Raw genomic sequence first — 57,259 nt, forward strand, 5'->3', positions numbered from 1 at the left:
TCAACCTCGGCCTGGCGTTTTCTCAATGCAGCCGCCATTCGGTTGGTCTCGCCATATAACTGGCCGATCTCGTCATTGCGGGTTTGCGGCAGAGAAACTGCGAATTCGGATTGGCCGACCTGAACCGCCGCATTGCGCAGCCGATCCAGACGAGAGAACTGCGGCCGCACCAGACCAAAGTAGAACCACGCCGTGCTGAGCAAGGCGAACAGTGCCAGTGTCAGTGCCACCCAGGTCAGAACCCAGCGGGTCCTTTCGATCCCGGCCAATACGGAATTTCGAAACAGAACCTCGGTATTCACCGCCTGGCTGAGCAGAGGGTCAAACGCCGACGCAAACGAGTCGACATAGGCGCGCAGCTGGGCCTGATCGGCTTCTGCGTCGGCTAGCCCTTCCAGCGTGCTGGCCAGCAGCGCCTCCATTCTGGCCAGACCCAGGGATTGGGTTCCGTAACGCGATTGTTCGTCCAGCCCCAGAGATCGAACCGCGGCCACGGCATCTTCCACATCAGAGCGAAGCTGTAGAAACGTTGTCGCAATCTGGTCTCGGATCGGGGACAGGCGATCAAGTCGTGACTCGACTGTTTGGCCGGTCTGTATGGACTCGGTTGCGATCACAAGAAAGGTGGCGGCCTGGGTCGACAGAGCGGCATAGCGTGCCATACGGGTTTCTGATGCCAGCGCGGTTTCCAGACGGCTGGCGACGTTCTGCATCCCGAAATACAGGGTCGCGGCCGCCAACAGCGTGCCGGATCCAAGCACCACGGCGCCAAGGCCCAACCGGGTTTTCAGAAGCAGACTGCGCTTTGCGCTTTGAGGCGCGGCCGTCATGATTTCCGCCTCATCAGGCCCCGGGCCGGATCATACCCCCAAACGGCGATCGCACTCAGTATCGCGGTTGACACCAGAACCCACAGCAGGGCCCCCCAGTTGATCTGCAAGTAAAGCAGAAACCGGATCAACTCGACCACATGCGTGAAAGGATTGAGCGCACAGATATCACGCAGCAACGGCGAGCTTTCAGCCATTTTCCACAGCGGATAGAGGGCGGAGGACAGGAAGAACATCGGGAAGATGACAAAGTTCATTACGCCGGCGAAATTCTCCAGCTGCCTGATGAAACTGGACAGCACCAACCCCAGCGCGCCCAGCATCAGACCGCCCAGAACCAATCCCGGAAGAACAGCGACATATCCGGGCAACGGCAGGACTATGCCGAACAAAGCGGCCAGTGCGAGAAACGTATAGACTTGCAGGATGGATATCGCGGTTGATCCCAGCAGACGGCAGAACAACAGCCACCAGCGTGGGAACGAGCTGGTCAGCAGCAGGCGCATCGAGCCCATCTCGCGGTCATAGACAAGGCTGAGCGAGCTTTGCATCCCATTGAACAACAGAACCATCGCGCACAGGCCGGGGACGATATAGGTCTCGTAAGTGATATAGGTCTGATAGGGTGGAATGATCGACAGGCCGAGGGCCGCACGAAACCCTGCTGCGAAGATCAAAAGCCAGACCATTGGCCGGACCAGAGCTGCGAGAAATCGTTCGCGTTGATGGATGAAACGCAGAAACTCGCGTCCGATGATGGCGCGGGCGACTCCCAGGAAACCGTTCATGTCGGGACCTCGGTTCGGGACAGGAACCAATCGGACAATGTTTGATCCCCCCGCAAGCAGCCCACCTGCCCACTGGCGAGAATCTGACCGCGATGAAGAACCAGCAGCTGGTCGTCGTCGCGCATTTCATCTGTCAGGTGCGTGGCCCACAGGATGCACAGCCCCTGTTCCGCCAGGTCGTGCACATGGTCGGTTATCGCGTGCCGAGCCGCGGCATCAAGCCCAACGGTCGGCTCGTCCAACAGCAACACCGAAGGGTCGTGCAGCAGGGCACGCGCCAGCTCCATCCGGCGGCGATGACCGCCATTGAGATCGCGTACACGTTCCCCGGCACGTTCCCGCATGTTCAGCCGATCCAGCGCCGCGTCGATACGGCCAGGGACTTCGGATCGTGGTAGCCCATGCAGAGCTGCGAAATAGGTCATGTTCTGGCGCACCGTCAAACCCAGATCCAGTGTCGGTTGCTGAAAGACCACGCCAAGCTTTGCCAGCGCCTTGCGCGGGGATTGGCGCAGATCATGGCCTGCGACCGTGATTTCACCGTCCGGTGCCACAAGCAATCGCGTGAGCAACGACACCAGTGTCGATTTCCCGGCCCCATTCGGACCGAGCAGACCGCAGAACGTCCCCGCCGACACGTCAAAAGAGACAGCATCCAAAGCCGTCTTGGCGCCATAATGAAAGCTCAGGTCGCGTACGGCGAGACCAGGATCGGTTTCCGCCGAGGGGCGCGCGTCTGACATTCTTCCTCCGTCCCGAACCATGGTTCTTGACAGCAGCTTGCATCGTCGGGCCGCGTTTCTCAACCTTCCAGTCCGAGGCTGGACCACGACTTAAGTATGTGAAGGTTCACGGATTTGATGGGATTGTCCGAAGGATCCGTCGCCAAGTTCGGCCAGCCAGGTTTGTCCGGGGACGGCGGGCCTGATTGGCGGGAACAACCCGTTTTGCGGGCACCGCTCTTCAGTTTGCTTTCAGCAAAAACGATCTTAACTCTTTGAAGGCGGGGGATCTGCCGAATGAGGGTGTGAATTTGGCCACCATTGCGCGGGGCAGCTTCAACGAGGCCGAAAACGGGCGAACCAGGTCGCCATTGTCCAGCAAGTTCTGAACCAGAACTTCGTGCGCCATCAACACGCCGCCGCCATGACGCGCCTCCTCCAGCGCGACGGAATACAACGAGTGCACGGTTCCCGTTTTCGGTACACGTGGGCCATCTGGTTGGCTGTTCAGCCAATTGTCCCAATCATCTGCCCATGCCCCGTCATGGAGAAGTGTTTCCTTCGAAAGATCCGAAACAGAATTCAATCTGTTCGCGACCGAAGGGGCGCAAACCGGGAAAATCACATCTTCGGCAATTTTGATTTCGTTGATGCCGATCGGTTCACCGGAAAAAAACAAAGTCATGTCAAATGGTTCGCGCGCAAGGTTTGGCGGCGTTTCAAGGGCCACAACAGACACGGACAAATCCGGGGCAATTCGCCTTAGCGTGCCAAGCCGCGGGGCCAGCCACAACTGCGCGATCGACGGCAGCGCGGCGACCTTGACCTTGCGCGGCAGGGCCTTGGTTCGAAGTTCCTGCACGGCCATTCCCAATTGGTCAAACGCCTGGGTGAACCCGGGCAAAAGCTCTTCGGCAAGCGCCGTCATCTCGACCCCTCGGGCGTTTCGAACAAAAAGTTGAGTGCCGGCCCAGGCTTCCAGGGTCTTGACGTGCTGAGTTATCGCGCCCGGAGTAACGGATAGCTCGTCTGCCGCCGCGGCAAAACTGCCCAGCCGAGCCGCTGCTTCAAATGCTCGGAGGGCATTGAGATGTGGACCTTTCGGGCGACGAGGAGAAAGTGACATCACTTGAGCCTTAGTTTTTCTGCGGCAAATAAATAGCAATACTGATTTGCTTCGGCCAGTGGAACTCTGGAATTCTGGAGAAAACGTAATCGCATCGGAGGAGCCCGGATGTCGCGGCACTTTGAAAACTCAGTCGGGATGACCGACCCCGTGGTCGCAGAAGCTCTTGCAAACGAGAAAAAGCGTCAGCAGCATCAAATTGAGCTGATCGCGTCCGAAAACATCGTCAGCCGCGCGGTGTTGGATGCCCTCGGACATGAGATGACCAACAAGACGCTTGAGGGATACCCGGGAAACCGGTTCCACGGGGGTGGTCAGTTCGTCGACGTCGTCGAGCAGGCGGCAATCGACCGCGCCAAGGAACTGTTCGGGTGCGACTATGCCAACGTTCAGCCTCATTCCGGCAGCCAGGCGAACCTTGCTGTTTTCTTTCTGCTGCTCAAGCCGGGCGACAGGGTCTTGTCGCTGGATCTGGCCGCCGGCGGTCACCTGAGTCACGGTCTGAAGGCCAACCTTTCGGGGCGCTGGTTCGAACCGCATCATTATGGTGTCGATGCCGAATCCGAGGTCATTGACTGCGATGCGCTGGAAAAACTGGCCGAGGAAATCCAGCCAAAGCTGCTGATTGCGGGTGGGTCTGCCTATCCGCGCGAAATCGAGTTCGAGCGCATGGGACAAATTGCCAGGAAGGTCGGCGCGCATTTTCACGTGGATATGGCTCATATTGCCGGGCTGGTCGCCGCGGGCGTGCACCCTTCGCCTTTTCCGCACGCGGACATTGTGACGTGCACCACGACAAAAACACTGCGTGGTCCTCGTGGCGGGCTGATCCTCACCAACAACAAGGACTGGTTCAAGACGCTGCAATCTGCGGTTTTCCCCGGTGTTCAGGGTTCGATCCACAGCCAGGTTCTGGCGGCCAAAGCGGTTTGCCTTGCCGAAGCGCTTACGGATGAATTCAAGGACTACGGCGCGCAGGTCAAAGCCAACGCCGCCAAACTTGCAGAAACCTTGCAGTCCCGGGGGTTGCGTATCGTTTCCGGAGGTACTGACACGCATCTGGTGCTCGTGGACCTCAGCCCCAAGGGTATCACAGGCAAACGCGCCGAGGTCGTTCTGGAAAAGGCCAATATTACGACCAACAAAAACGCGATTCCCAATGACAGCACGCGACCGCCGGAATGGGTTGGATTGCGCCTGGGCGTGAGCGCGGCAACGACCCGCGGAATGAAAGAGGCCGAGTTCGACCAGTTGGCAAACGTCATTGCGGATTTGATCGAAGCTGAGGCCGGGGATGATACCGGCGCGACCATTCTGCGCTGCAAAGCTTCGGTCGCCGCGTTGTGCAAATCGTTCCCCATCTACCCGGCGTAGTCATTGCGTGCCCGGTGGCAGGGTCCATTGACCGCTCTGGACCATTGGTGTGAGGGCGTCACCGCTGCGCCATGGCAACGCGTGCCTGATCGGGTGTTTGGGCTGTACCCTGTTTGCAAATTTTGGCATATTCGTGCAGTCCGAAACCAAAGGGCCGGCCAATGCTCGCACCCGAACGCCACGCCATCATACTGGAAGAAGTCTCGCGCCAGCCTGCGGTCTCGATCCGCTCGCTGACTGAGCGGCTTGGTGTATCCCGGGAAACCGTGCGCAAGGATATTGAACAGTTGGCGCTGGAGAACAAGCTTCATCAGGTGCGGGGCGGCGCGACCAGTATTCGCAGGCGGGAACCTCCGATGGCCGACCGGGCTCAAACCAATCCGCAAGGCAAAGAGCGGATCGGAGCCTATGTGGCAAGCGTGATCCCGGACGGGGCCAGCGTGATAATCGACAGTGGGTCAACGACAGTGGCGGCGGCGCAGGCTCTGGCGGCTGTGCGGCAAAACCTTACCATATATACCAATGATTTGACGATTGCATCCGTGTTGGCGTCGGCGGCCGCCGAAGTCACGCTGCTGGGCGGGCGGCTGGATTTTTCAGTGAATGCCACATTGGGTTTGGACACGCTCGATCACGTGTCGCGATACAATGCGGAATATGCGTTGATCGGGGTCGGCGGTGTGAGCTCTCGGGCATTGTTTACGGACTTCTCGCTGGAAGGCGCCAACCTGCGTCATATGATGATGCAGCGGGCGCAGCGGCCGCTGATCCTGGCTGATGGCAGCAAGTTCGACGTGGTTGGTCCGATCGTGATGAAACCGCTGCCGGTGAAAGCGACATTGGTGGTGGATGAGGAGTTGCCAGACAGCATAGCTGGCGCGCTGCAAAGCCAACCCGTGAATATTGTGAAGGCATAACGCAAAAACAGGAAAACAATTGCCAAAATTTGCAAAGAGCAAATAGGGTGAAGGGAAATCCGAATCCCTGAGTACGGAGCGAGCCGATGGCTGATACCAGACTTCCACGCTGCGCGACATGTCATTGTCGGAGGCGGCATCATTGGCCGCGCGGTTGCGTATCATCAGACCGGAAAGGGGCATCGCGACGTGCTGCTTTTTGAGCATGGGCAACTGAGCCGTGGCATCACATGGTGTGCGGCTGGTCTGGTTGGCCAGTTGTGCAGCCAGCCCGCGATGACCAACCTGATCCGCCGCTCGCCGGGGTTGCATTGCCCAGCGGGTTTGAGCCCCCTAAACCGTTGCCGCCGCAATACAGGTCAAGCTTTGGTCGAGCCGCTGCATGCGCGCGCAAAAAGCGCTCTGAAAGCCGAATTGTGACGCAAGACAAGTTTTCAGCTCAATTCGTCGGGCCACAATGACAATACAGGCAGTTCTCATCGTATTGACCGCAGCCGTGTTGCACGCGCTCTGGAATGCGGTTGTCAAAGGCGCGCCCGACAAAGCGGTTGTTTTGGGGTTGGTGGCGCTTGGCCATGCCGTGCCTGCGCTGATTGCGTTGCCTTTTATCGGCTTGCCGGTTTGGGCGGCGCTTCCCTTCATCATCGGCTCGACCCTGATCCACTGGGGGTACTATTGGTTTCTCAACACCGCGTACAAGCATGGGGATCTGTCGGTGGTGTACCCGATCTCACGCGGGATGACGCCAATCCTGGTCACGGTGGGTGCCATTCTTTTCGCGGGTGAGTTTCTGCCGCCGATCGCGTGGGTCGGCATTGTCTGCATCTCGGCTGGGATTGGGTGCCTGTCCCTGGCCGGGCTGGGCCGAAACACAAGCTGGGTCGCCGTGGCGGCGGCGTTTGGCACGGGCCTGATGATAGCGTCCTATTCGATTGTGGATGGTATTGGTATCCGGCTGTCCGGGAACGTACTGGGATACATTGCGGCATTGTTCGTTGCCGAAATACTTGTTGCCGGGTTTATCTTCGCGACCAGATGGCAGCGTTTCGTCGCACTGCCCAGGCGTTATGTCTGGGCGGGTCTGACAGGCGGCGTCATCTCTGGCCTGGCGTATGGGCTGGTGCTGTATGCCAAGACCATTGCGCCCTTGGGCGTGGTATCCGCGCTTAGGGAAAGCTCGGTTATCTTTGCGTCGCTTATTGGTGTGATGTGGTTCGGCGAGGGGCCAAAGTCCAACAGGCTTCTTGCAGCGATCATTGTTGCGATCGGGATAGGACTGCTTGCGATGACACGTTGAGCGTTTTGCGCCACCGCAGGAAAGTCTGAAGAATTCAGCGCCTTTTACATGCCCTGATGTTCTGTTGATCGTCCTGATCCAGTTCCGCAATGATCTGCCGGGGCAAGCGGTTTCCATCTATAAGTAATGCTTATGACATCGAAGATATAATCGATTTTTATTGGCGTTTTTATCTGTCAAACTGCTGTCAAACAATCGGTGCACAATAATCGAGTTCGAACGCCGCGCAAGAATGGCGAAAACTACATAATTACCAACAGAGGATCACAATGAAACACAAAACATCATTTCTCGCAGCTCTGACTATAGGTGCGCTAACGGCAACGGTTGCGGCATCGGAAACGGAATTGACAGTTTATACCGCAGTCGAGGCGGAAGACTTGGCGCGGTACGCCGAGACGTTCAATCAAAGCCACCCTGATATCAAGATCAATTGGGTTCGCGACTCGACCGGGATCATTACGGCGAAATTGTTGGCAGAGCGTGATAATCCTCAGGCAGACGTTGTTTGGGGCCTGGCCGCCACGTCGCTGCTGCTGCTGAAGTCAGAAGGTATGTTGGAACCTTATGCGCCGGCCGGTGTGGAAAAGCTGGACAAAAAATTTGTTGATGGCGACAACCCCCCTGCCTGGGTCGGCATGGACGCCTGGGTTGCTGCCGTCTGCTACAATACAGTCGAGGCAGAGAAAGCCGGGCTGACCCCGCCGACATCCTGGAAGGATCTCACCGACCCGATGTACAAAGATCAGGTGATCATGCCCAATCCGAATTCATCGGGCACCGGGTTCCTTGACGTGTCAAGCTGGTTGCAGATGTTCGGTGAAGAAGGTGGTTGGGAATACATGGATGCGCTGCACGAGAACATCGCGCGGTACACCCATTCAGGTTCAAAACCCTGCAAACTGGCCGCGGCAGGCGAAATCCCGATTGGCATCTCTTTCGCGTTCCGCGGAGCAAAATCCAAAGCCGACGGCGCGCCGCTTGAGATCATCGTGCCTTCTGAGGGCGTGGGATGGGACATGGAAGCCACCGCAATTGTCGCCGGTACTGCAAATCTGGAGGCTGCGCAGAAGTTGGTGGACTTCACAGTCACCAAAGAGGCCAACGAGATGTACAACACCGGCTATGCCGTCGTGGCCTATCCGGGCGTTGCGAAACCGGTTGAGCACTTCCCAGACGGTCTTCTGGATGCAATGATCGAAAATGATTTTGAGTTTGCCGCCAACAATCGCGCGGCAATCCTGAAGGAATGGCAGTCTCGCTATGACGGAAAGTCGGAAGCGAAGTAACCCCTTTGGCAGGAGAGGCTTTCGTGCCTCTCCTGCGCACCAGTCTCTTGTTCCCCGACAAACAACTTACTCACCCGGATTCAACCGGCCAGGATCGGCCGTGCCCGAGGTGCAGATGTGAGGACCTCTCCCGTGCTTCAGAAAACACCACCCGGTGAACTGTATCTCAGCATCCAGAATTTGTGGAAAGCGTTCGGAAGCTTTCTGGCGCTCAAGGACATCTCTTTGGAAATCAATGAAGGGGAATTTGTCTGTTTTCTCGGCCCATCCGGGTGCGGCAAGACCACTCTTTTGCGGGCGATTGCCGGATTGGATTTGCAGACAAAGGGTACGGTCATGCAGGATGGTAGGGACGTATCCAATCTGCCCCCGTCCGAGCGGGATTTCGGGATCGTGTTTCAGTCCTACGCTCTGTTCCCGAACCTGACGATTGAAAAGAACATCGCCTTTGGCCTTGAAAACACCGGCCGCAGCAAATCGGATATCGCTGTTCGGGTAAACGAACTCTTGAATCTGGTTGGTCTGCCGGATCAGGGCAAGAAATATCCGGCGCAATTGTCAGGTGGGCAGCAGCAACGGATTGCACTGGCGCGTGCCATAGCAACCAACCCCGGACTTTTGCTGCTGGACGAACCCCTGTCGGCGCTGGATGCCAAAGTGCGCGTTCATCTGCGGCATGAGATCAAGGAGTTGCAGCGCAAGCTGGGTGTGACCACCGTGATGGTGACCCACGATCAGGAAGAAGCGCTGGCCATGGCAGACCGGATCGTGGTCATGAATCACGGGGTAATCGAACAGGTGGGGCCTCCTACCGAAATCTACCGGGAACCGGCCAATCTGTTCGTTGCCGATTTTATCGGTGAAATGAACCAGATCCGGTCGCAGGTTACCAAAGGCGGACGATTGAGCGTCGGGGAAAAGACCTTTGCCTGCCTCAGCCACAAGTTCAACGATGGAACCCCGATCATCGCGGCCATTCGACCCGAAGACATCATCCCTCATGAAGCTGGTTACCTCGACACGGGCGGCAATCGGAACTGCATAGAGGTGACGCTGGATGAGATGGAGTTCCTGGGTTCGTTCTGGCGCTGCCGATTGCACAACGAGAGGTTCGGATCATCGGAACTGATCGCGGATTTCTCGATCAATGCCGTGCGTCGTCTGGAACTGGAAGAAGGGCGCAGCATGGTGATTGAGCTCCCCGAGAACCGCCTTATGGCGTTTGACGTGCCGGAGGCTGAGGCATGAGCTCGGTTTCTACCAATCAGGACAGCCTGCCTGTCGGGCCGGACATCAAGCCCAAGCTCAGCCGTGATGATATCCTGATGCGCGGCAGCATGATGGTAATCGCGCTGTATCTGGTCGTGACACTGGCGTTGCCGCTTTACACGATGCTGTCCAAGTCGTTTTCGACCTATCGGATAGAGCTGTCCCAGTACGAGTTTCAGGTAAGTGACGACGCAGGCGTCTTTGATGGAACGATCCTGTCGGCAGACGAGTTGAACAGGCAATTGGGGGTCTTTTCCGACTCTGATCTGGTGACGGGTTCCGACGGGCGTTTGCCTGTGACCGGACTCTTCCCCGATTTCAGCTTTCGCAGCCCGGTCATGTACAAGATCCGCAACACGACGGATACCGGGCGCTTTCTTGTCGGGTCGACTTTGAATGAAGGCACCGATTGGGTCGAGCTTGATTCCAACACGTTCCGCCGGGTGCAATTGCGGCCGGTCCAGTCGCGAGGGCTGGACAATTTCATCAACTACTTCTCGACACCGGCACTGTTCAATTCGATCAAGAACTCGCTTTGGATCTCGGTTGTCAGCACCATTGTGACGGTGACACTGGCGTTTTGGTTCGCCTATGCGCTGAACCGAAGCTGCATGCGGTTCAAGGGCGTTTTTCGCCTCATTGCGATGGCACCGATCCTGGTTCCGTCGCTCTTGCCGGGCATCGCGTTGGTCTACCTGTTCGGCAACCAGGGGATGATCAAGGAGTTGCTGTTTGGTGCCAGTATATACGGCCCCATCGGCATCGTGATCGGATCGGTTTTCTTTACCTTTCCGCACGCATTCCTGATCATATCGACCGCCCTCGCGATATCTGACGCGCGCCTGTATGAAGCTGCGGCCAGCCTGCGGTCGACGCCATGGCGGACCTTCTGGACCGTAACGATACCCGGGGCCCGCTATGGCCTGATCTCGGCGGCCTTTGTCGTGTTCAACCTGGTGATCACCGACTTCGGGCTGCCAAAGGTCATTGGCGGTCAATTCAACGTGCTTGCCGTGGATATCTACAAACAGGTGATCGGCCAGCAGAACTTTGAAATGGGCGCCGTGGTATCCGTGGTTCTGGTCATCCCGGCCATTCTGGCTTTTGCCATCGACCGGATGGTTCAGTCCAAGCAGGTGGCGCTGCTTTCGGCCCGTTCCGTGCCATATCAGGCGACGCCAAACCCGAAAGCTGACCGCATATTCCTGATCTATTGCAGCCTGATCGGCCTGTTCATCGTTGGTCTTCTGGCTGTGTGTCAGTTTGCGGCGCTGATCAAGTTCTGGCCTTACGACCTGAGCCTGAGCCTCAAGAACTATCAGTTCAACAGAATGGACGGCGGCGGCTGGGGGTCGTATTTCAACTCGATCAGACTGGCGTTGCTGACGGCAGTCATCGGCACGACGGTTGTGTTCTTCGGGGCCTATCTGGTGGAAAAATCAAACGGGTTCAGAACCGGCCGGTCGATTTTCCAGATGTTCGCGATGCTGCCCATGGCGATCCCGGGCATGGTATTGGGGCTGTCCTACATCTTCTTCTTCAACAACCCGTCCAATCCGCTGAACGGGATTTACGGCACGATGGCGATTTTGGTGATTTGCACCGTGACGCATTTCTACACCGTATCGCACCTGACGGCCGTCACCGCGCTCAAGCAAATGGACAGGGAATTTGAGTCGGTGTCTGCCTCGCTCAAACAGCCGACGATGAAGCTGTTCGCACGGGTAACGGTTCCGGTTTGTCTGCCGGCGGTGTTGGATATCTCAATCTATCTGTTCGTCAACGCGATGACGACCGTGTCGGCAGTGGTGTTTCTTTATTCTCCCAAAACGACGCTGGCCTCTATCGCGGTGCTGAACATGGATGATGCCGGGGATATAGCACCGGCGGCGGCGATGGGCATGATGATCTTTTACACCAATGCTGCTGCCCGGATCGTTCACCTGATTGCTTCAAAAGGCATTCTGAAGCGCACTCAGGCTTGGCGAAGCCGGTAGCCAAAGGAACCCTGCCCCCGCCGATCAGGTATCGGCGGGGGGGTTTTTTTCTTCCAGCGCGCGCTGGGCGAAGTCCATGAAGGCTCGGATGATCTTTACGTTGCGCCGTTGCGAAAGCGAAATCATGCTTTCACCCATTTGCAACTTCACGCCTTTCAGCTTGATTTGCCGCAACCGATCATCATGCCCATACTCTGCTTCAGAGACAAATCCGATGCCTGCGCCCGAGGCCACAAGCTCGCGAACGGCCTCGCGCCCTTCCGCAACGATTGCAGGATTCAACGCGATACCGCGCCTTTCGGCTTCTTCTTCCAGTTTCTGACGTGTTTTTGACCCGTGCTCTCTGAAAACCAGCGGCAGATCGGCCAGTTCTTCCAAAGAAAGCGAAGGTTTGGATGCCAAAAGCATGCCTTGCGCAGCGAAGGCCACGATTTCAGTGGACCCCAGATTCAACACATCCATATCCTTGCCAGGGGACAGGCTGCCGACAACGCCGATCTCTGCATTGTACGACCGAAGTTCTTCCAGAATTTCTTCGGTGTTTCCGGATCGAACGGTGATCGTGATTTTTGGGTATTTCTTTTGAAACGACCCCAGGAAAGACGTCATGTGATGCGCTGAATCGGCGATGATCCGCAATTCTCCGTCGATCACGGCCTTGGTTTCCGAGAGGTAGTCCTCGATCTGATCTTCGATCTCGAAATACTGTTTTGTGAACCGGTAAAGCTGTTCGCCTTCGGGGGTGAGGTTCACGCGTTTTCGTTCGCGCTGAAACAACAGCAGGTCGTGTTCCTGTTCCAGCTTTCGAACCTGTTCGGAAATCGCCGGCTGCGTCAGAAAAAGTGCCTCGGCCGCGCGGGAAAACCCGCCATGTTTGGCCACGTAATGAAAGGCTTTGAGCTGGCTGTGCCGCATCACCGGTCCCCAATGATTTGTGCATAGGCTGCACTTATAATTAGATTGATATTTGCAATTTCACATATAGCAACCGTTGCTGCAATGGTGTTTGTGAAAACGCTGTTCTGGAGCCCGGTAATGACGCCTTCCCATCCAAAAATCGAGCAACCGCGCCTCGGCGAACCATACCTTTTGACACCCGGCCCTTTGACAACGTCCTACGCCGTGAAAGAGGCCATGCTGAAGGACTGGGGAAGCTGGGACGACGACTTTCGCGCCATGACAAGAGAGCTGCGGTCAAGCCTGCTGGACCTGCTTGGTGACGGCGCCGACGCGTTCGATTGCGTGCCAATGCAAGGCAGCGGATCGTTCTCGGTCGAAGCAATGCTGGCATCCTTCATCCCACCGGAAGGAAAGGCGCTGGTACTGGCCAACGGCGCCTATGGGCAGCGTTCTGCGCAGACGCTACAGTATCTGGGGCGGGACCATATCGTGCTGGACAAGGGCGATTACCTGCCGCCACGGGGCGACGAGGTTGCGCGCATTCTCGCGGATGACCCGGCCATCACGCATGTTGTTGCCATTCACTGCGAAACCAGCTCGGGTATCTTGAACCCCGTCGAGGAAATATCCCAAGCCACATATGCAGCCGGACGCAAGCTGTTGATCGACTCGATGTCTGCCTTTGGCGCGATCGAACTCAGGCCCTCGGATATTCGATATGAAGCCATGGTGTCTTCGGCCAACAAGTGCATCGAGGGTGTTCCCGGCTTTGGCTTCATTGTGGCGCGCAAGAGCGAGCTGGAAGCCGCAAAGGGCAACAGTCATTCCCTGTCTCTGGATGTGCACGCCCAGTGGGCGCACATGAACAAGACCGGTCAGTGGCGCTTTACCCCGCCGACGCACGTGGTCGCGGCCTTCATCGAAGCGCTTCGGGCGCATGCCGCTGAAGGCGGTGTTGCCGGCCGCGGCGCACGGTACACCCGCAACCGGGACGTCATGGTTTCGGGCATGCGCGAACTGGGTTTCGAAACGCTGCTGGACAATCGTTGGCTCAGCCCGATCATCGTCACGTTCTTCTGCCCCGCCGATGAGAGGTTCGTATTCGATCAGTTCTACAATCTGATGAAGGACAAAGGGTTCATCATCTACCCGGGCAAGCTGACCGTCGTCGACAGTTTCCGCGTCGGATGTATCGGTCAGATGGATGAAGACGTCATGCGTAAGGTTGTGAACGCAGCAAAGGAATCCCTGGAAGAAATGGGCGTGACAAGCGCCGCTCCTCCTCTTCGGGCACTGGAAGAACGCGCCAAGCTGGCCGCTTAAACATCAAGGAAAATACAGATGACCATTCAAACCCCTGTCGAAGCAAATGAGCGCGTCTATCCGACGCCGAAGGTGCCCGCCATAGCCATCTGCCTTGATGGATGCGAGCCGGAATACCTCGATGTCGCGATTGCGAAAGGGCTGATGCCCAACCTCAAGCGGATCCGGGAAGAGGGCACGGACCGGCTGGCACATTCCGTTATCCCCTCGTTCACCAACCCCAACAATCTTTCGATTGCCACCGGACGTCCGCCAATCGTGCACGGAATCTGTGGCAACTACCTCATCGACCCGGACAGTGGTGAAGAGGTGATGATGAATGATGTCCGTTTCCTGCGTGCGCCGACCATCTTTTCCCAGTTCTACGACGCGGGTTTCCGCGTGGCGATGGTAACCGCCAAGGACAAGCTGCGCGCGCTGTTAGGTGCCGGGCTGAAGTTTGACGAAGGCAGGGCGGTTGCCTTTTCTTCCGAACGGTCGGGCGAAACGACGCTGGCGGAACATGGCATCGACAACGCCAGCAAATGGCTGGGCATGGACGTCCCCGAGGTCTACTCGGCTGAGCTTTCCGAATTTGTCTTTGCCGCTGGCGTCAAGCTGCTGAAAGAGTTCAAGCCCGACGTGATGTATTTGTCGACCACCGACTATATTCAGCACAAGTTTGCACCCGATCAAAAAGGCGCTCTGGATTTCTATGCCATGTTTGACCGGTATCTGGGCGAACTGGATGAACTGGGTGCGGCCATCGTGGTGACCGCGGATCACGGCATGAAGCCCAAGCATCTGGCGGATGGATCCCCCTCGGTGGTGTACGTGCAGGACCTGATGGACGAATGGCTGGGCAAGGATGCGGCGCGGGTCATTCTTCCGATTACCGACCCATACGTCGTGCATCATGGCGCGTTGGGATCTTTTGCAACCGCCTATTTGCCTGACGGAGCAGACCGGGACGACATCATCGGCAAGCTCAAGGCGACCAACGGCATTACGCATGTGCTGACCAAGGCCGAAGCGATCGAGCAATTCGAATTGCCGGGCGACCGCATTGGCGACATCGTGATGGTGTCCGGCGAAAACATCTGCATCGGCACGTCCGAGCATCGCCATGATCTGGCAGCGCTCAAAGAACCGTTGCGCAGCCATGGCGGTTTGACCGAGCAGGAAGTTCCCTTCATCGTGAACCGTGTCATCGACCTGCCAAACCAACCGGTGCTGCGCAATTTCGATGCCTTCTTCTACGCAACAACAGCAGCGGCACAGTAAGCTATGAAAGATCAGACCATGTCGAAAATCGAAGTACGCAACGAGGGAATGCGGATCGGTGGTGAGATTGTCTTTACCGACGAAACCGTTCCCGTTCTCTACCCGTACACAAACGAGGTTGTGGGCCACGTACCAGCCGGTACAGCCGAACATGCGCGCCGGGCGTTCGAGATTGCGGCGAATTACAAACCCAAGCTGACCCGATACGAGCGCAGCCAGATCCTGCAACGGGCAGGCGAGTTGATCGGCGAAAAGCGCGACTATCTTGCGAAATGGCTGACGCTGGAGTTGGGGATCTGTCACCAGCATGCGATCTACGAAACCAAGCGCGCGCAGGACGTGTATCAATTCGCGGCGGCCGAGGCACTGAAGGATGATGGTGAGATCTTTTCCTGCGACCTGACCCATAACGGCAAGGCCCGCAAGATTTTCACCACCCGAGAGCCAGTGAAAGCTATCAGTGCGATCACGCCGTTCAATCACCCGCTGAACATGGTCAGCCACAAGATCGCGCCGTCGATTGCCACCAACAATTGCATGGTTTGCAAGCCGACTGAACTGACGCCGTTGACCGCATTGACACTGGCTGACATTCTTTATGAGGCAGGCTTGCCGCCCGAGATGTTCCAGGTCGTGACCGGTTGGCCCGGTGACATTGGCGACGAGATGATCACCAATGAACACATCGATATCATTACCTTTACCGGTGGTGTGCCCGTGGGCAAGATGATTGCCGAAAAAGGCGTCTACAAGCGTCAGGCGCTGGAACTTGGCGGCAACGACCCTCTGATCGTTCTGAATGACCTCAATGAGGCCGATCTGGACAAGGCGGCAGCCATTGCGGTGGCGGGGGCTACCGGAAACTCCGGTCAGCGTTGCACGGCGGTCAAGCGCATACTCGTGCAGGAAAGTGTGGCCGACAAGTTTGTGCCGCTGGTTCTTGAGAAGGCGAAGAAGATCATGTTCGGCGATCCCCAGGACCCGGAAACCGAACTGGGATGCGTGATCCATGACAAGGCCGCCGAGATTTTTGAAAACCGCGTTCTTCAGGCTGAAAAAGAGGGTGCTGAAATTCTGTACCACCCCGGTCGTCAGGGGGCGCTGCTGCCGCCTATCGTGGTCGACAAGGTGCCCCATGATAGCGAACTGGTGATGGAGGAAACCTTTGGCCCCATCGTGCCGATCGTTCGCGTACCGGACAACGACGAAGAGGTGATGGCAATTTCAAACGGTACCGAGTTCGGCCTGTCTTCGGGTGTCTGCACAAACGATCTGAACCGGGCGATTGCCTTTATCAACGGGTTGAACGTCGGCACCTGCAACATCTGGGAACAGCCGGGTTACCGCATTGAAATGTCGCCCTTTGGCGGCATCAAGGACAGTGGAAACGGGGTGAAGGAGGGCGTCATCGAAGCGATGAAGTTTTTCACCAACGTCAAAACCTATTCGCTGCCGTGGCCTAACTGAGTCTGGTGCCCTTACCCCTTTTGCGGAAAGGGCAACACAGTTCCTCCCTGGTACTGGCGGGCCTTGCGGGGTCCGCATCTTTTGATGACGACAATGAGGAGCGGACATGCCACAGATTGTCCATACTGAAGGGGAATCAAACACGTCCGAGGCGCGCAAGGCGTGGCTGCGAAAGTCCATGGGACCGAAGTCAACGCCATTGCTCAAACGCGATGCGAACGTGTTCCTGCATCAATCTTTGTCCTCACCCTGCGTCAGCACCATTGCAAAGGCCGAAGGGATCTGGATCGAGGACATCGAGGGTCGCCGGTACATGGATTTCCATGGCAATTCGGTGCACCATATCGGGTATGGCCATCCCCGTTTGGTTGCCGCCATTAAGGCACAGCTTGACGATCTGCCCTTTGCGCCCCGCCGCTTCACCAATGATCCGGCGGTGGAACTGGCCGAGAAACTGGCTCAGATCGTGCCTGGTGATCTGGGCAAAATGCTTTTTACCACCGGCGGATCCGACGCCAACGAGGTCGCCCTCAAGATTGCGCGCGCCGCTACCGGCCGGTTCAAAACGATCAGCTTCTGGGATGCTTTCCATGGCGCGGGGTTCGGCGCTGCAAGCGTCGGCGGAGAGGCGACCTTTCGCAGTCATATCGCGGGGCCCCTTTTGTCCGGCACCGAACATGTCGCCCCCTTTGCCTGCTATCGATGCCCGTACAATCATGCGGGCCCCGAAACCTGCGGACTGGCCTGTGCAAAAATGGTCGAATATGTCCTCGAGCGTGAAGGAGACGTGGCGGCAGTCATTGCGGAACCGATGCGCGCGGTGCCCTATGTCCCGCCGCCGGGGTTCTGGAAGACGGTGCGCGAGGCATGCAACCGTCACGGGGCGCTGTTGATCATGGATGAAATTCCGACGGGCCTTGGCAAGACGGGCAGGATGTTCGCCTTTGAGCATGACGAGATCATCCCGGACATCGTGACACTTGGGAAAGCGCTTGGCGGAGGAATCCTGCCCATCGCGGCCTGTGTCGCCCGCAAACAGCTGGATGTCTGCGGAGATTATGCCATCGGGCATTACACGCACGAAAAGAACCCGGTCACCGCCCGGGCTGCTTTGACGACGATCCAGATCATCGAAGACGAAGGCCTGGTTCGCCGGTCAGCGGAACTGGGTGAACATGCCATTGGTCGCTTGATGGATGAACTTCAGAACGTTCCGATTGTCGGTGACATCCGGGGACGGGGCCTGATGTTCGGGATTGAAATCGTGGATGATCGCGCCGACAAAACGCCGGGGAACGCGAGCGCCGAACGGATCTACTATGCCTGCCTTGAGGCCGGTCTGAGCTATAAGATCAGCCAGGGGTGCGTTCTGACATTGTCACCGCCGCTGACCATCTCGCGTTTGGAGTTGGACCGCGCAATCGGCATCGTAATTGCCGCAATCAAGGCCGAGAGTTGACGCCCCTTACCGATCTCGTGTCACAATGGGATCAGGGGCCGCGCCTTTCCGGGGCCCTTTGGCCAGGTTCATGGGTGACGGATGTTCCGTCAAAGCGCGGACAAGTGGTTGCGGTGAAGCACACAGGAGTTTACGCCTTGTAGGCCAAAATGGGATATATCCCTTCCCAATCGCGGTCGGTAACATGAACAATACAACGCGCTGCGACAAGCTGGGCCAAAAAGAATAACGGGGTAGAGTATGGCAATTGTCAGCTTCCTTATCAGCCTTGCCGGGGCCACGATGCTGCTGCTTTACGCGGTTCGTATGGTGCGAACCGGGATCGAGCGCAGCTATGGCGCGTCGTTCCAGCGGGTAATGACCCAACAGCGCAGTTACCTTCAGGCCTCGGTGGTCGGGTTGACGATGGCGGTCGTGCTGCAAAGCTCGGCGGCTGTTGCTCTGTTGACCTCGGGATTTGCGGCCAGTGGAATGCTCAGTTTTCCTGCCGGCCTTGCGATTGTACTTGGTGGCGATCTGGGTTCGGCACTTATCATCCAGATCCTTTCGTTCCGGCTGGACTGGCTTGTTCCTATGCTGTTGGCGGTTGGGGGGTATCTGTTCGTAAAGACCGAAGCCAAGAAAACGCGGCAGCTGGGGCGCATCCTGATGGGTGTGGCCTTTATCCTGATCTCGCTTCGGTTCCTTCGCGAGGCGATGGATCCCATTCGGGACAGCGCGTTTCTGCCCGCGGTGGCGGATTATCTGGCGCGCGATTACATCACCGCGTTTTTGGTCGGGGGCGCCTTGGCTTTCATCATGCATTCCTCGGTGGCGGCCATCCTCATGTGTGTGACCCTTGTTCAGATCGGAGCGATCCCGTTTGCCGCCGGGATGTCTTTGGTATTTGGCGCGAATTTCGGCTCTGCCTTCATTCCGGTCTGGCTCACCCGTGCCATGCCAGTCCAGGCCCGGCGCATTCCCTATGCCAACCTGGCATTGCGTGGCAGTTGGGCCTTGCTGAGTTTGTTTGCGGCCAACATGGCTCTGCGGACCGGGTTGTTAGGAGACCCGCAAGGCGGGCAGATGCTGGTCAATGTGCATGTTTTGTTCAACCTGTCACTGCTGCTTCTGGCCTTGCCATTTTGCGGGAAGTTGAAAGATCTGTTCGAAAGGTTCTTGCCGGATCAGAAGCAAGAACTGGTTCCGCAACCGGCACGACCGGCCAGCGCATTGGACATAGGCAATGTGGCCAATCCCAGCCAGGCCCTGCCAAGCCTCAAGCGAGAGCTGCTGCGGATGAGCGACCTTGTCGAAACCATGTTCCGGCCTTGTCTGGAATTGTATCGCAGTGGCGACAAACAACAGATTCGAGCGGTGCAAGCCATCGACGAGGACGTGAACAATTGCCTGTCCGGGATCAGGGCATTCGTTTCGGCGATTCCACCGGATGTTTACGAAAAAAAGGATGAAAAATCCGCGCGCGACCTTATGGAATTCGCTATCCGGCTGGAGACGGCCGGTGATGTCGTGGCCAAACGCTTGACCGTGTTGGCGGGTGAAATGCGGGCCAAAGGCTCGAGCTTTTCGCAGGAAGGCTGGTCGGAACTTGTTCAGATGCACGAGGGCATTCTGGCCAACATGAAGCTGGCATCAAACGTGCTTATCTCGGACGATCTGGAAAGCGCGCGCCTGCTGAGCCTTGAGAAGACCGAAATCAAACGGGTGGAACGTGAAAGCCGTAAACGACATCTGCGCCGATTGCAGCACGGGTCACGCGAGAGTTTCGAAACCAGTGATATTCATCTTGAGACCTTGCGGGCGTTCCGGGAGTTCAACAGCCATATCGCATCTATTGCGTACCCGGTGCTGTACCAGAATGGCCAGCTTCTCGAGACGCGGCTGATCGACGAAATTGCGAAATAGCCGGAAGGTTCTCTGACAAAAATCTGAAAAAGAAAAGGAACGATGCTACACTCGGGATGACGGCAGCGAACAGGAGCCGGACCCGATGCAAGCACGGGAAAAGAAAACAGGAAAAACGAAGTTCGAAGCAAAAAAGTGGCCTCAGTTTCGAAACTCGGTTTTGAGGCTGTTCGGCGTCGAGGAAAGCGTCCGTCCAAGGCGCGGGGCAGGAGATCACCTCGATTCCGGTGAACCGGTTCGTTCCACAGTCGAGGCCAGTTCTTCGGGGGCCCGATCGAACAGACCAGAGCGCGGCGCAGAAGGCGGAATCCAAAACGTTGCGGTCGAAACGGCAACCACGTTTTACCTGCCTTGATGATGAAGCTGGCACGGTTTTTTTGGGGGCGTTCCCAAACCTGATCCGGGAAAAAACCAATGAACGGCGACGCCGTGGGGTTTCGCGGGCCTCATCGTCGCTTCGGAACCTGTTCGAATGGATCTTTCGCTTGGTGCGTTCAAAGTTTTGCAACAAAGCCGATACCAGACGGCAAGTACCCCCGGGAACCGATATCAAAAGGAAGGTATGGGCAGGGCGTTGCTGCGTTTGATTTCGCGCAGAACGACATTTGTTTGCGCGCTTTCCACCGCCGGCAGGCGAAACAGGAATTCTTCCAGGAAAACGTTGTAAGCCCCGATATCCTTGCAGATCACCCGCATGTGGTAGTCCGCCTGCCCGGTCGTTGCGTAGCACTCCATGACTTCCGGGCGCTTCTCGATCGCTGCGATGAACTGCTCCAGATGCTCCGGATTGTGCCGGGTCAGATGAACATGCACCAGGGCCTGAAACGAAAGCCCGGCATGTTCAGGCGACAATTCGGCCCGGTACTGCGAAATCAGGCCGGCCTCTTCAAACGCGCGGACTCGACGCCAGCAGGCAGAAGATGACATGCCCACCCGTTCAGCAAGGTCAGCGTTTGAGATGCGGCAATCATTCTGAAGCAGCGCGAGAAGTTGGCAGTCACGTGAGTCGAGAAGCATCCGAGAAAAATACCCCATATCGCGACAAAAGAAGAGAGGATTTTTCAAAAACATCCGGAAATGGCGGGAAGCTAGAACAGATTCCTCAAAGGATTCCGGTAAAATACCCAGAAAAGGCGAGGCACCCATGACTGACCAGTCCCTGAAATTCGATACTTACGCCCTGTCGGACCGATACAAAGCCTCGGAGGGTCGTGTTTTCCTGACGGGAACGCAAGCTCTGGTGCGCATCATGTTGGACCAGGCCCGCAGGGACGCAGCAGCAGGAAACAACACGGCTGGGTTCATTTCCGGTTATCGGGGGTCCCCCCTTGGTGGTCTGGATCTGGAGCTGTGGCGAGCGAAAGAGGAAACCGAGGCGGCCAGGATCACATTCATGCCTGCCGTAAACGAAGACCTCGGTGCCACAGCGGTTCTTGGTGCCCAGCAGGCTTCGCTTGATCCCGATTGTGAGGTCGAGGGCGTGTTTTCGATGTGGTACGGGAAGGGCCCCGGAGTCGACCGTTCAGGGGACGCGCTGCGCCATGGCAATGCCTATGGCTCGTCGCCGAAGGGCGGGGTTCTGGTTGTCGCGGGTGACGATCATGGCTGCGTGTCTTCTTCAATGCCGCATCAGTCCGACGTCGCCTTCATGACCTGGTTCATGCCAACGCTGAACCCGGCCAATGTGGCTGAATACCTGGAATTCGGTGAATACGGGATCGCGCTGAGCCGGTATTCGGGCACCTGGGTCGGGTTCAAGGCGATTTCGGAAACCGTGGAAAGCGGGCAATCCGTGCAGTTGAGACCGGACCGTGCATTTACCATGCCGGAAATTGATCTGCCGCCGGGCGGCTTGCACGTGCGCAGCGCCGATTTGCCAAGCCCGGCCATCGAGACGCGGATCGAACACAAGTTGCGGGCGGTCGAGGCTTTTGTCGAAGCCAACCCGATCGACCGGCGCATCTATGACATCAAGGATGCCCCATTCGGGATTGTTACAACGGGCAAAAGCCATCTGGACCTGATGGAAGCGCTGCGTCTTCTGGGGCTGGACGAAAGCGGATGCCGCCGTTTGGGCATCGACATCTACAAGGTCGGGATGGTTTGGCCTTTGGCGCGGCGGGATGCGCTGTCTTTTGTCCGTGGCAAAAAAGAGGTGCTGGTCGTCGAGGAAAAACGCGGGATCATCGAGAGCCAGTTCAAGGAATATTTCTATGACTGGCCGGGGGACAAACCCGAAAAGATGGTCGGAAAACACCGCGCAGCAGGCGATCCGTTGATTCCCTGGACCGGAGAGTTGAGCCCGTTGAACCTGATTCCGGTTGTTGCAGAGCGACTCGACCGTTTTTTTCCGGAAGAGGGATTCCTGGAAAAGGCGAAGGCGCTGACGGACGAACAGCCATCCGTGCTGAATGTTCCAGGTGCGGTCAGGGCTCCGTATTTTTGCTCGGGTTGTCCCCACAACACATCCACCAAAGTCCCGGATGGAAGCACGGCTGCGTCAGGCATCGGCTGTCACGTGATGGCAAGTTGGATGAATCGCAACACGGTCGGTTATGCGCAGATGGGCGGCGAGGGTGTGCCGCATGTTGTTGCCTCGAAATTCAATGGCAACAAACATATCTTTCAAAACCTTGGCGAGGGTACCTGGTATCATTCCGGGTCGCTTGCCATTCGCCAGGCCGTGGCGGCGGGCACGAACATCACCTACAAGATCCTCTACAATGACGCAGTGGCAATGACGGGGGGGCAGCCTGTTGATGGCCCTATCAGCGTTTCCGGGATCGCCCAGACCTGTCGCGCAGAAGGTGTGGACCGGATCGCCTTGGTTTCAGACGATATAACAAAGTTCGATTCCGGCGATTTTCCGGCACGAACCAGCTTTCACCCCCGGGAAGAGATGGATGCCGTGCAGCGCGAGCTGCGTGACATCCAAGGTGTAACGGTTTTGATCTACGAGCAGACCTGCGCCACCGAGAAACGTCGTCGCCGCAAGCGTGGCAAAACAGAAGACCCCAAGCGGTTTGCGTTCATCAACCCCGTGGTGTGCGAAGGCTGCGGCGATTGCTCTGTCGAAAGCAACTGTCTGAGTATTGAACCATTGGAAACCCCATTGGGCCGCAAGCGAAAGGTCAACCTGAACTCGTGCAACAAGGACTATTCCTGCCTGAACGGGTTTTGCCCCAGTTTCATTACGGTGGAAGGGGCGATGCGGCGAAAAGAACCCAAGCAGAAACTGGATATCCCGTCGCTTCTTGCCAAGGTTCCCGACCCGCAGCTTCCTGACCTGCACGCGCCGTACGATCTTCTGGTCGGTGGGGTCGGTGGTACCGGTGTCGTAACGGTGGGCGCCGTTCTGACGATGGCGGCGCATTTGGAAGGCAAAGGCGCCAGCGTGCTGGATTTCACCGGGTTCGCCCAGAAATTCGGTACGGTTGTCGGCTATGTTCGCATTGCCCGCACGCCCGACGAAATCAATCAGGTCCGAATTGAGGCCAAAAGCGCCGATGCCGTCATTGGGTGTGACGTGGTCGTGTCTTCGGCGCCCAAAGCCTCGGTTCACTATCGCAAGGGCACAAAAGTCGTGCTGAACCGTGCGGAAATGCCAACAGGCGACCTTGTTTTGCACCGCGATGCCCAGCTCAAGGTCGATGAACGAGAAGCGTTGATACGCCGGACCGTCGGCGAAGAAAACGTTTTCGGTTTGGATGCAAACCAATTGGCCGTGGATTTGCTGGGGGATTCGGTCTTTGCCAATACCTTGCTGTTTGGTGTCGCATGGCAGTTGGGGAACATTCCGATCAGTGAAGTTGCGATCAAACAGGCGATCAAGCTCAATGGAACCGCGGTCGAGGCCAACATAAGGGCCTTTGATCTCGGGCGGGTGATCGCAGCAAACCCACAGATGCTGAATGCGAAGGAAAAGAGCTTCTCGCAAGAATCGGCGCAGCAGATAATCGATTACCGGTCCGACGAATTGGCGACCTATCACGATGACGCTTATGCGCAACAGTACCGGGATCGCCTGGCCCGTCTGTCCGCAGCACTGCCTGACCAGATTCGCGAGGAAGCGCTTTCGCTTGCGGCAAAATCCCTGTTTCGCCTCATGGCAATCAAGGACGAATACGAGGTTGCCCGGTTGCTGACATCGCGACAATTCGAGAAACAACTGCGGTCCGAGTTCGAGGGGGATTTTCGGATCAAATACCACCTCGCCCCTCCGGTTTTAGGTGGTCAGAAGGATGCACGCGGACGGCCGCGCAAGCGAAGCTATGGTGGTTGGATGACCCCCGTTCTGAGGCTCCTTTCGCGTGCACGCAGGCTTCGCGGCGGCTGGCTTGATCCGTTCCGGTTTTCAAGGGACCGCAAGCTTGAAAACGAAACCCTGGCCTGGTTTCTGGGTGTCCTGGATCGCGTCGAAGACACGGACCTCGAGGCGGAAACCTGCCTGAAAATCCTGTCAGCCCCGCTGGATATCCGCGGCTTTGGCCCGGTGCGCGAAGCGGCAACACAAACCGTACGCGCGGATGTAGATGCCATGCTGAACGTGATCGGAGAACAGCGAAGGGTTGCGCAGGGCGCCGCTTCTCGCAAGGCCTGAGTGCTTTTTCCGGAACCTGTCTGGATGCGCGGATTGTACGCGGGGCTGAACGGATCTGAAGCCCCGTACACTCCGTTGTAATGGACTGCTGTCTGAAACGGTCCGGTTTACGTTCGGACGCCACCGGCAGCGGATAGAGGGATGTGGGTAACCCTTCGTCATGGGCAATGCGTTCGCTGTTGCCGCCTTGTTCCGGCTCTGGGTTGACGAGCAAGGGACCTGTGGGTGCTTTTCACCCAGCCGGCTTTCGGTGTCTCCGACCCCTGCGATCAGACCCTTGCTTTTTCAAAGGCGGCCCAGGCGGTTTCGAATGCTTCGAAATCAAACGTGGGCTCGCGGGCTGCGTCCAGAACAATACGTTCTGTCGCCAAAAGCTTTTGGATTGCACCTTCCAATTGATCGACGACATCATTCGGTATGACCAATGCGCCATGACGATCGGCGTGAACAAGATCACCGGGCTCAACTGTCAGACCAATAACCGAAACCTGAGTGTCAATCTCGCGGATGTGGACGAAACCGTGGCTCGGTCCGATGGAACCAGCGACAACCGGGAACCCTTGGGGCAAATCCCCCAGATCCCGCATGACACCATTGGTCAGAGCACCCGACATGCCGAAACCCTTGTGAACCGTCGTATTGATCTCACCCCAATAAGCGCCGATGCATTCGGGATAATCCAGATCCTCGACAACGGCGATTGAAGGGCCCGGTGCCTCGGCCATGTACTTGTAATAGGCCATACGTCGGGCTTTGATGACTTCGGGCGGCTCGGTCGGGGGATTGACTGCAGCGATCTTGGCAGTGCGCGCATAGCCGACGATGGCAGGCCCTTCGGGGGCCGAACTTAGCATGGTGCCACGCGTGAACCTGTCGAACCCACGCCTGCCCTGTGCCACCTCGATGGCATTGCAGACAGTTGGCGTATCGACCTTGCGAAGCAAAGACAAAAGGGACGGTGTCATGTGTCCTCCAGCCAGCGGGACAGCGCCGCTGTTGTTTTTTCAGGTTGTTCCAATGTCGGGAGATGGCCCGCGTCGCCGATGATCTCAAGCGAGCTTTGTGGCAGCAGGTCATGCATAAGTCGGTGGCGTTCAACTGGGCAAAGCCGGTCTTCATGCCCGCACAAAACCAGAGCCTTTCCGGTATAAGCCGTCAGTGTCTCGCTTTGGTCCGGTCGGTTCATAAGTGCCTTGGACTGACGTACGAAAACGTCAGGGCCCAGGTCGGTGGCCATTGCCATGCACAGATCCAGGACCGCCCCCCGGTTCGGTCCGTCAGCCAGATAACCGGGCTTCATCTCGTCACGCATCACGGTCCTCAGCTGGCCGTTGCGCACGGCGGACATCTGTGGCGTTCGACGCGCTTTTACCTCTGGCGTTTCAGCCAGTGGATTGGTGTCAAGCAAAGCCAGACGCGAAACACGTTCGGGGGCTTGGCGCGTGACTTCCATCGCCACGATACCCCCCATGGACAGCCCGGCCAGCGCGAAGACCGGTGGCGCATTTCCAAGGATATCCCGGGCCATGGCCTCTATGCTGTCGTGATGAGACAACGGAAAGGTCATCACCGGCATTCTGCCCGACAGAGCATTGATCTGGGGGCCAAAAAGCCGGGCATCACACATCATGCCCGGCAACAAAATCAGAGGTTTCATGCCGAGGCCAGCTTTGCCCCTTCGGACAACGCCGCCAGCTTGGCATAGGCGATCTGGGGATCGACGGCGCCGAATCCCGCAAAAGTGCCAAAGCCGCAATCGCTGCCCGCGATCACCCGGTCCGGCCCCACGATTTCCGTGAACCGGTCAATCCGTTGGGCCACAAGTTCCGGATGTTCGACGAAATTGGTCGTGGTGTCGACCACGCCGGGCACCAGAACCTTGTCATCGGGAATCTCGGCCTTGCGGTCCCGGAACACTGTCCATTCATGGGCATGCCGCGGATTGGACGTTTCGAACAGGACATAGCGCGACTTGGTCGCCATCAGGGTGCTGAAGACCTTGTCCATGGCGATGTCACAGCAATGCGGGCCTTCGTAGTTGCCCCAGCATATATGTACCCGTACCCGATCCTGCGGGACGTTCTGAAGCGCGTGGTTCAGGGCCTCGACATGCATGTCGGCAATCTTGATGAACGCCTCATCCGACAGGTCGTTGAACAGCATGTGGCGCGATAGGGCAAGATCGGGGCAATCCAGTTGCAGGTCCAAACCGGCGGCGACGATGGTTTCGTATTCGTCCTTCATCGCGTCGGCCAATGCTGCCAGATAGGCCTCGCGCGTTGGGTAGAAATCATTCTGCAAAAACAGCGAGATCACTCCGGGAGACGCGGCATTCATGAAACCGCGCTCGGCCCCGTGCCGCGCCATGGCCGCCTTGAGGTTGGCGATGTCCTTTTGCAACTCGCCTTGCCCTTTTGATCGCACCTCGCCCGTGCACATCGGCCTTGCGTATTGTGGCGTACCGCCGTCATCGGCCAGTCTTTGCAGAAAGCCGGGGAACATTTTCAAGTCTGCCGGCGCGTTACGAGGGCTGTCGCCCGAAAACCCGGTGTAGCGATCCTTGACATAGGTCGCATAGGAGATTTTCGAAGTTTCGCCGTCGCTGACGATATCAACACCGGCTTCGACCTGTTTGCGCACCGTTTCGGCCACGGCGTTGGCCATGCAGGCATCAAAGGCGCCTGTGTCATAGGGTTCATCGTTTTCGCGGGCAAAAATAAAATCCACGACGTCCTGCGTTCGGGGCAGAGAGCCAACATGTGTTGTTTTTACGGTCATGGGGACCTCCTTAAATTTTTCGTGCCATCAGGATCGTGTGGCTTTGGGCTTCTGGGTCTTCGGCCAGGTATCCGGTCATTTGCAGCCCGTTTTCCTCGAGACACCCGGCGTAACCGGCCGGGGACAGCGAGGCGTGGTAGACAAGCTCTGATCCGACTGTGCCGCTGACCTCTCCGGCACGAGGTCCGACGGTCAGCATGAGCATTCCCTTGGGCCGCAAATGGCGCGCCATCCGGGCGATACAGTCTTTCTGCTCATCCGCCGTAAGGTGGAAAAAGCTGTTCCAGGCGATGATGCCGTCGAACTGTTGATCCAGTTCAAAGTTCCGCATATCCGCGTTGCGCCAGTCCCCATCGGGCCAACGGTCGCGTGCAATGGCAAGCATTGCGTCGGAAAAATCGATACCCGTGACGTCAAACCCTTCGGCCATGAACCAACGTGCGATGGGGTCGCCCGAACCACAGCCCAGGTCCAATACGCGGTCACCCGGTTTCAGGCTGGCCGTGAAGCGCGCCAGCCAGCGCGCTTCGAACAGGGCTTTGGAACGGCGCCTGTCATATTCGGTGGCCTGCCGTTCATAAACCGCGTGGGTGTCATTCGGGTCCGCGTTCATCCTGTCCAGGTCGCTCCTGCCGGGTCATCGGTTGCGGTGATGCGGTACAGGCCCGCCTGTCCGGTCATCGACGGTTGAATGCCATAGGTTTCGCCGGGAAGAACCAAGGCCGTGTCGCCCACCGAGATTGTTGTCTCGTACCCGTCGATCGCAACACGCCAGTGACCGCTGGCCGGCATCAGAACCACTGGTTTCTCGGCAGCGATCGGTTGGGTCACCGCGGACCCGCGCCCCAGAAAATCGACCTCGAATCCGGGTTTGTCCTTGATCAACGCGTTTTCGCCAATCACCTTCGCGGGCTTATTGGCCGACAACGCCATCAGATCCCAATACCGCGCAACGTATTTGCCAACCACGTCCTCGACAGGAACTTCGGGATAGCTTTTCAGTTGTTCTTCGGTCAGCACAGGCATCCGGCGGACATTATGGGGCAGGTCCTGGCCCAGTTTGGAGTCGTACAGAACGCCATTGTCGCCCAGCATCAGACCATGTGCCTGCGCATCTTCGATCACCTGAGGCGCCCATGTGACGCCGCCGCCCGCATCGTCTCCGCCCAGGATCGACATGATCATTCCGTAATCCTGTCCGACATTCTCAAAGCCCCGGAAAATCCCGGTTGGAATGTTGAAGATGTCCCCTTCTTCGGCGATGAATTCCCCGGCCGTGCCATAGCGGCCCCAGAAAAATCGCCAACGACCCTTGGCAACGAAAAAGACCTCGGCCGTGGTGTGGCTGTGCAGTGAGTTGCGGCATTTCGGCGGCTGCCCGGCCGCTCCGATGTTGAAGCCGATCTTGTCGGTGATGTGGACATGCTGGTCCGGAGATTCCGAGACGCCGCCGCCGATTATCGTGAAATTCTCTTTCTGATCGCTGCCGGGAGTATGGGCATCGATGAAAGCGGTTTTACAGGGTTGAAGCTCGCCATAGCGGACGATGCGGGAAGGGATGGGTGATTTTGTCATGACGTAGGATCCGATATTACGTTTTTGGAAAGAAAGCTCGTGTGCCCAAACAGGACACGCCCTTGCTTTCCGGGCGGGCGCAGATTCAGTCGCCGCGCCCTCAGGCTTTGACGGTACATATGGAAACGCCGAATGGCCCGCGGCTCGGACAGACCGCCCGACAGGATGCGATATGAGACCGGGCGGCCCACTCAGACCTCGCCGTTCTGCAACAGGATCTGCTTCCAGACCGAGGTTTCATCGAACAGGGTGTATTCACGGCGCAACTGCGGCTGCCCCGTTATAAGCGCGCCGAATTCAGCGTGGCTGATCCCGAGGACAAAAACCTGTGCACCAGTCGGCGCCCCGAACACACCCCAGCCGTCATGCTTGCCCCAAAGGCTCCAGCGAATGGCCGCGCGCGGAGGCATATCAGGGTCATCTCGCCCGATCTGATGCTCGATCTTGAATTCTGCATTCGGAAAACTCGCCCGCAGACCCATCCAGAAACGGTCGACGGCATCCCGGCCATGCCCTGTTACGCCACCCACATATTCTGACTGAACAGCGCGGTCATATTCTGAACCGATCACGCCCATATCTGCGTTCATGATCCGCGTCAGAATGTCGGCGTAGCGTTGCCCCCATTCATTTTCGTTGCCGCGACCTTTGTAGGGACCAGGCTGATCGATTTCGGGGGTCAGGGGTTTGACGCAGTTTTCCTTGCCGCCTTCCCGGGCAATCAGATCGGCGGCGTATTCCTTGGGATCCCAGCCCATCTGGCGCACAATCGCGCCCTGATCGCGGATCAGCCATTCATCGTTGATCTGATTGTCGATGGCGTGGCAATCCGCAAGAATCCGGTAACGCAGCTTGGTGCCGGTGGGCTTGCCATAGACGCCCTCGGCCAAATGCGTGGCCGTTGAAATGATGCGGTGAGAGCTCAGCATGCCCTCTTCCGGTGTGCCGGACCAGATCACGTCTTCGCCCAGCAACTGCCGGTCCGGAAACTCGGCCAGCGTTGCCATTGTGGCCCCAATGACATTCTGATTGCCCAAAACAACCGAGCCGGGTGAACGGACCACGATTTCATCGCTGTAATACTCATGCAGCGTGGCGATCCCCCTGTCTTCCCAGATCTCCTTGGTGATGCCGATGATGTAATCCGGAAAATCCCGGAATTTCGGATCGAAGCCTTTCATGTCTCTGTCCTTTGTGGGGCCCACCCCTTTGGCAATCGGGCCGATGTGCGCACGATCAGCGGCCCATCAATGGCGACTTTGCGCGGTTCGGCTTTCGCCGGGGTGTCGATATGTTCGAAAAGGGCGGCAACGGTTTCGGCCACCATAAGGTTGGCCCGCTGCCGGATCGTCGTCAAATTGTAAGCTGGCCAACCGGCCGGCGGCACGTCGTCATAGCCCACGACCGAGACATCCTCGGGGACGCGCAGGCCAAGTTCAAAACGGATCACATCCATCGCCGCCAATGCCATGTGATCATTGGCCACAAATACGGCATCCGGCCGTCGTTCAGGGGCGACATCGAACATCCGACGGGCTGCTGTACGGGCGTTTTCCGTGTGAAACTCCCCTACTTCGTGGGCAAACAGTTCCTGCCCGGCCTCGGCCAGTGCGGCGCGATACCCGGCTTCGCGGTCCCGCTGCGTCGAGGCCCCTTGCCAACCTGCGATATAGGCAATCCGTTGGTGCCCACCGGCTAGCAGAAATTCCGCGACTTTGCGGCCCCCGGCATAGTTGTCGGACGTGACCGTGGTGATGCCCTCGATGTCCTGGCTGCGGTTGAACAGCACCACTGGCACCCCGGCCTGTTGGCAGCGCATGGCGATATCCGACGACATGGGCACCGAGGCTAGGATGACGCCATCCACCTGGTAATCGAGAATCTCTTCCATCACATCGTCGATGTTCCCGGCCGATCGTGAGGCCATGAAGATCAGCACGTGATAGCCTTGCTCCTGAAGGGCGTTTGACAGCTTTTCGAGCGCTTCCGGATAAAAATAGTTATCAAGGTAGCCCACCACCAAACCGATAATCCGGCTTTTCCCGGACACCATGGCGCGGGCCAGAACGTTTGGACGATAGCCCAGTTCAGCGGCGGCTTTGCGCACTTTCTCCTCGGTCTTTTTGCTGACCGAGGCGCCGGGCGTGAATACGCGGCTGACGGCGGACTGGCTGACACCAGCCAGTTGGGCGACCTGAAGGGATGTTACTTTTTCCGCCATCAATCTGCCGTCCAACCCCCGTCAATCAACATCGAAGTACCGGTGACCAGAGCAGAGGCGTCTGACGCGAGATACCGCACCGCGCCCATGATGTCTTCGACTTCTCCGACCCGGTTCAGCTTGATCTTTTCCATGATCCACGCGGCACGTTCAGGATTGTCGAATGTGGATTGGGTCAGCGGCGTTCTGATGAAAGTCGGGCAGACAGTGTTGATCCGAATGCCTTGTTTGCCCCATTCGATGGCCATGGATTTGACCATGCCTTCCAGCCCATGTTTGGTCGCACAGTAAAGCGCCCGGTCGACCCCGCCGACATGCCCCATCTGGCTGGAGATGTGGATGATCGATCCCGGCTTTGCTGCCTTGATCAAAGCGCGGGCGGCGTAGGCGGACAGGAAATAGGCGGAACGCAAATTGACATTGGTGACAACATCGAAGTCATCGGGCGTGGTTTCGATGGCCGGGCTGTGGCGCGCCACGCCCGCTGAATTCACCACGATATCGAAAGTGCGGTGATCGAAAAGCTGTTCCAATGCGCGCAGATCACCCTGATCCATCACAAGCGCTTCGGCAGACCATCCCTTCTCTTTCAGAGCGGATACTGTCTCATTCAACCGATCCGCCCCTCTGGCCGCGCAAACAACATGTGCACCCGCCTCGGCCAAAGCCACTGCACAGCCCTGACCTATGCCAGACGAGGCTCCGGTAACGAGGGCGGATTTCCCGTTCAGGGAAAACGAAGGGGTGCGTGGCAATTCCGTCATCAGCTCATTCCATCCGGTATTTCAATGCGGCCCATATTCCGGGCCTTGTTGAATTCCCGCAGGCGGGCAAAAACGTCAACGCCAAGCTGCCGGTAGGCATCCAGCAAATCAACCAGCACCCAGTTTTCACGGATCCTGCCGTTTTCCAAACGCCAGAAATCGAGGCTGCGCATGGTGATCTTCTTGCCTGACGGAGCGATGCCCATCCAGCCATCATCGGTGACGGTCTGGATCATGTTGGGCCAGCCCGTCACGGCCGCGTAATCCCCATCCCCGAAAAAGTGATAGGTGATGTCGTCCACGAACTGCCCGCGATCCGGCATTCCGTTCAGGAACGGGATCTGGTGCCAGTTGCGGAACCCTGCATACCCGCGCCCGGTGCCGATGCCCGAAGGGCCGTACCAGTTCATGCGCGGGTGCCAGAACCGCTCCATCTGCATCACTTCGGGGCCACCTTGGGACGGGTGTTTCTTGAGATGCTCCAGCATGTCGATGATGTGCTGGCAGGTCAGTTTGCCTTTGGCTTCATCATAAGGGCCGGGGACAAACCCGTCCTGGGTGGCAGGGCCGGGGACGTGCCATTCACGGCCCAGACTTGGCGCCATCGGCCAGGCATTTGCCTGCATCATGACTTCGGGGATGTCCCACAGGGCCTGCATCTCGACGATCTTGCCGTTTTCGAAGCGGTAGAATTCATGAAACCGCATCGTAACCTGATGACCCGTCGGTGGGATGTCCAGCCAGGGGCCGGTGAAAACACCGGTGTAATAGCCACCACATCCGATCCAATCTGCGCCGAACTCATCCGGGCCGGCCATGACGATATAATCCCGCCGTTCAAGATCGGGCCAGGCCGCCAGCAAGTCTTTGTAGCCAGTGTCATAGAAAGCATCACTGCCGATGCTGTCCCCAAAGGGATGACACAGACGGAACACGGCATCCGGTGACGTGATATCCGCGAAAGCCCGACGTACGCCCGCCTCCTCGAAATCGTACATCGCAGCCCTGAGCGGTTCGATCAGGGCCTTGTGATGCGTGTGTTTGTCACTCATTCAGCAGCGTCCCGGTAAGGCGCCGGCGCACCGTAGGGAACATTGATTCCGCCATATCGGCGCACACGAAGGTTGCACTGTTCAGCGTGACCAACGAACCCTTCGAGCATGCACAGGCGCGAACCATACTCGCCGATCAGCGTTGCGGCCTCATCGGTCAGAACCTTTTGATAGCTGTGCGTCTTCAGGTATTTACCAACCCAAAGACCACCCGTGTATCGCCCGGCCTTCTTGGTCGGCAGCGTGTGGTTGGTGCCAATCACCTTGTCCCCGTTCGAAACATTGGTGCGCGGCCCAAGGAACAACGCCCCATAGCAGGTCATGTTTTCAAGGAACCAGTCGTCTCGGTCGGTCATCACCTGCACATGTTCCGAGGCGATGTCATCGGCCACTTGCAGCATCTCATCATAGGTGTCGCAAACGATCACCTCACCATATTCGTCCCACGACACCTTTGCGGTATCCGCGGTTGGCAGGATGCCCAGCAGCCGGTCGACCTCGGTCATGGTGTCATTGGCCAGATTGCGTGAGTTGGTCAGCAGAACGCAGGGGCTGTTGTATCCATGCTCGGCCTGCCCCAGAAGATCGGTTGCGCACAGTTCAGCATCTGCGGCGGTTTCGTCGGCAATGACCATCGTTTCGGTCGGCCCTGCAAAAAGATCGATCCCGACACGACCGAACAACTGACGTTTGGCTTCCGCGACAAAGGCGTTGCCGGGACCAACAAGCATGTGAACGGGATCGATCGTCTCGGTGCCCAATGCCATGGCTCCGATGGCCTGAATGCCGCCCATGACATAGATCTCATGCGCGCCACCCAAGTGCATGGCGGCAATCACCGCCGCGTTGGGTTTGCCCTGAAACGGAGGCGTGCATGCGATGATGCGCGGCACCCCTGCCACCGAGGCGGTCGCCACCGACATATGCGCCGAGGCGACCATCGGGAACTTGCCGCCCGGAACGTAGCATCCAACCGATTGCACCGGGATGTTCTTATGCCCCAGAATGACGCCGGGCAGGGTTTCGACCTCGATGTCCAGCATTGAATCCCGCTGCGCCTGCGCAAAGTTGCGCACCTGTTCCTGCGCGAACTTGATATCGGCCAGCTCACGATCGGACAATTGCCCGATCAGGTCATCAATTTCCCGCTGGCGCAGGCGGAACGAGGCTGGCGAGTAGTTGTCGAACTTCTCACTCAACGTACGCACCGCGGCATCCCCACGGGTTTCGATGTCTTTCAGTGTCGCCTCAACCACGGCACGGGTCTTGGCATCATCCTCTGCCCGATCCGCATCGGATTTGCCGCGTTTAAGATACTCGATTGCCATCTTTCCAATCCTCAGTTTTCCGGCCGGGGCGGAGTCTTCTCGCCCCGGTCAAATGCTTCCCAGCCTTCGCCGTTGAACAGGTCCACGCCCAGCTGAGCCGCAACGTGGGCAAAGTCGACATTCACCCAGTTGTCGACGATCTTGCCGTCGACCACTTTCCAGAAGTCCATGTACCTGATCTCGACACGCCTGCCCGTGGGGGCGATGCCCAGAAACTCGCCGGAATGCGTGGCTTCCTGACGGCCAAACGCGGCGGCCCATTCACCCATGTAAAGGCGCGCTTCGTCAACGCAGACCTTATCCGAAAACGCGGCTTGAAACGGGCGCTGCCAATTGTCCTGAAACTCTTGCAGGCCGGTCTTGGTGCCGCAGCCCTGATTGCCCATCCAGCGAAAACCTTCGGCGAAGAATTCACCGATGTCATCGATGCGGTGGTCATTCAGACCATCCACCATTGTTTCGATCACGCGGCGCGTGTCGTCGGTTTTGCTCATGTCCGTGTCGCGGGTCAGAACCGCTTGTTCGGGACGGGAACCTTTCATCTTTCTATCCTTTCAGGTTGCCAAGGGGAGGGATTGGGACGTGCGGCCCCAATGCTCAGAAAGTCCCTTGGCATCCTGTTCAGCGCCGGGTGGCGCGACATGGCGTTATGTCGGGCGTTCTTGCTCATCAGCCTTTCACCGCCCCGGCTGTCAGACCGCTGACAATCTGGCGCTGGAAGATCAGGACAAGGAAGATCAGTGGCGCGGTGATCGACACGGCAGCGGCAACCGCAACGACCTGATCGGTTGTCGTGGTCTCGCGGTTGAACATGCCGACGATGGCGGGAACCATGGTCTGGTTCTGCGCATCAAGCAGCAGCGCGGTGACCAGAAAATCGTTGTACGCCAGCAGGAAGCTGAACAGACCTGTGGTTATGACACCCGGCCACATCACCGGCATGATGACACGGCGGAAGGCCTGAAAGTGGCTGCACCCATCCACGCGGGCGGCTTCATCCAGCTCGGCCGGGATGTTTTGGAAGAACGAGCGCAGCATCCAGATCGTGAAGGGCTGATTGATCGCGACCAGCACCGCGATCACAGCGAAGGGTTTGCCGTACAGGGTTGGTGCGTTTTCCCCCAGGATCGGGCTGAGCCATTCGGCCGAATTGATGAAAACCGGCAGATAGCCCGCCACCAGAACCGAATGTGGCAGGGCTCGGAACACCAGTGCAACGATCAGGATCCAGAAGGCCAAAGTCGACCCTGACCGGGCCAGACCGTAGCCTGCCAACGTGCCCACGGTCAGCGACACGGTCACCACGCCCGTTGTGACAATCAGCGAATTCTTGAAGTTGTTCGAAAAGCCCCGGTCGATCCAGACGGTTTTGTAATGCTCGGTCGTCAGACCAAGCACATCCCGTCCCAGAGGGCCAAACAGCGGGTTCAACACGTTCAGGAGTGCAGGCAGGACGACGAAGAACACCAGCAGGAAACCCACCAGCACGGCCAGAACACCGATCAGCCAGCCGAACCATTCCTGTCCGGGTTTGCTGTAGGACCTGACCATTGAAGGTAACGTTCTGGTCGCCACGAGGATCGTGCCCCAGATGACCGCGATGCCCAGAATGATATCCAGCAGTGACAAGCCCTTTCCGACGCTCAGCGTGGCCGGCCCGAAGATCACGTTCAGCGCGTTGCCGTCGAACGCATCGACGGGTGATTTGAAGCTCATCACCACGATCCAGAAGATCGGGAAGGCCGCGATCAGGCACCAGAGCGCAAGGAAGATGTTCGAGGTCAACCGCAGGCTGAAGGGCTGGCGAAGCGCACGCGAGGACATGTCAGTGACCTCCTTTATGGTAGCGCCACGTACGGCGCAGCGGCAGGATAAGCAGGATGACGACACCGATCATGGTCAGCATCGAGTTGGCGGACGCCCGGCTGATCGACCGGTTGCCGGCCTGATCCGGCGTCAGATAGTCGAAGGTCAGCCATTGCAGCGAGATGACGTAGCCCTGGCTTGAAAAACCGACGATCTCTTCGAACACGCGGTAGCTGTCCATCAGGTGGATCATCGACACGAAGATGATCAGCGGCATCAGGTGTGGAATGACGATGTATTTCAGGCGCTGCCATCGGGTCGCACCGTCAATCACGGCACTTTCCAGGCTGTCCTGATTGACCGTTTGCAGCCCGGCATAGAAGACAATGGCGGCAAAGGGTGCCACGTGCCAGACGCGGTAGAGCATCATCAGTAACTCGATGGTCCAGGCTTGGGCGAACAAGGCGATGTCCCGGTTCAGCCACCATTCCATCATAGCGGTCAGGATGCCGTCGCCCCGAAACAGCCAGTTGATCGACAGCACACCGATCACGGGTGTGATGATGAAGGGCAGCAGGGACACAAAGATCACAGGCCCGCGGATGGACCGCGCGGCATTGTTTATCAGGATTGCTATTCCAAGCCCGCACCCGACCACCAGCGGCAGAGTGATCAAGGTGAAGGTCAGGGTGAACCGAAGCGCCTTCCAGAAGTTGATCGTAGACAGCACATGCCAACTGCCGTCGCTTATGGCGCGCCATGCGCGTTCAGGCTCCAACACGTTGCGATAGCTTTGCAAGCCGACATATTGGGTTTGGGTAATGACCTCGCCATGTTCGTCGAGCTTTGGCTGCGAAACCATCTCGGTCACGCAGGTCTGCGTCAGGAAACCGGGCGTGCAGGTTTCCTTTTCGACAGTCTCATAGATCGGCTGGGTGACATAGAAACTCTGCTTGAACACGCTGATCAACGGGAACGCGATGAAGAGAAGCATCATAAAGACAGAGGGGCCGACAAACGCGGCAAATGTCCGGTAATTCATGGCTCTGCCTTTCTCATGACTCTCGAGGGGAAGGGGCGGGAGGGCCGTAGCCCTCCCACGGGAGGATCAGTTGCTGATCAGACCTGCTTCTTTCGCGGCAGTGATGTAATCCGCTTCGATATCGGCCAGCGTTGTCTGAGCATCCTTGGCGCCGGTCAGGTAGTCGGCCAGACCGTTGCCCAGGGCAGTGTGCATGATGCCCATCGGGCCAGATGCCGGGTAAGCCTTTGCACCCGCTTCAGCCGAAGCTGCTGCTCCTGCCGCCAAAGCACCCGCTGAATAGGCAGGGCTCAGCCAAACAGCGACGTCGTTGTTTGCGCTGACCATCTCGCTGTCCATGCCCTCAAGCGCGACGCGGAAAGCGGCATCTGCTTCTTCGTCGCTCATGTTCGACGCCAGAACGATGCCATCCCACCAGATGGTGGTTGCCGGTGCTGCCGAACCCATAGGAGCGGCTGCCATGGTGACTTTGCCAACGACCTGGCTTTCGGCCTCGTCATTCATCGCGGCTGCACGGCTGGCCCAAAGGTTCGCCATGGCGATCTTGCCCTGCTGGAACTGTTGCTGAACATAGGTCGAGTCAGAAACCAGATATTCCGGATCCATGTACTCGGTCATGGCTTTCAATGTCTCAAGTGCCGCAACGCCCTGTTCGTTGTTGATCGTGGGCATGTTGCCATCGCCAAAGAACGAGTCGCCTTCGCCAAGGTACATGTTGACGAATTCCTGGCCGAGGTTCCAACCGGTCTTGAACGTCCCACCAATGGGATAGTCCATGACGCCGGCTTCCTTGATCTTGGCAGCCGCGGCCAGGACGTCATCATAGGTTTTTGGTTCTTCGATGCCCAGCTCAGCCAGAACATCATCGCGATACATCAGGTGCTGCGCATTCACCATCATCGCAATGGCCATGGTCTTGCCATCGACCTTGATCAACTGGTTGGGCAGCAAATCCTGGCCGTATTTTTCAACCAGATCATCCAGCGGACGGATCGTGCCTGCGTTCAGCAACGGCACCAGGGTCGCGTTCGATACACCGCCAATCTGATAAAGAGCGGGATCCGCAGCAAATGCTTCGGGTTGCTTTTCGCGGAATTCCTGATCCAGCGATGCGCTGAAATTGCCGCATTCTGCCATCGCATCGGTGACCGCCTTCCAGGCTTCAAAACCGGCGGACAGTGATTTTAGCGGCACATCGTTTTCAAAGGCGCAATCTGCCCACGCGCCGGTGGCGGCGATGGACATGGCACCGGCCATGAGGATCGTCTTGAGTTTCATAGGTTTCTCCCTGTCAGGATCGGTCCGTCGTCGACGTCCGGACCGGCGTTATGCCCTTGCGGGCCGTTTGTGGGGTCAGCCCCCGATCCGCGCACCGCTTCCAGCTTCGAAGAGGTGACAGATTTCCGTCGGCACCGAGAACGAGACCGTTTCGCCAATCTCGGCGCGGAATGCTTTGTCTGCTTTCACCGAAACCAGAGCTCCGCCGACCCGAACCGAGATCATGGTCGCGTCGCCCAGCAATTCCAGCGTATAGATCGGAGCGGTGATCTGACCTTTGCCATCGGCAAGGCTGGCATCTTCGGCCCTGAAGCCCAGTGTCATTGGGCCATCCGGTGCGTCCACCGCAATTTCGACATGCTCGGCGCGGAATATTCCGCCGGCAACTTCGCCATCCATCAAATTCATTGCAGGTGAACCGATGAAGCTGGCGACGAACGTATTCGCGGGGCGGTCATAGATTTCGGTCGGGCTTCCGACCTGCTGAACCACGCCCTGTTTCATCACGACGACGCGGTCAGCAAGGGTCATGGCCTCGATCTGGTCGTGGGTGACGTAAATGGTGGTGACGGCCAGCTCATGGCTCAGGTTCTTGATCTGGGCCCGGGTGGAAACCCGCAGCTTGGCGTCCAGATTGGACAACGGCTCGTCCATCAGGAACACGTTGGGTTCGCGAACGATGGCACGCGCAAGTGCCACACGCTGTCTCTGACCACCCGACAACTCGGCTGGCTTGCGATGCAGAAAATCGTCCAGTTCAACCATCGCGCTGGCGCGGCGCACTTTTTCGTCGTGGGTTGCCGGGTCGATACCACGCACTTTCAGCGGAAAGCGGATATTCTCGTAAACGTTCATGTTGGGATACAGAGCGTAGCTTTGGAACACCATCGCCACGTCGCGGTCCTTGGGCTCCAGATCATTGATCACGTTGCCGTCGACAAGGATTTCGCCCTCCGTCACGTCTTCAAGGCCGGCGATCATGCGCATGGTGGTTGTCTTGCCGCAGCCGGATGGGCCGAGCAGCACCAGAAACTCGCGATCTGCAATCGTCAGGTCGAAATTGTGAACCCCAACGAATGAGCCCCATCGCTTGCCGACGTTCCGCAATTGAATTTCCGCCATGGTGCCCCCTGCAAGGAATCGTTTTGCATACGTTTGCAAAACTGTAATTCGCATGTATCAAATCAGGCAAGACTTTTTTGCATACGTATGCAAAAATGGCGGGGGAAATCCGACTCAATCTGGCTTCACGCCGCTCGCAAAACTATGACTACAATGGTAAAACCGTGAACTTTCAGACAGAAAAAAAACTGGTCTCTGCGTTTCACACCGCACTGGACTCCGCCACAGTGACGGAAACTCCGAAGGTGATGAGCCAATTCTGCGCTTCGGATTTGAGGTGGCGCGGCTTTCACCCGTTCAACGAAATCAACGGCGCCGAACAGGTTGCCCGGCAATTCTGGCAGCCGCTGAAGGGCAGCCTTGCTCACGTGCAGAACCGAGTGGATATTCTGTTTGCGGGACAAAACGCGTTACGCAAGGAAACCGACGTTTGGGTTGTTGCCATGGGCCATCTGATGGGGCTGTTCGCCCGACCGTGGCTGGGTATTCGCCCGACCGGCAAGATGGCATTCCTGCGTTATTGCGCGTTCTACAAGGTGGCCGGCGGCAGAATTGTCGAAACGGCGATGTATTTCGACATCCCGCACCTGATGGTCCAGGCTGGCCAGAACCCGTTCCCCCCCCAGACCGCGGCACATCTGGTGCAGCCCGGACCGAGGTCCCATGATGGTTTGCTGCTTGATGAGCAACCCGCAGACGAAGGCGAAAAGACGCTGGCGGTCATCAACGCGATGATTGCGGATCTGGGTCGTTGGGACAGCGGACTGTCGCTGGAAGAAGAATTGGCGCGAACGTGGCATCAGGACATGATCTGGTGGGGCCCCGAAGGAATTGGCGCGACCTACACGATAGAACGCTATGCCAGGCAACACTCTGGCCCGTTTCGCGCCGCCTTCACGGACCGGTCAAAGACCAATCACGTCTGCCGTCTGGCCGAAGGGCATTACGGTGGCTTCTTTGGATGGCCCAACTTCACTGCCACGCCCACAGGGGGTTTCATGGGGATGCCAGCCACCGGCAAACCCGGCGAATTCAGGGTGATCGATATCTATCGCCGCGTCGAAGACAAGCTGGCCGAAAACTGGATCTTCATCAACTTGCTGCATTTCTGGAAAGGGCAGGGTGTGGATATTCTGGCGCGCACCACCGGGATCGAAGCATCATGAAGATAGATGCGCATCACCACCTGTGGGACCTTTCCGCCGTGCACTACCCCTGGCTTGCAGAGAAAGGTATCGTTCGGTTTTTCGGCGATCCGTCTTCCATCCAGCGGGACTATTTGCTGCCGGAGTTTCGCGCGGACGCCGAAGCCATGGGGTTCGGCGCTTCGGTTCACATTCAGGTCGGCGCCGCTGACCCCTGGGCCGAGGCGCAGTGGGTACAATCCGTTGCCGACCAGTTCCCGGACTGGCCGTTGGTGCAGGTGGCATTCTGCGATCTGACCTCGGATGATCTGGATGCACAGCTCGACCGTCTTCAAACCCTGCCTTCAGTGCGTGGCGTTCGTCAGATTATTGGCCGGGCTCCGGGTGAAGACGCGCTTTCAGGGACCAACGTCCTGCTGCAAGACCCAAAATTCTTGGAAGGTCTTGTGAATCTGGGTGCGCGCGGTCTTTCCTTTGATCTTCAACTGCTGCCTGAGCTGATGGGTCAAGCCGCGAGTATCCTTGCACAGGCCCCGGAGACCCGGATCGCTCTTTGCCACGCAGGTTCGCCATACGACCGGACTCCGCAAGGGTTGCGACGGTGGGCAGATGAATTGACGGCCTTGTCAAAACTGCCACATGTCTTTTGCAAACTCTCCGGCCTGGGAATGTTCGACCACGATTGGAACGCTGAAAGTGTCTCGCCGATCGTTTCAACTTGCCTGTCCCAGTTTGGCGCCGATCGCTGCATGTTCGGATCGAATTTCCCGGTCGACAGCCTTACTTCGACCTACACGGAAGCCGTTTCCCGGCATGAGAAACTCATCCCGGGGTCGATGCTGGACGACGTCTTTCGCGGCACATCAAAACGTTTCTATCGCATTGAATAGCGACGGTCGTGACAACTGGACTCCCTGCACCGGTTTTCTGAGACGGCTTGGCAATCCCGGCGCGCAGGCTCAGAGGCTGACCGGCGGGCCCGCAGGTTCATGTCACCTGTTTCCTTTGATCATCCATTCCCATCGAACACAGAATCGGGCTGTTTCTTTGGCGAGACTGGAATGTCGACTTGTCCGACAGTCCGGACCAATTGGTCAGGATCAGGCTTTGTGCGACGGCTCCGCCCAGCGTGGTGCCGGGACCGGTCACAATGAACAGATCCGGTGCGAACTCATGCGCGGCTTGCGCTATGGCATGGGTGAAATCATAAGTTTCGGTCACTTGGTGGCCCAATGTGTAATCCCAAAGCGCATTCGGGTCGCACGCTCCGGGCCACCATATCCGGCCACGACCGTCGATCAGGGGCAGGTCCGGTTGCCGAAACAGGCCAGCGCCCAGTTGCGTGCGGCCCTGCGCCGAGACCGGAGCCTGAAGATGCGAATGGAACCCGGCATGGTTGGCCAATCGCATTGGAAAACGTTCCTGAACCACCGGTACGGCCTTTTCGAACGCGGCCAAACCGGCGTCATCGCCTGCAAGCACCAACATGCCGCCCAGATCAATCGACAGCGTCAGCGTTGCATCGGTTCGGTCAATGTCATCCACCAAGGCAAGCAGCTCTGCCTTGCGGGCCCGGTCAGGATGCCAGTCGGAATCCATGAAAGGATAGATCAATTGGCCGCCGATCATGTTTTCCTGCATCAGAGTGCCCATGGTGTTGACCACCTCGAACCCTCCTTCGGCTGACAGCGCACCGCCGCAGGCCAGCGCCGAATACCAGCCCATCGAATTCCCCGTCACCGCAACCACTTCGATTTTGTCAGGGTTGATGGCGCGGAAATCGCCCAGAGTAGCGGCATAGATCAAAGCAGATGCATTGTCGCCGCGCGTGTGCTTGGCAATGGAATATCGGGCGGCACCGTCCAGTTCGCTGAGGGTATCTTGTCCTCGCGCGCGCCGCATGTCATCAAAGCGCCGCAGCAGGGCCTTGTCGCTGAATTGCCGGCTCAAGATACCCAGTTCGGGTTTGTTGTAAGTACCCCGGCCAGGGCAGATGACGACGGCAGTCTGTTTGGCGGAACTCATGTGCCGGCCTCCATCAAGGATCGCGCGGCGGCTTCGATGCTGTCTTTCGATGGCATGGTCGCAGCATAGGCCGGGCCCGTGGCGATAAAGCTGTCTTCGGCGGTGATGCGGGCCAGCGGCACATCGGTGGTTTCGTGGAAATGCGCCATCAAAGCTTCGGCCACGCCGCCATGGTGGCGGGTTTCGTCGACGATCAGGATGCGTTTGGCCCCGGTTACGGCCCGTGTCAGTGCCGCTTTGGGCAAAGGGGACAACCAGCGCATATCGATGATCCGTGTCTTGATCCCGTCGGCCTGCAAGGCCGTGCGCGCCTGATGGCTGAGATAGACGCCATTTCCAAAGGTGACGATGGCCAGATCGTCACCGTCACCGTCCACGCCCACCTCGCCGAAGCCGATCTTTTCAGAAGGGTCGGGATAGGTTTGCATCCAGCCGCCGTCTCCGGCCTCGTGCAGGTCCCGCATCGGGTAGAGCGCGATGGGTTCGAGGAAGACGACCAGCCGCTGTTCTTCACGCGCGAGGCGCACGCATTCACGCAGCATCCGCGCGGCGTCGGCACCGTTCGACGGGCAGGCCAGGATCAGGCCCGGAATGTCGCGCAATACAGCGACCGAGTTGTCGTTGTGGAAATGTCCCCCAAACCCTTTTTGATACCCCAGCCCGGCAATGCGCACGACCATCGGGTTGGTGTATTGACCATTCGAGAAAAAGGGCAGGGTGGCGGCCTCACCACGCAGCTGATCCTCGGCATTGTGAAGATACGCCAGAAACTGGATTTCCGGCATTGGCGTGAACCCGTTCTGAGCCATGCCGATCGCCAGGCCCAGGATCGACTGTTCGTCCAGCAACGTGTCGATCATCCGGTCAGGGCCAAACCGTGTTTGCAGCTTTTGGGTCACGCCGTAAACGCCGCCTTTGCGCCCTACATCTTCGCCCATCATGACGATCTCGCCATGTTCCAGCATCAGATCGGTCAGGGCCCAGTTGATCAATCGCGACATGATCTGCGGTTCGGAATGGGCCTTGAGATCGCCGCCGAACACCTCGGCCCGACGCTCGGGTGTTGGGCCGTTGGTCGGTGCGCAGGGGCGTGCGGGCGGGATCAGGCTGGCCATCACCTCTTTTGCGTTTTGCAGGCGCGGGCGTGTGATGGCCTGATCGGCCACGCGGGCGACCCGGGCGCAGGTATCATTGTAGACGCTCAGCGCCTGGTCCGGGCTCATCGCACCGCACTGATCCAACAGGCGCACGGAATGCAGCAGCGGGTCGTTGGCCTCTTCGGCCTCAACCTCGGCCTTTGGCATATAGGTGGTTGGCATATCGGCCCCGGCGTGACCGTACAAACGAACAGTCCGAACATGCAGGAAGGCGGGTTTCTTTCGGCTGCGCACATAGTCGGCCGCCTGTTGCGCGACGCGGTAGGTGTCGAACAAATCCAACCCGTCGCACGAGAAATACTTCAGGCCCGGACGGTTGGCGAAAGTGGCCGCGATCCAGCCTTTCGGCGTTTTGGTCGAGATGCCGATCCCGTTGTCTTCGCAGCAGAACATCAGGGGCAGAGGCACAGATTGAAAGGACGTCCACTGCGCCGTGTTGAACGCGCCCTGTGCGGTGGAGTGGTTGGCCGAGGCATCCCCGAAGGAACAAAATACGATGGCATCCTCGGGCATGTCTGCATGCTCAGGGCGATGACGCCGTGCAGCGGCGACGGCATATGCCGCGCCGACCGCTTTGGGAAGATGGCTGGCGATGGTCGAGGTCTGCGGCGGAATGCACAGCGCTTTCGATCCCAGAACCTTGTGACGCCCGCCACTGATCGGGTCCTCGGAAGACGAGGCAAAGGACAGCAGAATATCCCATGTCGGGCTTTGGCCCGGCACCTGATCCGAGCGGGTAATCTGAAAGGCCGCATCGCGGTAGTGCAGAAAGGCCGGATCGGTCGGGCGCAGGGCTGCGGCAACGGCCGCCATGCCCTCATGTCCGGACGACCCGATCGTATAGAACCCCTGACCGGCCTTCTGCATCGCGCGGCTTTGCCGGTCCAGCGCCCGGCTCAGGCATTGCGACCTGTAAAGCGCGACGGCTTCATGACCGCTCAGCGGTCCGGCCGGTGCGGACCCTTCGGGAAAGTCCCGCGCCGCAACACGGCGCAGGAAATTGTCATGCACGATTGCGGCGCGATCCATGTCAGATGTCCTTAGGCGAAGGCTTGCAGACCTGTCTGCGCACGGCCCAGGATCAGGGCGTGCACATCATGGGTGCCTTCATAGGTGTTGACGGTTTCAAGGTTCACCATGTGACGGATCACGTGAAAGTCCTGACTGATCCCGTTGCCACCATGCATGTCGCGGGCATGACGGGCGATCTCAAGCGCCTTGCCGCAATTGTTCCGTTTGATCAGGCTGACCATCTCGGGCGCGGCGCGGGCCTCGTCCATCAGGCGACCCACGCGCAGCGCGGCTTGCAGGCCCAGCGTGATCTCGGTCTGCATGTTGGCAAGCTTCAGCTGGAACAGTTGAGTCTGCGCCAGCGGACGGCCGAACTGTTTGCGGTCCAGCCCGTATTGCCGGGCCGCGTGCCAGCACGCCTCGGCGGCGCCCATCGACCCCCAGGCAATGCCGTACCTCGCACGGTTCAGACAGCCGAACGGGCCCTTCAGACCTTCGACATTGGGCAGCAGAGCGTCTTCGCCGACCTCGACATTGTTCATCACGATCTCACCGGTGATCGAGGCGCGCAGAGACAGCTTGCCTTCGATCTTGGGGGCCGACAGTCCCGCCGTTCCCTTATCCAGAACAAAGCCCTTGATCTTGCCGCCATGCGCCTCGGACTTGGCCCAAACGACGAACACATCGGCGATCGGGGCGTTCGAGATCCACATTTTGGACCCGTTCAGCACATAGCCGCCCTCGGTTTTCCTTGCGACGGTCTTCATCGAACCGGGGTCGGAACCGGCATCGGGTTCCGTCAGCCCGAAGCAGCCGATAAATTCGCCGGTTGCCAGTTTGGGCAGGTACTTCTGGCGCTGCTCTTCGGTGCCGTATGCGTAAATCGGATACATCACCAGACTGGACTGCACCGACATCATCGAACGATAGCCGCTGTCCACACGCTCGACCTCGCGCGCGACCAGGCCATAGGTCACATAGCTGGACCCAATGCCGCCATATTCCTCGGGGATGGTTGTCCCCAGCAAACCCATCTCACCCATCTCGCGAAAGATGGCCGGGTCGGTTTCTTCATTGGCAAACGCGGCAGTTACCCGAGGCAGCAGCTTGTCCTGCGCGTAGGCATGTGCTGCGTCACGAACCATGCGTTCGTCTTCGGCCAACTGGTCTTCCATCAGGAACGGGTCGTCCCAGGTGAAGGGACCGAGATGCGGGGCGGATTGAGGTTTCATGCAAGTTTCCTTTCCACAGCGGTTTTCAGACGTGCAAGGCCCGCTGCAATAGTATCTTCGGCATAAGCGAACGACAGGCGAAAATGGCCTGGCATCCCAAAGGCGCGGCCGGGCACCAGGGCAACGCCGGCATCTTCCAGCAACCACGTGCAGAATTCCGCGTCGCTGTCAAATGGCCCGCCTTGTTCCTTCAGCAGGCCAGCGCAGGACGGAAAGGCATAAAACGCCCCGTCCGGGGTGGAACAGCGCAGCCCGGGCACGGCATTCAACCCGTCGACGACCAGATCGCGGCGCGCGACAAACAGGGCGCGACGCTCCTCCAGCAACTCGGGTTCGCAAGTGATCGCGGCCAGCGAGGCCCATTGCGAGATCGAGCATGCCCCTGATGTGACCTGACCCTGAACAGCGATCATGGCGCTTATCAGATCGGTCGGTCCGACCCCCCAGCCGATGCGCCATCCAGTCATCGACCACGCTTTGGCCACACCGTTGACGATCAACATGCGATGGGTCAACGCCGGGGCGGCCTCGGCCGCGGACGTGAAAGGTGCAAAGCTGAGATGGCGATAAATCTCATCGGCCAGAACCCAGACCTGCGCGTGGTGCTTCAGCACTTCTGCCAGCCCCGCAAGTTCTGCCTTCGAATAAATCGCGCCCGACGGGTTCGAGGGCGAGTTCAGCATCAGCCAGCGGGTGCGCGGCGTAATGGCGGCCTGCAATTGTTCAGGCAGCAGTTTGAAGCCCTGCTCCATCGGGCAGGGCAAAACCACCGGCACCCCACCTGCCATCCGGACAATATCGGAATAACTCGCCCAATAAGGTGCAGGCATGATCACTTCGTCGCCGGGGTTAAGGCTGGCCAGCATGGCATTCGCGATCACCTGTTTCGCGCCTGTTGAAACGATGACCTGAGCCATCTCGGCCCCCGCTTGTCGGGCGATTTCCGTGCGCAGCGCAGGCACACCCGCAGTGGGCGGGTACTTGGTTTTGCCCTCCAGTGCCGCTGAATGCGCAGCTTCGACCACATGGGGCGGCGTCGGCAGGTCCGGTTCGCCGGTAGACAGCGCAAGAATATCACGCCCTTGGGCGCGCAGGCGGGCGGCGGCCTCTGAGATCTGGACGATTTCCGACAATTCGATACCGTTCAACCGGTCAGCGCGCTGGAACACCATGAACCTTCCTCTGCAAACAGGTTCGGTTCTAGCCAGAAAGTCACTTGAGAAAAATACGCCAATAAGTATCCTTTCAGTGACTAAAACTCATGAATGTCATGCCCCGGATCAATTCACTTCCATCTCTTGCGCTCATGCGCAGTTTCGAAGCCGCCGCGCGCCATGAAAGCTATACCATGGCGGCCGAGGAGCTTGGCGTGACCCAAAGCGCGATCAGCCGTCAGGTCCGAGAGCTTGAGGCCGCGATTGGCGTTACTTTGTTTCGGCGGGTCGGTCGGGCCGTGCGCCTTTCCAAGGCGGGGCGGGCCTTGCGGGACGAGCTGGCAGGTGATCTTGAGCGTCTCAGTGGTACGATCAACCGTGCAATTGCAGCCGGAGACGGTGCGTCGCTGTTGACCCTGGCTGTCCTGCCCACCTTTGCGACACGGTGGCTGGTGCCGCGCCTTCCGGATTTCAAAACGCGCCATCCCGGGATCGAACTGGATCTGCATTCCTACACGACTCCTTTCAGCCTTGAAGAACGACGCATGGATCTGGCCATACATTTCGGGCAGGAGGATTGGCCGGGTGCGCAACTGCGCAGGTTGTTCCCCGAGCATCTGGTGGTCACGGCAGCACCCGCGCTGCTGAGACGTCACAGGCTGGACACCCGCGCGCAGACCTTTGATCTGCCGCTTTTGCATCTGACCTCGCGCCCCGAGCTGTGGTCCACCTATCACTCTCAGCTCGGGCTGGATCCGGGGGCGGTTTTTCCGGGGATGCGGTTTGACCAGTTCTCGATGCTGATCGAGGCCGCCGTCGTCGGTTTGGGTGCCGCCATTCTGCCCTCTTACCTGATAGAAGAAGAGCTGGCGTCCGGCGTTCTGACCGAAATCGGCCAGATCACCAACACGTCGAACAGCGCCTATTACATTGCGACGCCAACTGGTCAGAAGAACGACGCGGTTCAGGCTTTTGCAAACTGGATCAGCAAGCAGACGCGGGCACGCGCGTAACTGGGCAAATACAGAAGATTGAACTCATTGCCCGCAGGCACGTCTCAGGCAAAAAACCTGTTTGAGCCAGGTTTCAAACATCTGTTTTGCCGCAGAGTTCGCGTTCGATCTCTGGCCATCGACAAGGAAATGGCTCTGTTCGATTGGAATGGCGTCCCCGACAATCGCGATGGATCTTCCGGCCTCGATTGCCGTTCTGGCAAAGCGCTCAAGGATTACCGCGTATCCTCCACCTTCCGCCACGATGTCCACGGCGGCAATTGTCGTGTCCACGGTGAAGGCAGACGCCGCAGGAGAATACTCTGTGCCGAAAGCGGAAAAATACCGGTGCCACATGTCCTGAAATCCCAAGATCTGTATCTGGGGCTTGACCAGCAGTTCTTCCGTCGAAGGCCATTTCCGTTCTCGTGATCTGGCAGCAACCGGAACGATGCGCTCATCCGAGATCTTGCTGAACGGCCCGTCGTTCCATTCCCCGTTCCCCAAACGCAGTTCGACATCGACGTTTTCCCTGCCTGCGGATTCTGCCCAGATATTTGAAACCAACCTGATCGACACACCCGGGTGTGTGCGTGAAAACTCGGGCAATCTGCCGGCAAGGAACAAGCTGGCCGTGGAAATCGGCACACGCACGACCAGCTCGTGCTTTTGACTGGAGCCAAACAGGCTTGCGGTTGACAGGTCGATATCGCCCAAGGCACGCCGAACTGAAAACGCATACGCCTGCCCGACCTCTGTCAGGCTGAGGTTTCGCGCGGCGCGAAAGAACAAAGGACAGCCCAGCTGAGCTTCCAATGAGCGGACGTGCAGGCTCAAGGCCGTCTGTGTGATGCCAAGTTCTTCTGCCGCAGCAGTAAAGCTCATATGCCGTGCGGCACAGTCAAAAGACCGCAGCCAGACCAGATTGGGCGATTTGGACATTTCCAGCACCAAAAAATTTTATGGATACCGGCGATGTTTATTCGTTTTACACGCTGCATTCAACGCCCGTAGATTTCATCAGGGAAAACAGTGCTGGTCCTCTGATTGGCCACCGGAAAGGGAACGCAGGTATGAAAGTTGGATTCATCGGCCTTGGAAATGTCGGCGGGAAACTCAGTGGCAGTTTGCTGCGCAATGGCGTTGATCTGACCGTACATGATCTGAGCTCTGACCTGGTGTCAGGTTTCGTCGACCGCGGGGCAAAGGCTGCCGAGAATCCGGGACAACTGATGCGGGATTGTGATGCGGTCATCACCTGCCTGCCTTCTCCGGCGGCTTCGGACGCCGTGATGCAGGAAATGCTGCCCGAAGTGACCGAGGGCAAAATCTGGATGGAAATGTCCACGACGGATGAAGCAGAGGTCAAGCGTCTGGGTGCGATGGTGAAGGAACGCGGTGGCGCTGCCGTCGATTGTCCGGTTTCGGGCGGGTGTCATCGGGCGGATACCGGCAACATTTCGATTTTTGCCGGATGTGATCGCGCCACGTTCGAACGTATTCTGCCCTTTCTGACCACGATGGGGCGTCGCATCCTTCATACCGGTGAGCTGGGATCTGCTTCGGTACTGAAAGTGCTGACCAACTATCTGGCCACCGCAAACCTGATCACCTGTTCAGAGGCGCTTGTCGTCGCCAAGGCCGCCGGAATGGATTTGAACACGGCGTATGAGGCAATGAAGATCAGTTCGGGGACATCCTTCGTGCATGAAACCGAAAGCCAGGTTATCCTAAACGGATCTCGCGATATCTCGTTCACGATGGACCTGGTGTTGAAGGATATCGGCCTGTTTCAGGAGGTCGCGGATCGCGCCGGGGTGCCGCTGGAGATCAATCCGCTGATGATCGAGATTTTCAGGGACGGGATCGAGAAATACGGCCCTCGTGAGTTTTCCCCCAACATCATCCGCCGGCTTGAAGACAAAACCGGGCTGGATATCCGCGCGCCGGGGTTCCCATCGGAAATGCGGGACGATGAACCGGAAGAGCCCGGTTACGAAGTGATCCCGCAAGGATCTGACCTGAAGGCCGCCGAATAGGGCGGTGCGCGGCGGGCAGGAAACGGATCTACTGTATGGCGGATCATCATTCTTGCGCCGTTGCATTCGCCGACATGGGCGGATCCTGCATCACGCCTGAAGCAAATCGGCTGGAACGTCTGGCCGTTTTTCGTGCCGCCGTTTCTGAGGGGAGCGGTTCGCTTTCCGCTGCCCGTGTCCGCAAGAAACCGGATGGGCGGGGCAGGTCGCGCAAGGCGCTCGACAACCGCCGCCCGTCCCGCGAATAGGTCACATCATGTATCGCCGGCCATCACGCAAACATCCTTACGAGCCGCCTCCGGCTTGGTCCTGCAAAGGCGACTTTATTCAGGAAAGGACAATCACGTGACGACCCCAGATGGGAACCCTCAGGACACCACCAAAGCACCCCCCGAGCCAGTCCCCATGAGCCGCGAATGGCATTGGCACCCGAACTTGCCGGTGAAATACGCCCCGTACTGGAACTGGCCGCCGAAAACCGGCGTCCTGGCGAAATGGGTTTGGCAGAACTGGCTTCAGTTCTCGGACCGCTCGATCTTTCTGGCCTTGGCCTTCCTGGTGGCCTTCTGGGTACAACCCGTCGGTGTCGGGCAGGCCTCGTTTGCCCCGGGCTGGGTGTCATGGGTATTCATTCGGAACTGGGTGCTGCTGTTGATCGTCGCCGGTGGCCTGCACATGTGGTTCTATGGGGTCGATGGGCAGGGAAAGCTGCTGAAATACGACCCACGGCCTTACATGAAGCGCAAGAACGCTTTGTACAAGTTCGGCTATCAGACGTGGGACAACATCTACCATTCGATGGTCTTTGGCGCGACATTCCTGTCGATGCTGGAGTGCTTTCTGCGCTGGATGTATGCCAACAATTACATCGCCACGCTCAGCTTCGCGGCGCATCCGGTCTGGTTCGTGTTGCTGTTCCCGACCCTGGCGCTCTGGCAGAGCTTTCATTTCTATGTTGTGCATCTGTTTCTGCACCAGCCATTCATCTACAAGCATGTTCATGCCGTGCATCACCGCAACGTCAATACCGGCCCATGGTCGGGCATGTCGATGCATCCGGTCGAGGCTTTCGGGTATCTCAGCGCCATCCTGATCGTGTTGGTATTGCCCAGCCACCCGGTGCACATGATCTTTCTGGGCTATTGGCTTATGCTGGGTGCCGCCTCGTCTCATTCCGGGTACGAGGCCATCTGGGCGCGCGACCGTCAGGCGTTGTTGATCGGGGCGTTTTTCCACCAGTTGCATCACCGTTATTACGAATGCAATTACGGCAACGCGGAAATGCCCTGGGACAAGTGGTTCGGAACCTATCACGACGGCTCGGAAGAGGCCACGAAACGAACACGTAACCGCAAACGTGACATGCACGCCAAATAGAGCGGCGCGCAACGCGGGCGGTGCACAGATGGCACCACTTTGGCGGATCACTTGTTTTGCCCGACAGCGCTTGACTGAACCGACCCGGTTGGCGAAATCCTGACCCTGTACGAAACTGGGCGTGCGGGGCCGGATGGCATTTCCTTCGGGCCCGATTATACTGGGCAAATGAAAGATACTGCTCCAGATTGGTTTGAATCCTGTGTCAGCCGGCTGACCACGACAAGCACCCAGCGGGTGTGGTCAGTTCTGGTTACGATTTTCGGCGATCTGGCGCAGGATGGGTCGGATCAGATCAGTGGATCACTCATCACGGCGCTTACGCGTCTGGCGGGGATCAGGGCCGAGGCCACACGGGTTGCGTTGCATCGGTTGCGCAAGGAAGGCTGGATTGAAAGCACGCGCGTCGGTCGGAACAGTGTGCACAGGCTGACCAGCTTTGGTCGCCGTCAAAGCGTTGCAGCCGCACCGCGTATCTATTCCCGCGACTCGAACATGCCGGATATCTGGCATGTTCTTATCGCCAGCAACTCGGAAAGTTCCCGGAAGGAATTGTCGGATTTGATGCTGACAGGGGATTACTTCTCGCTGAATGCGTCCACGGCCATGGCACCCGGGCCGATGCCGGATGATCTTGAGGAGCTTCTGGGTTTCGAGAGCGACACGATCTCCGTCCCGAACTGGCTTCGCGACCTGTGCGGGCCGGAGCCGTTGAAAACCGCCTATGATCAATTCTGGGATGCCATTCAGGTTGTTGAGCGGCTTTTGCCCGCAGAGGGGGCGGGCGATCCGATGCGTTCGGCGGTTCTGCGTGTTCTGGTCGTGCACGCCTGGCGACGCATCGTTCTGCGCCATCCAAGCCTGCCGCCGGTTTTCCTGCCGGACGACTGGAAAGGTGCGGCGTGCAGAGAAGCTGTCTCGCACTTGTTGGAAAGGCTGCCGCGCCCCTCGCTATCGAGTTTGGAAGCCGAGCTGATGGACTGACCCACAGCGGGGCAAAGCTCGGGCGAGCTGTTGGGTTTCCTGCCATAATCAAAAAGTGACTGCGCTGTTTTGTGCCGTCGCAAAAACCGCTTCGGTCAGAAGGCACCTTTAATGTTACAGGATGTGCGACATGTGAGAAGATTGAGTAACATAAGTCTTGCATCGAATCAGGGGAGGATTTATTAACCGACCAGACGGTTGATATTGTTCCGTGGGAACAGGAGTACTCTAAGATGGACGCTTTCATTTGTGACGCGACGCGCACTCCGATCGGACGGTACGGAGGGGCGCTATCGTCGGTCCGCACAGATGATCTGGCTGCTCTTCCGTTGGCGGCATTGAAGGCGCGCAACCCTCAGGTCGACTGGGCCAGTGTTGACGACGTGATCTATGGCGATGCCAATCAGGCGGGCGAGAGCAACCGAAACGTTGCGCGTATGGCTGCTCTTCTGGCGGGTTTGCCGATTGACGTTCCGGGAACGACGGTGAACCGTCTATGTGCCAGCGGCATGGATGCTGTGGGTATGGCGGCGCGCGGCATCAAGGCGGGCGACTACGATCTGGCCATCGCGGGGGGCGTGGAAAGCATGTCACGCGCGCCGTTCGTGATGCCCAAGGCAAGTTCGGCGTTTACCCGCAGCAATGCGGTGTACGACACCACGATCGGCTGGCGTTTCGTGAACTCGAAGATGAAGCAGGCATACGGCGTCGATTCCATGCCGCAAACGGCCGACAATGTCGCCGAAGACTATGGTATCAGCCGGGAAGACCAGGATGCCTTTGCCGCGCGCAGCCAGTCCCGCTGGGCCACCGCGCACGCGGCAGGCGTGTTCAAGGATGAAATCACCCCGGTTTCGGTTCCCCAGCGCAAGGGCGATCCGATTGTCGTTGATACGGATGAGCACCCGCGCCCGGGAACAACGGCCAAAAAACTCGCGGGTCTGAAAGGTGTGAACGGGCCCGACAAGACCGTGACGGCGGGGAATGCGTCTGGTGTGAATGATGGTGCGGCGGCGATTCTGATGGCGAATGAGGCCGCAGCAGCCAAGAACGGTCTGACCCCGATGGCCCGAGTGGTTGGCATGTCGGTTGCGGGTGTTGCGCCACGTGTGATGGGCATCGGCCCGGTACCGGCCAGCCGCAAGGTGTTGGCCCGGGCAGGGCTGAGCGTGGATCAGATGGACGTGATCGAACTGAACGAGGCGTTTGCGTCTCAGGGACTTGCCACCTTGCGCGAGCTGGGTCTTCCCGACGACGCGGCCCACGTGAACCCCAACGGTGGTGCGATAGCGCTGGGCCATCCCCTTGGCATGAGCGGTGCGCGCCTTGTGCTGACCGCGGCCTATCAATTGAAACGTACCGGCGGGCGCTATGCCCTGTGCACCATGTGTGTGGGTGTCGGGCAGGGTGCGGCCCTTATACTTGAACGCGTGTAACGGAGGAGACGGGACATGTATGCTCAGATGGTAGAATCCGAAGCGTCGAATGAAGATCCGGAAAAGCTTGCTGAATTCCAGGCGCGGATCGACGCGGATATCAAGATCGAGCCCAAGGACTGGATGCCTCACGGGTATCGCAAGACGCTGATCCGTCAGATTGGTCAGCACGCTCATTCCGAGATTGTGGGTCAATTGCCCGAAGGCAACTGGATCACGCGCGCGCCGACACTGGAGCGGAAGGCGATCCTTCTCGCCAAGGTGCAGGACGAGGCCGGGCATGGTCTTTACCTGTATTGTGCCGCCGAAACGCTGGGTGTCAGCCGCGATGAGCTGACCGAGATGCTGCTGGATGGCCGCATGAAATACTCGTCGATCTTCAATTACCCGACCTTGAACTGGGCCGATATTGGTGCCGTCGGGTGGCTGGTTGACGGCGCGGCGATCATGAACCAGGTGCCGCTGCAAAGAACGTCCTACGGGCCGTATTCGCGCGCGATGATCCGCATCTGCAAGGAAGAAAGCTTTCACCAGCGCCAAGGATATGATGCCATTCGCAAGATGGCCGAAGGCACGCCGGAACAGCGCAAGATGGCCCAGGATGCGATGAACCGTTTCTGGTACCCGTCACTGATGATGTTTGGCCCGTCCGACAAGGACTCGGTGCATTCGGCCCAGTCGATGGCGTGGAAGATCAAGATCAACACCAATGACGAGCTGCGCCAGAAATTCGTCGACCAGACCGTGCCGCAGGCTGAGTATCTGGGCCTGACGATCCCTGACCCGGATCTGAAGTGGAACGAAGAGCGGGGGCATTACGACTTTACGGAACCCGACTGGTCCGAGTTCTTTGACGTGATCAAAGGCAACGGCCCCTGCAACGTGGATCGGCTGGCCGCGCGCAACAAGGCATGGGACGACGGCAAGTGGGTCCGTGACGGGCTGTTGGCCCACGCCCGCAAGAAAAAGGCCGGCAATCTGGCTGCTGAATAAGCTTACCCTGAGGAGGATACCCGATGAATACCGAATGGCCCCTGTGGGAAATCTTCATCCGCGGTCAGCATGGGATGAGCCACCGACATGTCGGTTCGCTACATGCCCCTGACGCGGAAATGGCAATCAAGAACGCGCGCGACGTCTACACCCGCCGCAACGAAGGCGTCTCGATCTGGGTGGTCGAAGCCAACAATATCTCGGCGTCATCGCCCAGCGACAAAGGCCCGCTGTACGAACCAAGCGAAAGCAAGGTGTACCGGCACCCGACCTTCTTCGACATTCCCGATGAAGTGGGGGCAATGTGATGACCCGGGATGAGGCATTTCTGCAATTCCTGCTGCGGATGGGGGACAACACACTGATCCTCGGGCATCGTGTCAGTGAGTGGTGCGGCCATGCGCCGGTTCTGGAAGAAGACATAGCGCTGGCCAACACCGCGCTGGACCTGATTGGCCAGACCCAGATGTGGCTGGGCCTTGCGGGAGAGGCCGATGGTGGCAAAAGCGCCGACGATCTGGCTTTCCTGCGCGACGCCTGGGATTTCCGCAACGTGTTGCTGGTCGAGGTGCCGAACGGCGATTTCGGCCGTACGCTGATGCGTCAATTCCTGTTCGATGCGTGGCACTCGATCATGCTGGGACGCCTGATGGCATCTTCGGACCAGCGGGTTGCGGCAATCGCCGCCAAGGCCAGCAAGGAAGTGACCTACCATCTGGAACGTTCGGGCGACACGGTCGTGGGGCTTGGTGACGGAACCGAGGAAAGCCATGCCCGGATGCAGGACGCACTGGATTACCTGTGGCCCTATGTGGGCGAGATGTTTGCCAGCGACGAGGTTGACGCCCAGATGGTCGCCGCAGGTATCGCGCCGAACCCGGCGGATTTGCGAGAGGAATACGACGCGCTGGTTGAGCGGGTCCTCAATCAGGCAACGCTGAGTATTCCGGAAAGCCGTTTTGCCCATAAAGGCGGCCGCGACGGGCGCATGCATACCGAACATCTGGGCCATCTGCTGACGCAGATGCAATGGCTGCAACGCGCCTATCCCGGAGCAAAGTGGTAAGAGCGGATGCGGGTCTCGACTGACCAGATATGGAGCTGGCTGGATGCCGTGCCCGATCCCGAAATCCCGGTGATTTCCGTCGTGGATTTGGGCATAGTGCGCGATGTGCGCTGGGATGCTGACACGCTGGTCGTAACCGTCACGCCAACGTATTCCGGTTGCCCGGCGACATCCATCATCAGTCTGGATATCGAAACCGCGCTGCGCGATCACGGCATCGGGGATCTGCGCATAGAAACCAGCATTTCACCCGCCTGGACCACCGATTGGCTCAGCGAAAAAGGCCGCGCCAAGCTGGAAGACTATGGAATTGCGCCGCCGCAACCCGCGGGCGGCCCGGATCGCTGCCCGCATTGCGGCAGCAAAGCAGTCGAAAAGGTCAGCCAGTTCGGCTCGACCCCGTGCAAGGCCCATTGGCGCTGCACGGATTGTCTGGAACCCTTTGACTATTTCAAGTGCATCTGAGGAGGAGCACCGGATGGCACGTTTTCACGACCTGAAAGTCACCGACATCCACAAAACCATCCGCGATGCGGTTGTCGTTACGCTTGAACCCGTTAACGGCGCAGCGGATCAGTTCGACTTCGCCGCCGGCCAGTACCTGACGTTCCGGCGCGAATTCGACGGCGAAGAACTGCGCCGCTCCTACTCCATCTGTGCCGGCAAGGATGACGGTGTTCTTCAGGTCGGCATAAAACGCGTCGAGGGTGGTGCGTTCTCAAGCTGGGCAAATGAAGAGCTCAGCATAGGTGACGTCGTGCAGGCGATGCCACCAATGGGCAATTTTCACGTACCCATCGATGCGGATGCGGAAAAACACTACCTTGGCTTTGCCGGCGGATCGGGGATCACGCCTGTTCTGTCGATCCTCAAAACCACTTTGGCCCGCGAACCCAAATCCCGTTTTACGCTGATCTATGCCAACAAGGGCATCAACACGATCATGTTCCGTGAAGAACTGGAGGATCTGAAGAACCTCTATATGGGCCGGCTGAACGTCATCCACATTCTGGAAACGGACGCGCAGGAGATTGACCTGTTCACCGGTCTGGTAACGCAGGAAAAATGCCGCGAGCTGTTCAAGCACTGGATCGATGTCGAGACTGCCGACACCGCATTCATCTGCGGACCAGAGCCGATGATGCTGGGTATTGCC

The 57,259-nt window shown here is 58.3% G+C and carries 52 protein-coding genes (2 of these 52 only partly in view); 26 read left to right on the forward strand and 26 right to left on the reverse strand.

Annotated features, from left to right (window positions below):
- From AC2FF8_RS08085 to AC2FF8_RS08100, 4 genes are all read right to left on the reverse strand, one after another.
- Positions 1 to 830 carry the 5' portion of a sensor histidine kinase gene (locus AC2FF8_RS08085; protein WP_170346834.1) on the reverse strand. Its footprint begins 772 nt before the window's first position, so only the first 830 of its 1,602 coding nucleotides appear in the window; it begins with the start codon at positions 828 to 830; its stop codon lies off the left edge, out of view.
- Positions 827 to 1,618 (reverse strand): ABC transporter permease, encoded by a 792-nt coding sequence (locus AC2FF8_RS08090; protein ID WP_480685120.1) that lies wholly within the window; start codon positions 1,616 to 1,618, stop codon positions 827 to 829. Before AC2FF8_RS08090 ends, AC2FF8_RS08085 begins: the two co-directional genes overlap by 4 nt.
- The gene (locus AC2FF8_RS08095; RefSeq protein ID WP_170346836.1) at positions 1,615 to 2,361 is read right to left on the reverse strand and encodes an ABC transporter ATP-binding protein; all 747 of its coding nucleotides are present in this window, start codon (positions 2,359 to 2,361) and stop codon (positions 1,615 to 1,617) included. Before AC2FF8_RS08095 ends, AC2FF8_RS08090 begins: the two co-directional genes overlap by 4 nt.
- A gap of 220 nt (positions 2,362 to 2,581) precedes the next feature.
- Positions 2,582 to 3,466, reverse strand: a complete 885-nt coding sequence (locus AC2FF8_RS08100) for a LysR family transcriptional regulator (protein ID WP_496879397.1) — start codon at positions 3,464 to 3,466, stop codon at positions 2,582 to 2,584.
- A 108-nt stretch (positions 3,467 to 3,574) separates the two neighbouring features.
- On the opposite strand from AC2FF8_RS08100, the gene AC2FF8_RS08105 reads away from it, so the two are divergent.
- The 7 genes from AC2FF8_RS08105 (at position 3,575) to AC2FF8_RS08135 (ending at position 11,609) form a co-directional block, all read left to right on the forward strand.
- Entirely contained in the window at positions 3,575 to 4,840 is a 1,266-nt protein-coding gene (locus tag AC2FF8_RS08105) for a 2-methylserine hydroxymethyltransferase (RefSeq protein ID WP_170346838.1), read from the forward strand.
- A gap of 161 nt (positions 4,841 to 5,001) precedes the next feature.
- Positions 5,002 to 5,757, forward strand: coding sequence for a DeoR/GlpR family DNA-binding transcription regulator (locus AC2FF8_RS08110; RefSeq protein ID WP_496879398.1), 756 nt, complete (start codon positions 5,002 to 5,004; stop codon positions 5,755 to 5,757).
- A gap of 123 nt (positions 5,758 to 5,880) precedes the next feature.
- Positions 5,881 to 6,177 (forward strand): FAD-dependent oxidoreductase, encoded by a 297-nt coding sequence (locus AC2FF8_RS08115; RefSeq protein WP_496879469.1) that lies wholly within the window; start codon positions 5,881 to 5,883, stop codon positions 6,175 to 6,177.
- A 37-nt stretch (positions 6,178 to 6,214) separates the two neighbouring features.
- Entirely contained in the window at positions 6,215 to 7,054 is an 840-nt protein-coding gene (locus AC2FF8_RS08120; protein ID WP_257601195.1) for an EamA family transporter, read from the forward strand.
- Positions 7,055 to 7,323: 269 nt separating this feature from the next.
- Positions 7,324 to 8,343 (forward strand): putative 2-aminoethylphosphonate ABC transporter substrate-binding protein, encoded by a 1,020-nt coding sequence (locus AC2FF8_RS08125; RefSeq protein ID WP_170346841.1) that lies wholly within the window; start codon positions 7,324 to 7,326, stop codon positions 8,341 to 8,343.
- 132 nt (positions 8,344 to 8,475) lie between these two features.
- Positions 8,476 to 9,591, forward strand: a complete 1,116-nt coding sequence (locus AC2FF8_RS08130; RefSeq protein ID WP_496879399.1) for a putative 2-aminoethylphosphonate ABC transporter ATP-binding protein — start codon at positions 8,476 to 8,478, stop codon at positions 9,589 to 9,591.
- Positions 9,588 to 11,609: a putative 2-aminoethylphosphonate ABC transporter permease subunit gene (locus tag AC2FF8_RS08135; protein ID WP_480685128.1), complete on the forward strand. Its 2,022-nt coding sequence runs from the start codon at positions 9,588 to 9,590 to the stop codon at positions 11,607 to 11,609. The genes AC2FF8_RS08130 and AC2FF8_RS08135 overlap by 4 nt, the downstream gene beginning before the upstream one ends.
- A 24-nt stretch (positions 11,610 to 11,633) precedes the next feature.
- Here the strand turns inward: AC2FF8_RS08135 and AC2FF8_RS08140 are convergent, their stop codons facing one another.
- Entirely contained in the window at positions 11,634 to 12,524 is an 891-nt protein-coding gene (locus AC2FF8_RS08140; protein WP_496879400.1) for a LysR substrate-binding domain-containing protein, read from the reverse strand.
- 120 nt (positions 12,525 to 12,644) lie between these two features.
- Between AC2FF8_RS08140 and AC2FF8_RS08145 the strand changes: the two genes are divergently transcribed.
- The 5 genes from AC2FF8_RS08145 (at position 12,645) to AC2FF8_RS08165 (ending at position 19,926) form a co-directional block, all read left to right on the forward strand.
- Complete coding sequence (locus AC2FF8_RS08145; protein WP_170346844.1) at positions 12,645 to 13,832, forward strand: 2-aminoethylphosphonate--pyruvate transaminase; 1,188 nt, start codon at positions 12,645 to 12,647, stop codon at positions 13,830 to 13,832.
- Positions 13,833 to 13,850: 18 nt separating this feature from the next.
- On the forward strand, positions 13,851 to 15,095 hold the full coding sequence (gene phnA, locus AC2FF8_RS08150; RefSeq protein ID WP_170346845.1) for a phosphonoacetate hydrolase: 1,245 nt from the start codon (positions 13,851 to 13,853) through the stop codon (positions 15,093 to 15,095).
- An 18-nt stretch (positions 15,096 to 15,113) separates the two neighbouring features.
- Positions 15,114 to 16,562 carry a phosphonoacetaldehyde dehydrogenase gene (gene phnY / locus AC2FF8_RS08155; RefSeq protein WP_496879401.1) on the forward strand — a complete coding sequence of 483 codons (1,449 nt, stop codon included), beginning with the start codon at positions 15,114 to 15,116 and terminating at the stop codon, positions 16,560 to 16,562.
- A gap of 106 nt (positions 16,563 to 16,668) precedes the next feature.
- Entirely contained in the window at positions 16,669 to 18,021 is a 1,353-nt protein-coding gene (gene pbfA / locus AC2FF8_RS08160) for a (R)-1-hydroxy-2-aminoethylphosphonate ammonia-lyase (RefSeq protein WP_496879402.1), read from the forward strand.
- Positions 18,022 to 18,261: 240 nt separating this feature from the next.
- Positions 18,262 to 19,926: a Na/Pi cotransporter family protein gene (locus AC2FF8_RS08165; protein WP_170346848.1), complete on the forward strand. Its 1,665-nt coding sequence runs from the start codon at positions 18,262 to 18,264 to the stop codon at positions 19,924 to 19,926.
- 549 nt (positions 19,927 to 20,475) lie between these two features.
- Here the strand turns inward: AC2FF8_RS08165 and AC2FF8_RS08170 are convergent.
- Complete coding sequence (locus AC2FF8_RS08170) at positions 20,476 to 20,943, reverse strand: Lrp/AsnC family transcriptional regulator (protein WP_425079312.1); 468 nt, start codon at positions 20,941 to 20,943, stop codon at positions 20,476 to 20,478.
- Positions 20,944 to 21,070: 127 nt separating this feature from the next.
- Between AC2FF8_RS08170 and AC2FF8_RS08175 the strand changes: the two genes are divergently transcribed.
- The gene (locus AC2FF8_RS08175) at positions 21,071 to 24,526 is read left to right on the forward strand and encodes an indolepyruvate ferredoxin oxidoreductase family protein (protein WP_496879403.1); all 3,456 of its coding nucleotides are present in this window, start codon (positions 21,071 to 21,073) and stop codon (positions 24,524 to 24,526) included.
- A 269-nt stretch (positions 24,527 to 24,795) separates the two neighbouring features.
- On the opposite strand, the gene AC2FF8_RS08180 is transcribed toward AC2FF8_RS08175, so the two are convergent.
- The 15 genes from AC2FF8_RS08180 to AC2FF8_RS08250 form a co-directional block, all read right to left on the reverse strand.
- Positions 24,796 to 25,491, reverse strand: a complete 696-nt coding sequence (locus tag AC2FF8_RS08180; RefSeq protein WP_496879404.1) for an RraA family protein — start codon at positions 25,489 to 25,491, stop codon at positions 24,796 to 24,798.
- Positions 25,488 to 26,183, reverse strand: coding sequence for an alpha/beta fold hydrolase (locus AC2FF8_RS08185; protein ID WP_425079137.1), 696 nt, complete (start codon positions 26,181 to 26,183; stop codon positions 25,488 to 25,490). The genes AC2FF8_RS08180 and AC2FF8_RS08185 overlap by 4 nt, the downstream gene beginning before the upstream one ends.
- Positions 26,180 to 27,304, reverse strand: a complete 1,125-nt coding sequence (locus tag AC2FF8_RS08190) for a cobalamin-independent methionine synthase II family protein (RefSeq protein ID WP_496879405.1) — start codon at positions 27,302 to 27,304, stop codon at positions 26,180 to 26,182. The genes AC2FF8_RS08185 and AC2FF8_RS08190 overlap by 4 nt, the downstream gene beginning before the upstream one ends.
- A gap of 10 nt (positions 27,305 to 27,314) precedes the next feature.
- On the reverse strand, positions 27,315 to 27,917 hold the full coding sequence (locus tag AC2FF8_RS08195) for a class I SAM-dependent methyltransferase (RefSeq protein WP_170346854.1): 603 nt from the start codon (positions 27,915 to 27,917) through the stop codon (positions 27,315 to 27,317).
- Positions 27,914 to 28,879, reverse strand: a complete 966-nt coding sequence (locus tag AC2FF8_RS08200; RefSeq protein ID WP_496879406.1) for a cupin domain-containing protein — start codon at positions 28,877 to 28,879, stop codon at positions 27,914 to 27,916. The genes AC2FF8_RS08195 and AC2FF8_RS08200 overlap by 4 nt, the downstream gene beginning before the upstream one ends.
- Before the next feature lie 191 nt (positions 28,880 to 29,070).
- Positions 29,071 to 30,060 (reverse strand): nuclear transport factor 2 family protein, encoded by a 990-nt coding sequence (locus tag AC2FF8_RS08205; RefSeq protein ID WP_496879407.1) that lies wholly within the window; start codon positions 30,058 to 30,060, stop codon positions 29,071 to 29,073.
- Positions 30,057 to 31,100, reverse strand: coding sequence for a LacI family DNA-binding transcriptional regulator (locus AC2FF8_RS08210; RefSeq protein ID WP_216600343.1), 1,044 nt, complete (start codon positions 31,098 to 31,100; stop codon positions 30,057 to 30,059). Before AC2FF8_RS08210 ends, AC2FF8_RS08205 begins: the two co-directional genes overlap by 4 nt.
- On the reverse strand, positions 31,100 to 31,864 hold the full coding sequence (locus AC2FF8_RS08215) for an SDR family NAD(P)-dependent oxidoreductase (RefSeq protein WP_496879408.1): 765 nt from the start codon (positions 31,862 to 31,864) through the stop codon (positions 31,100 to 31,102). Before AC2FF8_RS08215 ends, AC2FF8_RS08210 begins: the two co-directional genes overlap by 1 nt.
- Positions 31,864 to 32,916, reverse strand: coding sequence for an ester cyclase (locus tag AC2FF8_RS08220; RefSeq protein WP_496879409.1), 1,053 nt, complete (start codon positions 32,914 to 32,916; stop codon positions 31,864 to 31,866). Before AC2FF8_RS08220 ends, AC2FF8_RS08215 begins: the two co-directional genes overlap by 1 nt.
- Positions 32,913 to 34,244, reverse strand: coding sequence for a histidinol dehydrogenase (hisD, locus tag AC2FF8_RS08225; RefSeq protein ID WP_496879410.1), 1,332 nt, complete (start codon positions 34,242 to 34,244; stop codon positions 32,913 to 32,915). The genes AC2FF8_RS08220 and hisD overlap by 4 nt, the downstream gene beginning before the upstream one ends.
- Before the next feature lie 11 nt (positions 34,245 to 34,255).
- Positions 34,256 to 34,786 carry an ester cyclase gene (locus tag AC2FF8_RS08230; protein ID WP_257601209.1) on the reverse strand — a complete coding sequence of 177 codons (531 nt, stop codon included), beginning with the start codon at positions 34,784 to 34,786 and terminating at the stop codon, positions 34,256 to 34,258.
- A 127-nt stretch (positions 34,787 to 34,913) separates the two neighbouring features.
- A complete protein-coding gene (locus tag AC2FF8_RS08235; RefSeq protein ID WP_171170237.1) occupies positions 34,914 to 36,068 on the reverse strand; it encodes a carbohydrate ABC transporter permease in 1,155 nt (384 codons plus the stop codon).
- 1 nt (position 36,069) lies between these two features.
- Positions 36,070 to 37,092, reverse strand: a complete 1,023-nt coding sequence (locus tag AC2FF8_RS08240; RefSeq protein ID WP_496879411.1) for a carbohydrate ABC transporter permease — start codon at positions 37,090 to 37,092, stop codon at positions 36,070 to 36,072.
- 66 nt (positions 37,093 to 37,158) lie between these two features.
- Complete coding sequence (locus AC2FF8_RS08245) at positions 37,159 to 38,370, reverse strand: ABC transporter substrate-binding protein (protein ID WP_496879412.1); 1,212 nt, start codon at positions 38,368 to 38,370, stop codon at positions 37,159 to 37,161.
- Positions 38,371 to 38,445: 75 nt separating this feature from the next.
- On the reverse strand, positions 38,446 to 39,492 hold the full coding sequence (locus tag AC2FF8_RS08250) for an ABC transporter ATP-binding protein (RefSeq protein WP_170346865.1): 1,047 nt from the start codon (positions 39,490 to 39,492) through the stop codon (positions 38,446 to 38,448).
- A 164-nt stretch (positions 39,493 to 39,656) separates the two neighbouring features.
- On the opposite strand from AC2FF8_RS08250, the gene AC2FF8_RS08255 reads away from it, so the two are divergent.
- Positions 39,657 to 40,658, forward strand: coding sequence for a nuclear transport factor 2 family protein (locus AC2FF8_RS08255; RefSeq protein WP_496879413.1), 1,002 nt, complete (start codon positions 39,657 to 39,659; stop codon positions 40,656 to 40,658).
- Positions 40,655 to 41,527, forward strand: coding sequence for an amidohydrolase family protein (locus AC2FF8_RS08260; protein WP_496879414.1), 873 nt, complete (start codon positions 40,655 to 40,657; stop codon positions 41,525 to 41,527). Before AC2FF8_RS08255 ends, AC2FF8_RS08260 begins: the two co-directional genes overlap by 4 nt.
- 97 nt (positions 41,528 to 41,624) lie before the next feature.
- Here AC2FF8_RS08260 and AC2FF8_RS08265 read toward each other — a convergent pair whose 3' ends face one another.
- From AC2FF8_RS08265 to AC2FF8_RS08280, 4 genes are read right to left on the reverse strand one after another with little or no spacing between them, the layout of a single operon-like run.
- Entirely contained in the window at positions 41,625 to 42,662 is a 1,038-nt protein-coding gene (locus tag AC2FF8_RS08265) for an ACP S-malonyltransferase (protein WP_496879415.1), read from the reverse strand.
- Positions 42,659 to 44,848: a thiamine pyrophosphate-dependent enzyme gene (locus AC2FF8_RS08270; protein ID WP_496879416.1), complete on the reverse strand. Its 2,190-nt coding sequence runs from the start codon at positions 44,846 to 44,848 to the stop codon at positions 42,659 to 42,661. The genes AC2FF8_RS08265 and AC2FF8_RS08270 overlap by 4 nt, the downstream gene beginning before the upstream one ends.
- An 11-nt stretch (positions 44,849 to 44,859) precedes the next feature.
- Entirely contained in the window at positions 44,860 to 46,062 is a 1,203-nt protein-coding gene (locus AC2FF8_RS08275; protein ID WP_170346870.1) for an acyl-CoA dehydrogenase, read from the reverse strand.
- Entirely contained in the window at positions 46,059 to 47,234 is a 1,176-nt protein-coding gene (locus AC2FF8_RS08280) for a pyridoxal phosphate-dependent aminotransferase (RefSeq protein WP_496879417.1), read from the reverse strand. Before AC2FF8_RS08280 ends, AC2FF8_RS08275 begins: the two co-directional genes overlap by 4 nt.
- An 89-nt stretch (positions 47,235 to 47,323) precedes the next feature.
- Between AC2FF8_RS08280 and AC2FF8_RS08285 the strand changes: the two genes are divergently transcribed.
- The gene (locus AC2FF8_RS08285) at positions 47,324 to 48,229 is read left to right on the forward strand and encodes a LysR family transcriptional regulator (RefSeq protein ID WP_254440088.1); all 906 of its coding nucleotides are present in this window, start codon (positions 47,324 to 47,326) and stop codon (positions 48,227 to 48,229) included.
- Positions 48,230 to 48,253: 24 nt separating this feature from the next.
- Here the strand turns inward: AC2FF8_RS08285 and AC2FF8_RS08290 are convergent, their stop codons facing one another.
- Positions 48,254 to 49,150 (reverse strand): LysR family transcriptional regulator, encoded by an 897-nt coding sequence (locus AC2FF8_RS08290; protein WP_170346872.1) that lies wholly within the window; start codon positions 49,148 to 49,150, stop codon positions 48,254 to 48,256.
- A 131-nt stretch (positions 49,151 to 49,281) separates the two neighbouring features.
- Between AC2FF8_RS08290 and AC2FF8_RS08295 the strand changes: the two genes are divergently transcribed.
- The 10 genes from AC2FF8_RS08295 to paaE all read left to right on the forward strand — a co-directional run.
- Positions 49,282 to 50,247: an NAD(P)-dependent oxidoreductase gene (locus AC2FF8_RS08295; protein WP_496879418.1), complete on the forward strand. Its 966-nt coding sequence runs from the start codon at positions 49,282 to 49,284 to the stop codon at positions 50,245 to 50,247.
- 35 nt (positions 50,248 to 50,282) lie between these two features.
- Positions 50,283 to 50,495 carry a hypothetical protein gene (locus tag AC2FF8_RS08300; RefSeq protein ID WP_496879419.1) on the forward strand — a complete coding sequence of 71 codons (213 nt, stop codon included), beginning with the start codon at positions 50,283 to 50,285 and terminating at the stop codon, positions 50,493 to 50,495.
- A gap of 97 nt (positions 50,496 to 50,592) precedes the next feature.
- Positions 50,593 to 51,624, forward strand: a complete 1,032-nt coding sequence (locus AC2FF8_RS08305) for a sterol desaturase family protein (protein ID WP_496879420.1) — start codon at positions 50,593 to 50,595, stop codon at positions 51,622 to 51,624.
- 237 nt (positions 51,625 to 51,861) lie between these two features.
- On the forward strand, positions 51,862 to 52,608 hold the full coding sequence (locus tag AC2FF8_RS08310; RefSeq protein WP_170346876.1) for a PaaX family transcriptional regulator C-terminal domain-containing protein: 747 nt from the start codon (positions 51,862 to 51,864) through the stop codon (positions 52,606 to 52,608).
- Between the two features lie 233 nt (positions 52,609 to 52,841).
- Complete coding sequence (pcaF, locus tag AC2FF8_RS08315) at positions 52,842 to 54,044, forward strand: 3-oxoadipyl-CoA thiolase (RefSeq protein ID WP_496879421.1); 1,203 nt, start codon at positions 52,842 to 52,844, stop codon at positions 54,042 to 54,044.
- A gap of 15 nt (positions 54,045 to 54,059) precedes the next feature.
- Positions 54,060 to 55,037 carry a 1,2-phenylacetyl-CoA epoxidase subunit PaaA gene (paaA, locus tag AC2FF8_RS08320; RefSeq protein ID WP_496879422.1) on the forward strand — a complete coding sequence of 326 codons (978 nt, stop codon included), beginning with the start codon at positions 54,060 to 54,062 and terminating at the stop codon, positions 55,035 to 55,037.
- A gap of 23 nt (positions 55,038 to 55,060) precedes the next feature.
- Positions 55,061 to 55,345, forward strand: coding sequence for a 1,2-phenylacetyl-CoA epoxidase subunit PaaB (gene paaB, locus AC2FF8_RS08325; RefSeq protein ID WP_050604311.1), 285 nt, complete (start codon positions 55,061 to 55,063; stop codon positions 55,343 to 55,345).
- A complete protein-coding gene (gene paaC / locus AC2FF8_RS08330; protein WP_170346878.1) occupies positions 55,345 to 56,103 on the forward strand; it encodes a 1,2-phenylacetyl-CoA epoxidase subunit PaaC in 759 nt (252 codons plus the stop codon). Before paaB ends, paaC begins: the two co-directional genes overlap by 1 nt.
- Before the next feature lie 6 nt (positions 56,104 to 56,109).
- The gene (gene paaD, locus AC2FF8_RS08335; protein WP_170346879.1) at positions 56,110 to 56,568 is read left to right on the forward strand and encodes a 1,2-phenylacetyl-CoA epoxidase subunit PaaD; all 459 of its coding nucleotides are present in this window, start codon (positions 56,110 to 56,112) and stop codon (positions 56,566 to 56,568) included.
- Between the two features lie 13 nt (positions 56,569 to 56,581).
- Positions 56,582 to 57,259: the 5' portion of a 1,2-phenylacetyl-CoA epoxidase subunit PaaE gene (gene paaE / locus AC2FF8_RS08340; protein ID WP_496879423.1), read on the forward strand. Its footprint extends 396 nt past the window's final position; the window shows 678 of its 1,074 coding nt (coding positions 1-678); it begins with the start codon at positions 56,582 to 56,584; its stop codon lies beyond the right edge, outside the window.

This window comes from Ruegeria sp. YTSA144, from assembly GCF_059610125.1.

Coding starts and splice junctions, on each gene's coding strand:
- AC2FF8_RS08090 (WP_480685120.1), bottom strand. CDS start 1,618: ATGAACGGTTTCCTGGGAGTCGCCCGCGCCATCATCGGACGCGAGTTT.
- AC2FF8_RS08095 (WP_170346836.1), bottom strand. CDS start 2,361: ATGTCAGACGCGCGCCCCTCGGCGGAAACCGATCCTGGTCTCGCCGTA.
- AC2FF8_RS08100 (WP_496879397.1), bottom strand. CDS start 3,466: ATGTCACTTTCTCCTCGTCGCCCGAAAGGTCCACATCTCAATGCCCTC.
- AC2FF8_RS08105 (WP_170346838.1), top strand. CDS start 3,575: ATGTCGCGGCACTTTGAAAACTCAGTCGGGATGACCGACCCCGTGGTC.
- AC2FF8_RS08110 (WP_496879398.1), top strand. CDS start 5,002: ATGCTCGCACCCGAACGCCACGCCATCATACTGGAAGAAGTCTCGCGC.
- AC2FF8_RS08120 (WP_257601195.1), top strand. CDS start 6,215: ATGACAATACAGGCAGTTCTCATCGTATTGACCGCAGCCGTGTTGCAC.
- AC2FF8_RS08125 (WP_170346841.1), top strand. CDS start 7,324: ATGAAACACAAAACATCATTTCTCGCAGCTCTGACTATAGGTGCGCTA.
- AC2FF8_RS08135 (WP_480685128.1), top strand. CDS start 9,588: ATGAGCTCGGTTTCTACCAATCAGGACAGCCTGCCTGTCGGGCCGGAC.
- AC2FF8_RS08140 (WP_496879400.1), bottom strand. CDS start 12,524: ATGCGGCACAGCCAGCTCAAAGCCTTTCATTACGTGGCCAAACATGGC.
- AC2FF8_RS08145 (WP_170346844.1), top strand. CDS start 12,645: ATGACGCCTTCCCATCCAAAAATCGAGCAACCGCGCCTCGGCGAACCA.
- phnA (WP_170346845.1), top strand. CDS start 13,851: ATGACCATTCAAACCCCTGTCGAAGCAAATGAGCGCGTCTATCCGACG.
- phnY (WP_496879401.1), top strand. CDS start 15,114: ATGTCGAAAATCGAAGTACGCAACGAGGGAATGCGGATCGGTGGTGAG.
- pbfA (WP_496879402.1), top strand. CDS start 16,669: ATGCCACAGATTGTCCATACTGAAGGGGAATCAAACACGTCCGAGGCG.
- AC2FF8_RS08165 (WP_170346848.1), top strand. CDS start 18,262: ATGGCAATTGTCAGCTTCCTTATCAGCCTTGCCGGGGCCACGATGCTG.
- AC2FF8_RS08170 (WP_425079312.1), bottom strand. CDS start 20,943: ATGCTTCTCGACTCACGTGACTGCCAACTTCTCGCGCTGCTTCAGAAT.
- AC2FF8_RS08175 (WP_496879403.1), top strand. CDS start 21,071: ATGACTGACCAGTCCCTGAAATTCGATACTTACGCCCTGTCGGACCGA.
- AC2FF8_RS08180 (WP_496879404.1), bottom strand. CDS start 25,491: ATGACACCGTCCCTTTTGTCTTTGCTTCGCAAGGTCGATACGCCAACT.
- AC2FF8_RS08185 (WP_425079137.1), bottom strand. CDS start 26,183: ATGAAACCTCTGATTTTGTTGCCGGGCATGATGTGTGATGCCCGGCTT.
- AC2FF8_RS08190 (WP_496879405.1), bottom strand. CDS start 27,304: ATGACCGTAAAAACAACACATGTTGGCTCTCTGCCCCGAACGCAGGAC.
- AC2FF8_RS08195 (WP_170346854.1), bottom strand. CDS start 27,917: ATGAACGCGGACCCGAATGACACCCACGCGGTTTATGAACGGCAGGCC.
- AC2FF8_RS08200 (WP_496879406.1), bottom strand. CDS start 28,879: ATGACAAAATCACCCATCCCTTCCCGCATCGTCCGCTATGGCGAGCTT.
- AC2FF8_RS08205 (WP_496879407.1), bottom strand. CDS start 30,060: ATGAAAGGCTTCGATCCGAAATTCCGGGATTTTCCGGATTACATCATC.
- AC2FF8_RS08210 (WP_216600343.1), bottom strand. CDS start 31,100: ATGGCGGAAAAAGTAACATCCCTTCAGGTCGCCCAACTGGCTGGTGTC.
- AC2FF8_RS08215 (WP_496879408.1), bottom strand. CDS start 31,864: ATGACGGAATTGCCACGCACCCCTTCGTTTTCCCTGAACGGGAAATCC.
- AC2FF8_RS08220 (WP_496879409.1), bottom strand. CDS start 32,916: ATGAGTGACAAACACACGCATCACAAGGCCCTGATCGAACCGCTCAGG.
- hisD (WP_496879410.1), bottom strand. CDS start 34,244: ATGGCAATCGAGTATCTTAAACGCGGCAAATCCGATGCGGATCGGGCA.
- AC2FF8_RS08230 (WP_257601209.1), bottom strand. CDS start 34,786: ATGAAAGGTTCCCGTCCCGAACAAGCGGTTCTGACCCGCGACACGGAC.
- AC2FF8_RS08235 (WP_171170237.1), bottom strand. CDS start 36,068: ATGTCCTCGCGTGCGCTTCGCCAGCCCTTCAGCCTGCGGTTGACCTCG.
- AC2FF8_RS08240 (WP_496879411.1), bottom strand. CDS start 37,092: ATGAATTACCGGACATTTGCCGCGTTTGTCGGCCCCTCTGTCTTTATG.
- AC2FF8_RS08245 (WP_496879412.1), bottom strand. CDS start 38,370: ATGAAACTCAAGACGATCCTCATGGCCGGTGCCATGTCCATCGCCGCC.
- AC2FF8_RS08250 (WP_170346865.1), bottom strand. CDS start 39,492: ATGGCGGAAATTCAATTGCGGAACGTCGGCAAGCGATGGGGCTCATTC.
- AC2FF8_RS08260 (WP_496879414.1), top strand. CDS start 40,655: ATGAAGATAGATGCGCATCACCACCTGTGGGACCTTTCCGCCGTGCAC.
- AC2FF8_RS08265 (WP_496879415.1), bottom strand. CDS start 42,662: ATGAGTTCCGCCAAACAGACTGCCGTCGTCATCTGCCCTGGCCGGGGT.
- AC2FF8_RS08270 (WP_496879416.1), bottom strand. CDS start 44,848: ATGGATCGCGCCGCAATCGTGCATGACAATTTCCTGCGCCGTGTTGCG.
- AC2FF8_RS08275 (WP_170346870.1), bottom strand. CDS start 46,062: ATGAAACCTCAATCCGCCCCGCATCTCGGTCCCTTCACCTGGGACGAC.
- AC2FF8_RS08280 (WP_496879417.1), bottom strand. CDS start 47,234: ATGGTGTTCCAGCGCGCTGACCGGTTGAACGGTATCGAATTGTCGGAA.
- AC2FF8_RS08285 (WP_254440088.1), top strand. CDS start 47,324: ATGAATGTCATGCCCCGGATCAATTCACTTCCATCTCTTGCGCTCATG.
- AC2FF8_RS08290 (WP_170346872.1), bottom strand. CDS start 49,150: ATGTCCAAATCGCCCAATCTGGTCTGGCTGCGGTCTTTTGACTGTGCC.
- AC2FF8_RS08295 (WP_496879418.1), top strand. CDS start 49,282: ATGAAAGTTGGATTCATCGGCCTTGGAAATGTCGGCGGGAAACTCAGT.
- AC2FF8_RS08300 (WP_496879419.1), top strand. CDS start 50,283: ATGGCGGATCATCATTCTTGCGCCGTTGCATTCGCCGACATGGGCGGA.
- pcaF (WP_496879421.1), top strand. CDS start 52,842: ATGGACGCTTTCATTTGTGACGCGACGCGCACTCCGATCGGACGGTAC.
- paaA (WP_496879422.1), top strand. CDS start 54,060: ATGTATGCTCAGATGGTAGAATCCGAAGCGTCGAATGAAGATCCGGAA.
- paaB (WP_050604311.1), top strand. CDS start 55,061: ATGAATACCGAATGGCCCCTGTGGGAAATCTTCATCCGCGGTCAGCAT.
- paaC (WP_170346878.1), top strand. CDS start 55,345: ATGACCCGGGATGAGGCATTTCTGCAATTCCTGCTGCGGATGGGGGAC.
- paaD (WP_170346879.1), top strand. CDS start 56,110: ATGCGGGTCTCGACTGACCAGATATGGAGCTGGCTGGATGCCGTGCCC.